This window comes from Marinoscillum sp. (assembly GCF_040222955.1).
Classification (GTDB): domain Bacteria; phylum Bacteroidota; class Bacteroidia; order Cytophagales; family Cyclobacteriaceae; genus Marinoscillum.
On the sequence record NZ_JAVKCA010000018.1, the window covers coordinates 1 to 57,671 of the forward strand.

The following is a 57,671-nucleotide window of genomic DNA, read 5'->3' on the forward strand; positions in this document are numbered from 1 at the left end:
AAAATATATCATTCTTTGGAAAAAAGAAGATGGGAAATGGAAGTTATTCAGAGATATTGCCAACTCAAATTCATCAGCAAAATAATCTACTGTTAAATCTAAAATTCACAATTGAGCGTGAATGACGAACGCACAACAAACGCTAGCACGAATGCGCCAAACTGCCTCTTTGCTTGCTGTTGTGCGATACATCACCATGAATCAGCCACTGGGAAAGGGCGATGCTTTCTACTCCCGATAGCTATCGGGATTCAACGAATTCAGTAGACAGTTATAATAACGACTATCGTAAACTATAAGGTAATTAATAAAAACGTGTGCCAACAACGTATAACGCGCATTTGGCGCAATGATGGCTATACGATTGAAATGGACTATAAGAAACCACTTCCCCACCCTAACTGAAAGTTCCGTAAATTGACCAGGCGCCAAACGCGGGGCGATACAAAACCGTAATTAAAACAAACTGAACATTGAGAAATAATACTAAAATTGTAGTGCTGGTATTTGCCATATTTTTGAATGCTTGCGAAACAGAGAAATCGGAAACTAAGAAGAATTCCTCAGCAGAAGACAACCTTTACTTTGGATATAAACCACCAGGGTTAACCCCAGAAATTTTTGTTCCGAAAAATAGTACTTCTCAAGATTGGAAATTTGGGAATACCGACTCTTTGAGTATGGATGAGTTTTATTTTACATACACAGGAAACAACCCCTTTGAGAACCCGGTGGTTGTGTATCGGAATGAAGGTAGTTATTACAATGTCAATAAGTATACCTTCAGCCATAACCCTAGCGATAGTAACATCTTATACTCTAGATGGAACTACATAGAGCGTACAGATTCCGGTTGGTCAAAAATTAAAAGTCTAGGACCTATGTTTGAAAGGGAGGATTGGGGCATTATGGTGATGTCGGTATCCTCTAAAGGTACTTTTGTTTTTGATGACTATAAAAGTAATGACGTAATCCGAATGTCGAGGATTATAAACGGTGAGCGTGAAGAACCAAAATTACTCGGTAAGCATATTAACACGGGTAAATGGACATGTCACCCCTTTATAGCACCTGATGAATCATATTTAATATGGGGTAGCGAGCGAGAAGATGGATATGGCAAATCTGATAATTATATAAGTTTTCGACAGCAAGATGATTCTTGGGGTCCTGCCATTAATATGGGAGATAAGATAAATTCAGAACTCGAAGAAAATGGTGCACACTTAACACGGGATGGAAAGTATTTGCTTTTTTCAAGGCATGAAGAAAAAGTAAGGGAAGATGGAACTACATATTGGGAATCGAAACAATATTGGGTTGATGCTAGAATTATTGAAACCCTGAGAATTCACCAATGATGATGATCCCCCAATACTTAGAAGAGTTAGCTCGTTTTTAAGTTCTACAATTAATGACATTGCCCGGAGGTTTCCCTCCAGGGTTATCCCTTTCTCATCAATATTCTCAGGGCCTCCCGTCGGCTGAGCGGCGCCAGGGGTGTCTCTTCCACAAAGCGGATCACCCATTCGGGGTTGGTTTTGGCGTATTCGCGCAGCACCCAGCCAATGGCCTTATTGATAAAGAACTCCTTTGAGCCGAGGAGTTGGTGAATCACAGCGCCGAGCAGGTCAGTATCTGTGTCTTGCTTGTATTTCAGCGGAAAGAGGATGGCTGATCGTTGTAACCAAAGGTTTCCTGACGCCAGCCATTTTTCCACATACTCCCCGCGGGTCTCCGGATAATGTAGCAGGTAAGCTCCCATGAGTTTATTGGCTATATGGTCTACGGTGTCCCACCAGGAGTGATGCTCCACCATGTGTTCATAGAGAGCCATATCGGCGGGTTCCGGCTGGCGGAGGTACCTGCAGGCCAGCTCCTGTGCAAAATGGTGATATTCCCGCTGTGGTTTTGCCCACAGTGTCTTTACCAATATTGGTAGTTCGTGCTTGGGGGGTAGGTATTTTTTATCCAGAAAGGGCTTTTGTATCGCTTTGCGTACCGGGGAGGTGAGCCCGTAAAAAACGAATTGATTTTTAAGATAAGCTTCCTGTTGCACCGCTATATCAGGATTGGCATGCCTTAGAAATTCCTCCTCCAGGGTGAGCAGATACTCCTTTATACCAGCGTTCATTAATCCTTCAGGCCAGAGAGTTCAGCTTGTTCAGCATCGGAAAGCCCCACTTCTTTGGCGATGCGGTGGGGTGTGGGCATCTTCATCAGGAAGACCAGCACCACCACCAGCAGGATGAGCATGTTATACAGATCACCGGTGAGAAAGCACACCACCACAGCGATGAGTCCCGAGGCTTCGTAGAAGGCCATGCGCACGATGTTGGCCGTTTGAAAGGCGGCCATCTTCTGCTGAAGATCAGCGCTATGTGCCAGCCCCTGTTTCAGGGTTTTTTTGAACAGAACTGATGATACCACGGCCGAGAAAACCAGAAATACTGCCGGCAGATAGAGTAGAAACTCCTGATCCCGGGTGGATCCGGTGGGAGCCTGTGCATTTAGCACCAATACCACTACACCGAAGAGCAGACAGCCGGTCATTAGGGCAGTATGAATGATTTTGGTCGTTTTCAGGGCGTTGGGTGCTGAGTAATTTTCCATTGGTTTTGAGTTTGGTTCCAAGTTAATGTATTGATTACAAATCAAAGCTACCCTTATGAACAAGGGCCAGCTGTATGTGGGTGAGATGGTGACGGCAATGCCAGTCATAAGTGCCAATGGTCTCTGCCAGGGTAAAGGATTGGCCGTGTTCCGGGTGCACAAATGTTCTCTGAAGGTCTGCAGAAGAAAGTGCTGAAATCAATTTTACCCACTTACCATGGAGTCCGTTGAGCAAATCCAGCGCATTGTTGATTTCGTCATCTAATGAGTCTGAAAGCTCCGCCCAGCGGTCTTCGTGGTAGGGACGTATAGTCGGAGATTCTTCCGTGAGCGCCAGCTTGAAACGCATCAGTGAGTTCATATGACTATCGGCACAGTGATGGACTACCTGCTTGATCGTCCATCCGCCGGGGCGATATTGCCAGTTGAGTTCCGTACGTGAGAGCGGGCGGGTCAGTGTCGCCACTGCCTCAGGAAAGGAGCGGATGGTACTTGTCCAGTTCTGAATCTGGCTCGCTGTGATCAGTTCAGGCTTCGTGAATTTGCCGACAGGATATTTTAATTGCTCAAGTGCTTCAGGAGTCATAGGGGGTTGGTATTTGAGTTCAAGGATATTTAATTATTCGCAATAAATAGCTGTTGACTTGTGGATTTTCTGACGGGGAAATGATAATTTCAATGAACCAAAGTTCCTGACTATGAAAAAACTAAACAACTGGGCATCACTATCAATTCTGGTGCTGCTCTGGGCCTGTGAGCCCCAGCCCGAAACAGTGACCACTACCATCTCCGGCGAAATCATTAACCCAATAGGGGAGGTGATCACTTTCCGTTTTGGAGGTGATCGGATCACGGATACCCTGGATGCGGACAACAAATTTTCTACAACGTTTGATATCACTGCACCTGCCGACATAGTTTTTGGTCATGGTGGTGAGATCACCTACCTCTATCTGCGTCCCGGTGATCAGTTGTTTCTCACGCTGGATCCGGCTGAGTTTGACGAGTCCCTAACCTATAGCGGCACAGGCGCTGAAATCAACAATTACAAAGCCGCAATGGTACTGCTCGGGGATTCCCTGTTGAGCACCCGTGATTTGTACATGATGCCGGAAGAACAGTTTTTGGTGGCGCTCGATTCCGTATCGGGGATTGAGCTGGGCTATATGTCCGATTTCAATATTGATGATGCAGCATTTATTTCCTATACCCGTGAAAACAGTAAGTGGTCGGACATAGTGACTAAAATGAGGTATGAAGGCGCGCATCGGTCCCTGCTGGACCTGGATTCTTTTAGTGTTTCTGAGGCCTATTATGATTTTCAACTGGCGCTGGATGTCAATGATACCTCGCTGCTGAAATACCCTGCATTTAAATCTTACGTGGATGAAAGCATCGAAAAGGAGGCCTCTATAGGCTACTATGCCAGAGCAGATGAATCTGAAGACTACTACGGGTTTTATGTAGAGGCGATCAATGCCCTCATCAAAGTGCCTTCTTTGAAGGAGCAGCTGATGTATGAACTGGTCTCTAATTCCTATTCCTATTTTCCCATGGATAAAAGGGCTGAAGTAGTAGCTGCCTGGAAAGCGCTCAATCCGAATCAGGAGCGAGTGGATGAGATCGATCAGATGATTGCTGAGTTTCAGAAAATCGAACCCGGCAATCCGGCACCTGACTTCCGGTACGTGAGCATAGAGGGAGATACCCTTACTATGGCTGATTTCAGAGGTCAATTGGTTTATATAGACGTATGGGCTACATGGTGCGGCCCTTGTATAGCTGAGCATCCGCACATGGAAAAACTGCAGCAGCGGTTTGAGGGACAAGATGTAGCTTTTATTGCTGTGAGCACGGATAGCTCTCCAGCCCCCTGGAGGAAAATGGTCAGCGAGCGAAAATTGGGAGGTATCCACCTGTATGCGCCGGGGGCGTGGGAGTCCACCATTATTACCGATTACCTTATTCAGGGGATTCCCAGGTTTATACTCATAGATAGGGAAGGAAATATTGTAGATGCCAATGCGGCGAGACCTTCCGGTGATATTGGTGACCAAATAGAGGCTTTACTGAATCCGGCTTAGAAGAAGTCATGGAACCGTAACTTTAAGGTGCTGTTTCCTGCAAGGAACAGCACCTTTTTTTTGCCCGTTCGTCAAAGGAATCTGATGGTTCAGCGATTGTTTGTAGAGAATGGAGAAGCCTTTCTATAGCTTGCCTGAAATCACCTTTTAAAGGCTAACGGTACATGAAGATTTAGGGAAATTATAGGAATTTTTAAATAAATTAAATTCCCTCTTTCATCGATGTTTTACCAAGGACTGTCTACTTTGCTTTGTAGGCTATAGGAAATTTGGATATATTTCTTTCAGATGTGACACGCTTTAACCCACTACCCCATGATTACATCCCAATGGTGCAAACAATTGGTTTATATACTGTCAATAGTACTTTTTGTAAGCGCTTTTGAAGGGCGCACACAGGATATAGACCTGAAGTTCACTCATCTGAATACGGATGAAGGCCTCTCTACGGGTACGGTGAACTGTGTATTCAAAGACAGTAAGGGATTTATCTGGATAGGCACCGTAGATGGGCTCAATAGGTACAATGCATACTCCATCAAAATTTTTAAAACTGACCCCAATGATCCTGCGTCGATTGGCGGCAATATAATTTCAACAATTGCCGAAGATCATCTGGGTCGAATATGGGTGGGTACCAGAACCGCCGGTATCAGCATTTTCGATTGGGAGACAGAAACTTTTTCTCATCACAAAAATACCGATGATCCGGGCTCGCTTTCGAATAACTACGTGCGCAAGATTCTCATTGATAACCAGAACAATGTGTTGGTGGGCACATCCGGAGGGTTGAACGTCTACAACTGGGAGGATGGAACCTTCGAGCGTTTGCTTCATGACCCTGAAAATCCCTCTACGGTGAGCCATAACACAGTTTTCTCTATTGTAGAGGATGCTCCCGGTTTGTTTTGGGTGGGTTCGCATTCGGGTGGTGTTGATTATCTCAATCTGAAGGCCAGAACCTTCAAGCATTTTTATTATGAAAAAAACTATGAGGTAGCCCTAACCAACAGGAAGCCCCTTATGAAAGACTCATCGGGTAACATTTGGATTGGTACAGATGGAGAAGGGGCTTATCGGTATGATCCCGGCAAGGATGCCTTTACACATTTTGAATACAGTGCCAGAGAGGACCAATTGAAATCAAATATTGTCACCAGTTTTTATGAGGATGATTTGGGACGAATATTTATCGGCACAGATGGGGGAGGGATCAATATCTATGATCCGGTAAAAAACACCTTCTCTTACGCCCAGCGGAGCCTTTTTGATGACGAAAGCATTAGCAGTGACGCGATCTACGATTTTTATAAGGATGACATGGGCATCCTGTGGGTGAGTACATTCAGGGGTGGCGTGAACGTATTTAGCAAGTATCATGCAAAGTTTAAACTGTATGTGGAGGTGCCCGGAGAGCCCAATAGCCTGAGCTTTAATTCAGTAATAGCACTTCACGAAGGGCGCGATGGTGCCATCTGGATTGGTACGGATGGTGGCGGGTTGGATCGCCTCGATCAGGAGACAGGTACATTCAAACATTTTAGACATTCGCCTACAAACAGAAACACCATCAGCAGCAATGTCATCAAGTCCATCTATGAAGACCGGCAGGGATATATATGGGCAGGCACCTATGCGGCTGGACTCAATCGATATAATCCCAAAACCGGGCGCATGGTACGGTATATGCCCGATGCAGACAATCCGAGAAGCCTGGGTGACAGAAATGTATGGGCCATCACTGAAGACTATGAAAATGACCTGTGGATAGGTTTATTGGGCGGTGGTCTTTCGCGCTACAACCGGGCGCGGGATGATTTTGAGCACTATAGACATGATCCGAATGATCCTCAGAGCATCGGTGGAAACCTGATTGTGGTTTTCTATGAAGACAAGAATCGTCAATTTTGGATAGGCACTGAAGAGGGAGGGCTGAGCCTCTTTGATAAGCAAAACGGCACCTTCAGGAATTTTGTGCACGACCCTGAAAGCACTGAAGGACTCCTCAATAACAATGTGCGGGCTTTGCATGAGGACAGGCTGGGCCAGCTATGGATAGGCACGGCCAGTGGTATGAATTTGATGGACATCAGGACAAAGGAGGTGACTGTGGCCCCTGTGAATGCCATGTTGCCCAATCCGGTAGTGAATGGTATTCAGGAGGATGATCAGGGAAACCTGTGGATCAGTACCAACAAGGGCCTTTCTGTGTATGATGTCAAAAAGAATACGATCCAGAATTTCTCTAAATCAGATGGTCTCCAGGGCAATGAATTCAACTATAGCTCCTCCGTACGATCAAAGAAAACCGGAAAAATGTATTTTGGAGGACTTCAGGGGCTGAATGCTTTTGACCCTGAGGAGATCAAGCTGAGTCCGTTTGATCCCAAAGTAGTGATCACCGATTTGAAGGTGTTTGATCAGTCTGTTTCTCAAAAGGATTCCCTCAACGGTCGCCAGATTATTGACAAAGCACTGGCCCAGGTTTCTGAAGTGTCATTTACCCATAAAGAAAACGTAATCACCATTGAGTTTGCAGCGTTGGATTACACTTCTCCTTTGCAGAATAAATACCGCTACATGCTCGAGGGCTTTGATGAGTCCTGGGTGGAGGTGGGTGCTGCCAAGCGCTCTGCTACGTATACCAATTTGGATCAGGGGGACTATATTTTTCATGTAAATGGTACCAACAGCGATGGGGTGTGGTCCAGCAATCCCAGAACCTTGAAAATCACCATTTTACCACCTTGGTGGGCTACCTGGTGGTTCAGGTTGTTGGCAGTGGTAGTCGTTATTTCTGGGGGTGTGTATGCCTACAAGTGGAGAGTGGGGCAGATCAAAGCGGGCCAGCGCGAGCTTCAGAGAAGAATAGAAGAAGCCACAGCCCAGGTGAAGCAGCAAAATGATGCCCTTAGGGAGCAGCAAGACAGCCTGCAGGGTGCCATAGAAGACACCAACTTTGTAATTGGCGAGGCAGTGGAGTCTGGTGACTTCTCTGTGCGGATAGACGTGGAGTCCAAGTCAGGGGAGTGGAAGGCCCTGGGTGCTTCGATTAACCACTTGTTTGAGTCCATATTGGTTCCTTTCAATACGATCAACCGGATTGTGAATTCACTGGCCAACAGTGACCTGAGTATGCGCTACACGGATGAGGCTAAGGGGGATGTGTTACAACTGAAGGAGAGCTTTAATAATGCCCTTGACAATCTTTCTGACCTGCTACATGACATCATTGAGCAGGTAGAGACCATAGGTACTTCCTCTCAGGAAATGTTTGTGGCCAGCGAACAAATGAACCTGAGCACCGGAGAAATTGCCTCATCCATAGGAGAGATGAGCAGCGGCGCTCAAAATCAGGTCAATAGGATAGATGAGGCCTCAAAGCTGATAGAAGGGATTCTGGAGTTTTCCAATAATGTGAGCCAGCAGGCGGATACCATCAATCAGGGCGCTCTGAGAGGAGTGGAGAAAAGTGATACGGGAAAGAAACTCATCGAGAAAGTAGACCATAGCATGAAGGATATCATGGCCACTTCCAGGGACACCAATGAGTCAATCAGTATATTGTCTAACAGGTCGGGTGAAATCTCCAGGGTTTTAAATATTATCAAAGATGTGGCCCATCAGACCAATCTGCTGGCACTTAATGCGGCCATTGAAGCCGCGAAGGCCGGAGATGCCGGTAAGGGCTTTGCGGTAGTGGCCGAGGAAATACGAAAGCTGGCCGAGGACTCAGGTAAGTCAGCGAAGGAGATAGAAGTGATGGTGGTAGAAATACAGCGTGCAATTGGTGGTACTGCCAAGCTAATAGGAGAAATGAGCACCAGTATCAAAGGGGGAGAGGAGGCTTCGAGAGATGCATCTGTATCATTTGATGAGCTGGCAACTTCTTACGCGCAGACCCTCTCCATGTCTGAGGAAATTGTGAAAGCGACTAGTCAGCAGACGGATCACCTCAAAAAAGTGGTGGGACTGATGGAGAGTGTGGTGGTGATCGCTGAAGAAACTGCTGCCGGTACAGAGGAGGTAGCAAGCTCCTCATCTCAGCTTTCTGCCGGGATGTCCGAGTATACACAGCGAACCCAGGAGGTATCAGAGATCGTGGAGGTGCTGAAAAGTAAAGTGAGAAGGTTTCACCTTAGCCAACAGCAGCTGAGCGAATCGGAAAAACATTAGGCAATGAGGGCTGCCTCACTTCCAAACTCTATTTTGTCTCCTGATCTGAGCTTTTTTCTTCTTCGGGTTTCTACCTCGCCGTTCACAGTCACCAGACCCTGGTCTATTTGACTTTTGGCTTCACCACCGGACGCCACCCAGTTGAGAATCTTGAGGAGGTTGTTAAGTTCTATATACTCTTCGCCCTCTTGAAGTTTGAATGTTTCCATATTCGGTGCAAGTTAGTATCTTGATTTGAATCTATACTCAGCCTTGGAGCGGTTTAGTATAAGGGAATTTCAATGGTGAGGCTTGTTCCACGGCCTATTTCCGAATGCAGTTCAAAAACCCCACCCAGGGAGTGAATACGTGAGCCAATGGCTCTCAGTCCAAAGATGGAATGATCGTCCGCCAGGTGGTCGATGCTGAATCCCTTGCCATTGTCCACGACGGATAGCCGGACGATGTTACCTTCCATTTCCAGCGCCATAGTAGCTCTGGAGGCTTTTGAGTGCTTGATGATGTTATTGATGGCCTCCTGACTGATTCTGAACAAAATCAGTGAGATATTGGGTGGTAGGGGTTTACCTCCCAGATTCTGCACAAATTTGAACTGGATAGAGCCCTCAGTCTGGTTGAGGAGCTGAGTGATGGCGGCTACATAACCTTCTTTTTCTATCTTGGGGGGCATCAGCTCATGGGCAATGGTTCTCACTTGCTCTATTCCTTCATTGAGAACTTCCATCCCCTTGGTAAACCGTTCTGAAGTCTCCGGGTTAAGTAGATTCAGGGCGCTTTTGATGGATTCAAAATGCATGTAGGACGTGACCAGTGTCTGCTGTAGCCCGTCATGCAGGTCTATAGAAATACGGGTACGCTCCCGGTCTTCCACCTGATGAGCGATGGTTAGTAATTCCTCCTGGGCTTTCTTTTTTTCAGATATGTCATTGACCAGTACCAGGCGCACATTATTTCCATTGTGCGTGAGGATGTCACTTTTGATCTCCACGGTTATCACTTCTCCATTTTTTTTGATGTGCCTGAAAACTCCCTTGTAGGGGAGGAGCACATCTCTTCTAAGCACAGTTTTCTCTAGAAGCGGAACCTCTTCCAGTGGGCGGATGTCCCTGATGGTCATGGAGAGAAACTCCTCGGAAGTGTATCCATAATGGTCACAGGCCGCCTTGTTTACCTGAATGAACCTGAGTGTATGGATGTCGTAAACCCACATGGGCTGTGGGCTTAGGTGAAACAGCTCTGCATAGCGCAGCTCAGATTCTTTTAAGGAAACCTGATTTTTAGCCCGCTCTATAGAATAGATGATGCTTTTGTAGAGAATGGTAGCATTGAGGTCATCTTTCAGCAGGTAGTCAGATGCTCCGAGAGCCAGTGATTTGATGGCAAATCCTTCTCCTGCAAAACCTGTGAGAATGATAAGCGGAAGTCCTTTTGAGATAGCCAGTATTTCCTTTATGAGGAGTTCGCCGGTCTTATCGGGTAATGAAAGGTCTAGGAGAATGGCGTGAACCTGGTTTTGACTTTCCGATAAAAACGATCTGGCTTCTTTGAAGCTGATCACCCGGTGAATCTCCGGGGAGAGAATCATATCCTGCAGGAAATCCTCTACCAAAAAGTAGTCACCATCATTGTCCTCTACCACAAGCACTATAAGTTTTTTCCTATCCTTAGCCATTAAGCTTTATTTTTTGGGAGTGTAACCACCTCGACCCAGAAGTGACAGAGTGTGGAAATAGCGTCGAGGAAGTCATTGACCTCTACGGGTTTGGTAATGTAGCAGTTGGCTGCATACTGATAGGACAGATTCACGTCTTTTTCAGATGATGATGTTGTGAGCATGATCACGGGAATGTGTTTCACAGTATCGTCACTTTTAATGGCCTGGAGGACCTCATGTCCACTTTTTAGGGGGAGGTTGACATCTAAAAGAATCAGATCGGGTTCTCCAGATTGCTGGTATGGTTGCTGGTTAAATACCCAGTCTAGCGCCTCCTTTCCATTGCGCACCACGCTTAGTTGATGAGTGATTTTGCTTTCCTCCAGTGCCTCAGTGGTCAGTAGTATATCTCCCTCGTTGTCTTCCACTAACAATATATGCACTGGTTTTCTCATTGGTTTTCCTTGGTTTGAATCCTTGGAATGGTAAAATAAAAGGTACTGCCGGCATTTGCTGCCGATTCTACCCATATTTGTCCGCCCAGGTTTTCTACTAATTTTTTGGTAATGGCTAATCCCATGCCCGAACCCCCAAGGCTTGGATCGACCTGGTGGAAAAGTACAAATATTTTCTCAAAGTGTTCCTCAGTTATACCTAAGCCGTTATCCGAAATGGAGAATTGCCAGAAATCATCATGGGCGGTGGAAGCGATGGTAATAACCGGAGACATGCCAGGCTTACTGTACTTCAGGGCGTTTCCTATCAGATTTCTAAGGATTCGCAAAAAAGGGATTCGATAATATTGGATAACTGGTAGATTCTGGGTGTCTATCGTAGCGTTTTTACCTTCAATATTTCTTTTTTCCAACATGCACACTTCGTTTACCATTTGGTGGGTATCTATTTGTTCGATTGCGTCATCCAATGTTCTCACACGTGAAAACTCGAGTAGATCCAGAATAATATGCTTCATGCGGATGGCTCCGTCTTTGGCGAAGTGAATGTACTGCCGTGGCTTTTCATCCAGTTGGTTCAGATACTTTTTCTCCAGCTGAGTGAGGAAGCCGGTCACCATCCGCAAGGGTTCCTGCAGGTCGTGTGAGGCCACATAGGCAAATTGCTCCAACTCACTGTTGGAGAACTCCAGTTCCCGGGTCTTTTTCTGAAGGGTTTTATTGGCGGTATTGAGGTCTTTGGTTTTTAGAGCCACGAGGGCTCTTAGCCGCATGGGTTGCGCAGCCAGAAACCAGCTAAATATCCCCAGCAAGGCAGAGAGGAGTATCCCCAGCAGGGAGAAGGCCATGGCATTGACCCAGTACTGTGGATGTTTCATTTTTACGTAGATGATCCAGTCTCCAATAGGTACGTCTACTTCGCTGAAAATGCCACGATCTATGGTTTCCACATGCTGAAAATATGGATTGGACTCAGCTCCGCCAGTGTGAATTTTCACGAGCTGGTAAATGAACCGGTCATTCATTCCGGTGCTGTCTAAGTTGAGTGCACGCAGAAGCGTTTCATGTCGGATAATCACGGCGGAGAACCCCCAAAATTCCCCATTTCGGGAGATGGGTACCCGGCCTACGATGCCCTTACCTCCCTGAATGAGGTTGATTGGTCCCTCGAAGTATAATTCACCGCGCAGTTTCGCTTGTTCTGCTTCTTCCCGGTGAGCAGAATCGTTGCCAATATTATAGCCAATAGAGGCTTCATTGCCAACCAGGGGATAAGTATTGACAATGGTTCCGCCCTTCACCAGTTGCAGGGCATCTATGAAGGGATTTTGCTGAAGTAAATTTTCACAAATGGAATCAAAATTATTGTCGAGCAAATCCTTTTCTACCAGAAATGCCAACACGCGTGTGGCGGTGATGCTGTGGTTGAGTGATGCCTCGAGCTGCCCTTTTAGGAAAATCGCTTCCCGCTCCGCAATGTGCAGTTCTGCATCCTTTTCCATTGTATAAATCCTGAAAGCAATAAGCTGAGTGAGGCACAGAAGCAGAATGAAAAATGCCCAGCCCATTTGTTTAGGAACCGTGACTAGCCGACCAAATATTTTCTCGTATCTCAACATATCACTTTGGCAGGGTAAAGTAAAAAGCACTTCCTTCTCCGGGCACAGATTCCACCCATATTTTTCCACCCATATTATCGATGATTTTTTTGACTATGGCCAGGCCAATCCCTGTGCCTCCGTATTCTTCTTTTTGATGGAGCCGCTGAAAAATAATAAATATTTGATCACAATATTCCGGTTCTATGCCTATCCCATTGTCCTCTACTGAAAACTGCCAATGGGTATTGGTGGAGTAGCAGGTGATGCTGATAAAAGAGGGCCGCCCTTCCTGTGTGTATTTGAGTGCATTACTGATCAGGTTATGAAATATCTGGAGCAGCGGGGATCGAAAAGTTTGGAGGGTAGGGAGATCGCCAATGGAGATATTGGCTTGTTTCTCTTCGATAATTTTCTTTTGCAGGGTGACTACCTCTGCCACGATCTCCTGTACTTCGATCACCTCCAGATCATCTTCATGCCGGCCCACTCTGGAAAACTGCAGCAAATCCAAAATGATCTGTCGCATTCTTTTGGCTCCATCTACGGCGAAATGAATGTACTGATGTGCCTTTTCGTCCAACTGAGCGTCATACTTGTTTTCCAGTCTGGTGAGGAAGCTTGTGACCATGCGAAGGGGTTCCTGCAGGTCATGTGAAGCTACGTAGGCAAATTGCTCCAGCTCAGCGTTGGAAATAGCCAAATCTTTGGCCTGTTTCTCCAGGTTTTCGTTTAGAATTTTGAGAGATTCTTCATATTCTTTGCGATGAGTGATGTCGGTCATTGCACCCACCATCCTTGTTGCTTTTCCTTCGGCATCTCGTATAGCCATACCTCTGTCTATGACAAAAGCGTAGGTTCCGTTTGACCGGAGGTATCTATACTCCTTCTCCCATTTATTGGTGGAGTTGGTTTCCAGCACATCAAAGAGGCTGGCCAGTACATCGTCCAGGTCGTCCGGGTGAATGTTTTTACTCCAGAGGAAAGAAGAAGATTGGTTTTCCTTCATTTCGTGACCGAAAAGGGTCTTAAAACCCTCACCCCAGAAAAGAGTATCACTTATAATGTCCCAATCCCAAATGGCATCATTGGTGGCTTCCGAAACTTTTTTGAAACGGTCGTTTGACTGTAGAATGGCCTCCTGGGTTTTGTTTCTTTCCGTGACATCCCTGAAGTAGACCGTAAGTCCGCTTTCGGAAGGGTAAGCACTGACCTCAAACCATTTATTTACGGGCTTGTAGTAGTCTACAAAGTTCACGGTGACCATTTCATTCAGGGCCCGATGGTAATTTTCATAGTACGACAGTGTAATAGCATCACCGAATACATCCCAGAGATTTTTCCCAAGAATTTTTTCTCTCGGGGTTTCCGTAAGGGTTTCTGCCAGCCTGTTCCAGTAAGTCACTGTGAAGTTTCTGTCCGTAGCGAAAAAGGCATCGCCGATGCTCTCCAGAATTTGGTTCTTTTCCTCAAAAGCCGCTTTGAGTCTTTGCTCGGCCTGAATCCGTTCGGAAATATCCGTATGAATACCATATATGGCCATAAGCTGACCTGAGTCGTTGAATATAGGGCCTCCGCTTAAGTGAAAATTGATTGGCTGCTTGTGTTTATTGAGGAGCTCCACATCCCCCTTCCAATAGCCCCCGGATAACAGCTCGGAAAATACCTCTTCAAGTTTGCCGGGGTCTGAATAGACACTGATAGAACCATTTGCTTGTTGAAGGCTTTCTACTGTGTGGCCCAGCGTTTCCTCCATCGCTGGGTTTAAGTAGATCGTCTTTCCTTGAGGGTTGGCCAGTGCAATGCCGTCATGTGAGTTTTCTATGACCTGCTTAAACTTCAGCAAGTCCAGGTGGGCTATTTTATTTTCATCAATGTCCTGAAAGCTGCCGTAGATTCTGATGCACTTACCATCGGAAAACTCAGCACGCCCGATGGTTCTGACCCATTTGGAATTTCCTTTGAATGTGGTGATCTGTAATTCTTCGTCCCAGGGAGTCCCATTTTCAATGCACTCTTTTACCCGGCTTTCTATGATCTCTCTATCGCCTTCCTTGAAATAGCTGATCCCAGTATCAAGATCCGACTCGAAATCGGGTTCGGCTTCTCTGATTTTTTTGGTCACATCAGACCAATACACAGATTGTTTAATCAGGTCAATCTCCCAGCTTCCTATCTTGGCCAGCTCGCTCGCGTTTCTGAGTAAGTCCTGAAGTTCCTTTTGTTCGGTAACATCCCTGAAGTTGTCTACAATCCCGTTGATGATCGGGTCATGGAGCATGTTAGTGATGGAGGCTTCCATCCATCGCCAGGATCCGTCTTTGTGTCGGGTGCGTGAGGTATTCCCAGGTATGGTTATTCCCGGATTTGCCATCACCTCTTCCATTTTTTGTACCACTCCATCAACATCATCGGGGTGGATCAGTTCGAACATGTTGAGCGTTAGGGCTTCTTCTTCTGTATATCCCAATACCCGGGTAATGGAAGGGGAGACGTAGGTTGGTGTGCCATCGGGCCCAATGATGATCACCGCATCAGCACCATTTTCTACCAGAGAGCGGAAGAGGCTGTTGTTCAGGGCTAATTGTTCTTCAGCGCGTTTTCTTTCGGTAATGTCCTTTGTAGTGACAAACACTCCAACAATACTACCACTTTCATCAGGCACCGGATTATACTTGACCTGAAAATGAAATAACTCGGTTTCAACGGGAATAGAAAATTCTTTGGACTCTTCCTGGCCCTGAAGTACTCTTGAGTACAATTCTTCAAGAGGCTTTCTTAGCTCTGGTGTTACAAAATCAAGAATTAAGTCACCTTCTTTGACGACTTTCCTCATATAGGAGTCGAATTCTCTCAAGAATTGATCATTGTAGTTCACTACCCGCAGGTCCTTGTTGAGCAGTAGAAAGCTTTCCTCCGTCTTGTTAATCAATAACGATAATAGACGTTCTGAGTCTTCACGAAGGGTATGGTCGGCCGGTAAGGATTCACTAGTTTCCCCAACGGCTTTTCTTGAGGTAATATCAGAGATTATACAGTCCCAAACCGTACTTCCATCTTTTTGTCGTGCCGGGTTACCTGTACCCCATAACCAAATAATTGAGCCCGCATCAGTCTTGACCCGCCATTCAAACTCCCATTGAGTGAGCTTTTCAGCAGAACTGAAAAATGATTGATGCAGAAGTGCTGAATCCTCGGGATGTACCATTGCCCAAAAGGTGGGAGCTTCCAAACGGCTTTTGGATTTAGGTAGAAACAGAGAGGATGCGGCTCTATTGGCAAATATGATTTCATCAGTTTGATCTGAACGGAGCTGATAGCGCATAACCAACCCCGGAAGGTTGTTGACAATGTCAATTGCGATATGTTCAGAACTCTTCTTCATTCAATATTCCATATTGTGCGATCAAAGTATTGATCACACCAATCTATTCCTCTACGCTTGAGTATTTCAGGGGCAAGGCACTATACGCCCATTGAGGAGCCTGGCAGTTTTGTCTTTAGTGTGTTGGATTTTGCAAATAGGTCGGGACTGCAAAAATATATCCGATTTATGAAATCAGGACGTTATTCTCTAACTATTAAAGCAGAAGATAGTTATGAGGGTGTTCTTGTGAAACGGCCGGAACGACCTGTTTGCACAGGAATAACTGCTCAGGTTAGGCGTTTACCCTGTGATATTAAGCATTGGAAAACCAAAAAAAAAACAGGCCATTTCGATTGTTTGAAGTGGCCTGTCCTTGGTTTTGCTATTTCAGTAACACCAACTAGTGCTGGCAGCTGCAATGTAATCCCTGAAAACTATGGCTCTCTTCATGCCATGGAAAATTGTCATTATAGCTCTCCATTTCCCAGTAGAACTGACTTCTGGCCTTTGGGTTATTACCAATTTCATTCATCGTACTGGTATCATACAACCTGCCGTTGATCATGGTGTATTGCACTGATTCTGAGTGGCGGATATCCGCCAGGGGATCTCTGTCTAAGACGATCAGATCAGCCAGTTTGCCCGTTTCAATAGAGCCCAGATCCGCTTCCATCCCGATATATTCTGCTCCATGAATAGTGGCCGCTCTGAGTACTTCGTAGTTGGTCATACCTCCCTGAGCCAGGTTCCACATCTCCCAGTGCACCCCGAGCCCCTGCAGCTGACCATGACCACCTACACACACCTTCACACCGGCATCTACCAGTGCTTTGCACGATTGGGAGACGAGTATGTGACCGTTTTCATATTCATCATCGGGAGCCATGGTTCTGTGTCTGGACCGACTGTCAATAATGGCCCTTGGGGTATATTTCATCAGTTTCTCGTTTTCCCACACATTGGTCTTTTGATACCAGAAGTACTCCCCATTGAGGCCACCATAATTTACGATGAGGGTGGGAGTGTTGCTGGTTTTACTGGCCGACCAAAGCTTAATAACATCCTGATAAAGGGGAGCCACAGGGATGTTGTGCTCGACACTGGTGTGCCCATCAAGAATCATGGTCATGTTATGAAAGAAGGTAGAACCACCTTCAGGATAAACCATGATCTCATTTTCACGGGCGGCTTTGATGATCATCTGGCGTTGTTCTCGACGTGGCTGGTTATAGCTCTTTACACTGAAGGTACCGTAGGCCTTGGTTCGGGCAATTGCGCTTTGGGCATCTTCATATTTGTTGATCACAGCCTTGAAGTCACCATCGGCTCCATAGAGTATGGTGCCGGTCGAAAATATCCTTGGACCGACCATTATTCCTGTGCGAACCATCTCAGATTGAGACATAGAGGTTTCGGAGTTGGAGGAAGGGTCATGGGTGGCGGTGACGCCAAAAGCAAGGTTGGCGTAATATGACCATTCCTTCTGCGGGCTGATGCCATATCGGAAGGCCCGTAGGTGAGCGTGTGTATCGATCAGGCCGGGCATCACCACCTTACCTGACACATCAATCACTTTGGCATCCGCGGGGATTTCCAATTCTCCTTTGTTACCCACGGCTACAATCCTGTTGCCACTTATCAGCACGACACCATTCTCCAGGATTTCCTCACCACTCATAGTGATTACCTTACCTCCCGATAGGGCTATGCTACCTGATGGTACATCGGTTTTGAGCTCAACCTCAATCTGAATGGTAGATTTTGGAATCTCTCCAATGCTATCGGGTGAGCCTTCCAAAAATGTAAAGCAATCTTTGATGTTGACAGAGTGATATTTGTTTCCTAATGTCCACTGGAGGGCCTCACCATTTGCCGACCATTGCAGGTTGATGCCAGCATCGTCAGCCACCTTTGTTACGGGTAGGGCCTTGGAGCTTCCTGTCAGTTCAAAGGTTTGGCCATGGTCTGAAAAGGGCATCACAAACACATCGTAGAGTTCACCAAAGGCCAGCCATTTTCCATCAGGACTGATGGTGTACTGGTTAGCGTACTTCGAATGGAAATGAACTTTTTCATCTTCTCCCTTGAGGTTCACACTTTTATAAGACTTATCCAGACTCCCGAAGAGGTAACCACCGGTTTGCAGGTACAGTCGGTCTCCGCTCTTATTAAAGGTGGGATTTTCACCATCTTCACAAATAAAAGTCGGGGTGCCGCCCACCACTGGCATGGTATATATGCCCGGCTTTACGGTATAGGCATGTCCCAGTGTACCGTCACCTTCATCCTTCCGAAACACCAGGGTTTTCCCATCCTTTGAAAATGAAGGGGTCCGATAGATGCCTTTTTCTGACGTCAGTCGGGTAGGAGTACCTCCGGTTACTGGTATTTTATTGATCGAACCCTTGCGCTCATCTGACCAGGTGACGTACACTATGTTCTTTGAGTCGGGAGAAAAAGCAGGTTCATACTCAAAATCTGTACTGGTAGTCAGGCGTTTTGGGGTGCCATTTGGCAGTTTCATCGTGTAGAGATGACCTGCGGCGTTGAAGGCCAGGAGTTTGCCATCGGGCGAAGTGGTGGCATTTCGGATCACACTGGAGTGGAATGCCTCAGGTGCCGGGTTTTGTTTGAAAATGGGTGCGTCTGTAATGCGATGTGTAGCTGATGCCTTAAACGGAATGATCGTGGATTCTGCGGTCTGAGTATTGAGCTTTCTGATTTTTCCTTTGGCGTAGAGCACAATGGTTTGATTGTCCGGGAGCCAGTTGAAGTTGGGGTACACCCCGAAAATCGCCCATGCTTCCTGCTGATCCTTTGTCAGGTCATCGTACACCGCCTTTTGAATACCTGTGGCCAGGTCATGAATGTAGAGTACTGATTTGGTACGAACTCTCCGCACAAATGCCAGCTTGGAGCCATCAGGAGAAGTTTGCGGCCGTACTGCTCCGCCAGGTCCGCTAATGACGGTTTCTGTCTTGCCGGTAGTCCTGTCGTAGCGTTTGATGACATAGATCTGGCTGTTTGGGTCTTTGTTGTACTGGAAATGTCCGCCAGGATAGACATCCTCGCTATAATAAAGGTGTTGGCCAGAGACCCAGGGTTCACCCGCATCCTGCTGGTCATTTTTTCGAGTGGTGAGCTGGATGCCTGATCCTCCGGAGATATGGTAAAGCCACATTTCTCCGGCCCCAAGTGATCGCTGGGAGGTGAAGTGTTTTCTGGCAATCAGGTATTGCCCGTCAGGTGTCCATACCGCATTATTCAGTAGTCTGAAATCTTCCTTGGTGACCTGTGTGGCATTCTGGCCGTCCGTATCCATCACCCAGATGTTGTCGCCCCCGCCAGCATCGCTGGTGAAGGAGATTTTCTTACCATCAGGGCTGTACCTTGGCTGTACTTCATAGGCATGGCCTGTGCGAAGCGGGGTGGCATCGCCTCCGGAAATGGGCATGGTATAAATATCTCCCAGCAGGTCGAAGACAATTTGCTTCCCGTCAGGGCTCACATCCAGGTTCATCCATGTGCCTTCATCCACGGTGATGGTGGTTTCCTGAAAGGGCTCCACCGGGCTGGTGACATCCCAGTTTTTTTGCGCCTGACAAATGAAAAATGAGAAAAAGAAGAGGGGTAGTAGGGTTCTGCTCATGTTCGGGTTTGTTTATAGCTCCTAAATTAATGAAAGTTTTGACCGGGCAGTACTCCTTTTTGTGAGTGGGGATATGAGCAATTGGGTGGTATGATGTTACTTCACAAAAAAAAGGCCTAGTCGGCCTCCTTTTTTAATCCTGTTTTCTCTGTTTCATGCTTTCCGGTACACCACTTATCGGCAAACTTCTGTTTCCACTTTTCACGCTGATCTTCGGGCATGTTGTGCCATTTGTGCTGCCAGTGTTTCCATGGGGGACCATGCTGATGCCCGGGTTTGCCTCCTTTACCAAACCCAAAGATCAGTTTGGAGAGCAACAAGAGACCAGCAGCCTGCCAAAAAGTAATGGATACCAATCCAAAAATTGCGGGCATCAGGGCGTTCCAGAGCACCATGACGAGTGCACTTGCCAATGAGAAAAACAGCAGAATCATCACCGCTATTTTCATAAATTTCACAAACCAAAATCGTTTCATACTTTTAGTCGTTTATCAAATCCTTATATAAATCCGCCAGGCCTTCCCGGAGGGCAAGAATGGCGTACCGTTTCCTGGAGATCATGGTGTTGAGGGTTTCTCCGGTTTCTTCAGCCATTTCTTTAAAACTTTTTTGCTCAAACTCATGCCAGACAAATACTTCTCGTTGCTTCGAAGGCATCTGTGCCAATAATTCTTCTATTTTAGCCCAGATCATTTCTCCCAGGAGTTCCCTGTCCGGGAGATTACTGGTGTCGGGTAATATATCCTCCAACATTAGCGGTGCTCCATCATCGTCCTGCATGAGGTCCATATTCGAAAAGGCCATTGGGCGCATTTTTCGGTGATTGTCGGTGGCCTTGTTTCGAGCCACTCTGAAGAGCCATCCGGAAATCTGATCGAGTGATTCTATACGGTCATATCCAACCACAAACTGATAGAATACGTCTTGCAACACGTCCTCGGCATCATCACTTCCAGAGACAAATTTTCTGATGAAATTCAGCAGCTTTCCACGGTAGGTGTTCACCGTTCTTTCGATATGCTCATTTTTTTGATCCATGGAAATAACGGCGGGCTTCATTGTATCAGGCGCTCATTCTGCTATCGGTTTTTTTTGCTCCTTCTCCATAGACGAGAAGAAAAAGAAATCGATACATGGCTAAATTTAGACTGCTGTCAATCAAATTTAAGGACTCGTCAAATTTCTTTTCAGGATCCATCACCAGAAGGCTCTCCGGCAGCAAATCAGCACTAAGACTTTTGAGTACCGTCCGCAGTTGCTCGTTGGCCGATTCTGCAAGCATATGCTCGCTTGAGACCATCACGGTGGCGATCTTTCTATTTCGCCAAAGTGTTCTGTAGTTGGTGAGTAGTTTGTGGGTGTCCTGGTTATAGAGCGGGCCGGCATGACCTCCCACCAAAAGGTAATAGTCATAGCCCGCCAGTTCATCGATCTGATATGAGGTGTCAGCTAAATCCAGGATCGAGGCATCCAGGCCGAGTCCTGTGAGGCGTTCGTCCAGCTCCAGGGCAACCAGAGGTGAGTGTCTGACAGCTTGAGTATCGGTAATGATGATCGCTACATTCATGTTAGTTGGTTTGACCTGAGCTTATAGACGGATAGGCGGGGATTATATTTTAAATGATTGAAAGAAATGTGAAATTGTCAGAAAGATTTTTTTCAGTATCTTTAAAGTGTAATAATCACACTTAATAAACAATATGAAAATCCAAAAAATAGTCAGCCTACTTCTGGCGCTTGGTTTATCTGGCCTATTGAGCGCTCAGGACGCTTCAGTCATTATCAATGCTGATCAGGGTAAGCATCAGATCAGTCGACACATTTACGGACATTTTGCGGAGCATCTGGGCAGGTGTATCTACGATGGATTTTATGTAGGCGCGGACAATGAAACCATTCCTCATACAGATGGCGTGAGAAATGATATTATTCAGGCACTCAAGGATTTGAAAGTGCCCAATCTGCGCTGGCCGGGCGGGTGTTTTGCAGATACTTACCACTGGAAAGATGGAGTAGGGCCGCAGAATGAGCGACCCACTATTGTGAACCGCTGGTGGGGAGGTACCACAGAAGACAACAGTTTTGGTACCCACAATTTTTTGAATCTTTGTGAAGAACTCGGAGCGGAACCTTACTTATCAGCCAATGTAGGCAGTGGTACGGTGCAGGAGGTGATCGACTGGGTGCAATACACCAACCATGACGGGGTGAGCCCAATGGCTGACTGGCGAAGAGCCAACGGGCGGGAGAAACCCTGGGCTGTTAAATACTGGGGTGTGGGCAATGAGACCTGGGGTTGCGGTGGTAATATGACCGCTGAATATTATGCCAATATCTACCGGCAATACGCCACTTTCATGCCCGGCTGGTCCGGGTCTGCCAAAATAGAACGAATAGCATCCGGTGCCTCCGGTAACGATTATCACTGGACAGAGACTCTGATGAAGAACGTGCCACATGAGCTGATGGAAGCCGTGGCCCTTCATCATTACTCTGTGTTGAGCTGGAGTGATAAGGGGCCTGATGTGGGCTTCTCAGAGGCTCAGTACTTTAAAACCATGGAGGAATCCCTGAAAATGGAAGAGTTTGTAACCCGCCATTCGACCATTATGGATAAATATGATCCTGAAAAGAAAGTGGCCCTTTTTGTAGATGAATGGGGAGGCTGGTATGATGGTGATACGGAGAAAGGAGTACTCTATCAGCAAAATACAATGCGGGATGCTATGATCGCCGGAGCTGTGCTGAACATTTTTAACAATCATGCAGAGCGGGTGAAAATGGCCAACATCGCTCAGGCGGTGAATGTACTACAGGCAGTGATTCTTACCGATGCGGAAAAAATGCTGCTCACACCCACTTACCATGTCATGAAGCTCTACAACGTACATCAGGATGCTATCCTGCTTCCGTTGAGTGTGGAGACACCCGATTACCTGTTGGATGGAAAAAAACTTCCTGCGCTTTCAGTGTCAGCTTCCAGAGATACGGGTGGAGCAATGCATGTTTCATTGGTGAATATTGACGCCAAAAAAGCCCATAGTACCACTGTAAGCATTCATGGAAACGACTTGAAAACCGTGAAGGGGTCAATCCTGTCATCGGCTTCCTTGCAGGACCACAACACCTTTGACAACCCCAATAAAATTGCACCAAAGGACTTTAAGGACTTCAAAGTGAAAAATGGGGTGCTCACAGTCAACCTGCCTCCCTTTTCAGTGGTGGTGCTGGAGATTGAGTAAATTGAACCCTTCACAATCAGGAATTTCCTGATTGTGAAGGGTTAACTGACTTCTGGAAGTGTTCTGATATTACCCATCCGGCGCTCCAGCAAGCTTGAAAATTGAATCCACCGGTGAGGGCGTCTATGTCTAGCACCTCACCTGCCAGATAGAGGTTTGGAAATCTGCGAGCTTCAAATGTCTGGAGGTTTACCTCTGATAAGTTGACCCCCCCGCTGGTTACAAATTCTTCCTTGAAGGTGCTCTTGCCTTTCACTTCATAAAGCCCCTGGGTAAGTTCCTCGGTTAGCTTATTGACCTGTTTTTTAGAAATTTCTCCATAGGCACTTTGCTCGGGGATGTCACAGTAGGCGCAGAGCTGCTCCCAAAATCGTTTGGTCAACTCTCCCGGTGGGTAGTTGAGGATTCTTCGTTTGGGATGATTCTGCTTTTGTTCGTCAAACCATTGTCGCAAATCTGTGTTGGATCGCTTGCCCAGGTAATTAACAAGGATCTGGAAGTGATATCCTTTTTCGGAGAGTTCTCTGGCTCCCCAGGCGGAGAGTTTGAGTACGGCGGGGCCGCTCAGGCCCCAGTGGGTGATCAGCAGAGGTCCGGTCTCTTCCAGTTTGGTGCCCGTGATGCGGATGTTAACCTCAGGGAAAGTAATCCCCATAAGGCCTGAAATACGCGGATCTTTAATGTTGAAGGTAAAAAGTGAGGGTACCGGAGGTACTAACTCCAACCCCAATTGACCTAATAATCCCCAGACAGAAGGCGTGCTACCCGTAGCCATCACCAGCTTATCTGTCAGCATGATTCCCTGAGTAGTATCCAGTTTCCATTGATTTTCCGAAGCCTCCAGGTGTTTTACCCCACAGTTTTGGATCACTTTCACACCCAACCTTGCCGCTTCACTCGTGAAACAGTCAATAATGGTCTGGGAGGAGTTGGTGATAGGAAACATCCTCAGGTCGGCTTCTGTATGCGTCTGCACACCCCGGTCGCTGAGCCAGCTGACCATGTCCGAGGTAGAAAATTCCTTAAAAACAGGATACAGTTTTTTGCCTCCCCGTGGGTAGAAGGGGGTGAGTTCTGAGGGCTGTTGTCGCGCATTGGTCACGTTGCACCGTCCCCCTCCTGATACCTTGACTTTGCTCAGGAGTTTGCTGGTTTTCTCCAGAATCGTCACTTCCAAGTGCGGTTGTTTTTCGGCAATGTTGATGGCAGTGAAAAAGCCAGCTGCACCACCTCCGACGATGATTACTTTCTTCTTTGGGGAATGGCTCAACGGACGGTAGCGTTATGGTTCATCTGTCCAGCCTTTTTTCTTCAAATGTTACATCCGCATCCTTGCGGTAGTGGATGCGAAAATAGACCAGACATTCTTCTGCTCCGGCAGCAAGCACCGCTTTTTGGGCCCGGTCGCATACTTTCATGATGTCCTCATATTTTCCCTCCATCACCGTCTCAAAGGGAGTGATCTGGTGTTTGATCCCACTTGCCTGAATCACTTCAATGGCTTCATCCACCAAATCATAGGTGTGGAGTGCTTTGCTTTTAGGAATGATTTGAAGGCCTATTGTTGTTAGATGGTCAGTCATGTCAGTTAAATTGATTCATGGTTCGTTCGAGCCCAATGGTACAAAAGGAGAGGAGGGCATCGATGGCCAGATCCATATTGAGGACAATTTCGTCCATTTCCTGTTGATTGAAAGGGCTGAGCACATAATCTACCTGCTGGCCTTTACCGAATCCGTCCCCTACACCAAATCTTAGTCTGGGGTAATCCTGTCCTCCGATCATCTGCTCTATGTTTTTGAGTCCGTTATGACCTCCTGCAGACCCCTTGGCCTTGAGTCTTAATTTACCATAGGGGAGGGCGATATCGTCGGTGATCACCAGCAAGTTATCTTTGGGTATTTTCAGCTGGGTGAGCCAATAGTTCACCGCTTTTCCACTCAGGTTCATGTAAGTAGTGGGCTTCATCAGGTGGATGCTGCGGCCTTTGTATTTGAGTTCGGTAATGAAGGAATGCCTGTCATGTTCAAATTTCAGACCTTCATGGTCGGCGAGTCTGTCCAGGATTAAAAAGCCGATATTATGGCGTGTAAGCTCATATTCGGCACCTATATTTCCCAGGCCGGCAATTAAGTATTTCATAGAGCGCTAAAATAAAAAATCCTACCCTGATTGCTCGGGGTAGGATTCGTTTATTACAATGAAAATTCGGATTATCCTTCTGCAGGAGCTTCAGCAGCTTCTTCGCTACCTTCTCCCTCTTCACCTTCTTCTTCTTCACCTTCGATAGACTTTCCTCTAAGTGCTCTAGGGATTTCAATACCCATGATGGTCACAAGTGGATTGTTCAATACTTCGAAGTTCTCAGCAGGAACATCACCTACTTTTACAGACTTACCAAGACCCAATTTGGATACATCAATGTTGATGTGCTCCGGCATGTCTTTTGGCAATGCTTTTACGGTAAGGAATCTCAATTTCTTGATCAACTTACCACCTTGCTGGATACCAGGAGGTGTTCCAACCGGGTGTACAGGGATGTTCATCTTGATTTTAGTGCCTCTGAACAACTGCAGAAAGTCCACATGCACGATCATTTCACTTACCGGGTGAAACTGGATGTCTTGAAGAATGGCTTCAAAAATCTGACCTTCCACGTTCAAGTTGATAAAATGTGCTTCGTCGGTATAGACAAGCTCTCGGAATAAAATCATCGGAGCATAAAAATGGATCTGTTCTTCACCACCGTAAAGTACACCAGGGACCATTCCTTCAGCTCTTAATCTTTTAGCTTCGGTCTTGCCAAGATTTGCTCTTTTATACCCTATAATCTCAACGCTTTTCATAAAATTATGTATTTAAATTGTTTGTTTGTTACTTAATGAATAATGCACTGATTGACTCATGGTCATGCACTTTCCTGATGGCTTTCGCAAAAAGGTCGGCTACCGTCAATACTTTTATTTTATCACTCTTCTGCTTTAGCGGAATGGTGTCTGTCGTGATCAGTTCTTCAAGTTCTGATGACTCAATGTTTTCGTAGGCTTTTCCGGAGAGGATAGGGTGTGTACATACTGCCCTCACACTTGTCGCGCCTTTTTCTTTCAATAGGTTAGCGGCTTTGCAGATGGTTCCTGCCGTGTCCGCCAGGTCATCCACCAGTACTACATCTTTACCTTCTACATCACCAATCACCTGCATCGAGGCAATTTCATTGGCGCGTTTTCTGTGCTTATCACACACTACCATGTCGGCCTCAAAATACTTGGCAAATGTTCTGGACCTGGCAGTCCCGCCCACATCGGGAGAGGCGAAAATCAGGTTATCCAGATTTAAGCTTTTGATGTACGGAATAAAAATAGCTGAGCCATCCAGGTGATCAACAGGGATGTCAAAAAATCCCTGAATTTGTCCGGCGTGAAGATCCATCGTCATCAGCCTGTTGGCGCCAGCTGCCGTGAGCAGATTAGCCATCATTTTGGCTGCGATAGATACACGTGGACGATCCTTTCGATCCTGACGGGCATATCCAAAATAAGGGACTACTACAGTGACGTACTGGGCACTGGCACGTCTGGCAGCATCTATCATGAGCAATAGCTCAATGATGTTGTCAGAAGGTGGAGTGGTAGATTGGATCAGGAATAGGTCACTTCCCCGTATGGATTCGTTGAAGCTGAAGTTCAATTCGCCATCACTGAATTTTTGCGAAGTGGAGTTACCCAAAGGTTTCCCATACTGCTCGGCAATGCTGCTGGCTAGTTCTGTTGTACCTTTTCCTGCAAAAATTTTTACTGAGGACATGACAGTCGTTTAAATAAATAATCCCGATCCATATAAGTTGGACCGGGATCTGTTGGCCTACTAGGGCTCGAACCTAGACTCTTCTGAACCAAAATCAGACGTGTTGCCAGTTACACCATAGGCCAAAACGGATTGCAAAAGTAGTAGTCTTTTTTAAAAATCAAAAGGCCACCATGCAATTATTAAAGGTTTTTTATCCAGTCCCGTGCATTTACAAACGGTTCAATCCAAATGGACACCTCATTGTCTTTGATTTCTTCATTGTGAGCCCAATTCCAGGGGAAAATGGACCGCTCCAGGTGGGGCATGATGGCTACATGTCTTCCGTCATTGGAGGCCACTGCAGCGGTTGCAAAATCACTTCCGTTGGGGTTGCCAGGGAAGGCTTCATAAGAATACTTCACCGGAATGTTGTAATCCTCTGGTTTACCCGGGAGTACAAACCTGCCTTCGCCATGCGCCAGCCAGATACCCAGCTTACTATTGCTGAGCGATCCGAACATCACGGTATTATTGTCCAGTACATCCACATTGATGAACGCAGACTCAAATTTACCAGAACTGTTGTGATTCATTCGTGGATGTTGTTCACCTAGCTCCGGATAGATAAGCCCCAGTTCCATCATTAGCTGGCAACCATTGCAAACTCCAAGGGAAAGGGTGTCCTCACGTGCGTAAAATGCATCCAAAGCTGCTTTGGCTTTTTCATTGAAAAGAAATGATCCGGCCCATCCTTTGGCAGAGCCTAATACGTCAGAATTGGAGAATCCACCCACGAAAACAATCATGTTCACTTCACTGAGGTCTTCACGGCCGCTGATGAGGTCAGTCATGTGCACGTCTTTCACATCAAAGCCCGCCAGGTAGAGTGCATAGGCCATTTCCCGGTCTCCATTGACTCCCTTTTCTCTGATGATGGCTGCTTTAATTCCCGTGGAAGTTCGCCTTTTGGGATCAATCCCATATTTAGCAAAAGTGCCCGTATAGTTTTCCGGAAACTGGTAAGTGAGCGATTGCTCTTTGAAATTATTGAACCTCAGGTCTGCATGAGCGGGATCAGATTGCTCACGATCCAGCAGATGAGAGGTCTTGAACCAAATGTCCCTAAGGTGGTCGATGGATAAGTCCAGGTTCCAGTCGTCTTTTCTGAGGCTAATTGTTCGCTTATCGGTGGTTGTACCTATGACACTGGCATCAGCCCCATGAAGTTTCAATAAACTCAGGACATTGTCAGGCCTTTGTGTTTGAATGACCACCGCAGGATTTTCAGAAAAAAGGACCTTGGTGATATCAATTTCATCGAATTTATCCAGGTTGATGGCCATGCCTCCCGCAACGTTAGGGAAGTTCATCTCCAATAAGGTGGTAATCAGCCCTCCGGCCGAGACATCATGGCCGGCGAGAACGAGGTTTTGCTGGATGAGTTCCTGTAGGGCATTGAATGCTTTCACTACGGTTTCCGGGTCTGTATCCGGGGCTTCATTGCCAATGAAGCCATTGGCCTGAGCAAAGCTGCTGCCCCCAATGGCCATGGGCTGATTGCTAAAACGAATGTAGATCAGCGAACTCTCAGAAACGTCCTTAAGATTGGGAGTCACCACCTTTCGGATATTACTCACTTCAGCTACTGAACTAACTATTACAGTGCCTGGAGCCAGAACCTTCTTGCCATCAGGATATTTCTGGGCCATGGACAAGGAGTCTTTTCCGGTAGGGATATTGATACCCAGTGCCGAAGCAAACTCACTCATTTCCTTCACCGCCTGATACAGTCGGGCATTCTCCCCGTCGTTTTTGGCTGGCCACATCCAGTTGGCGCTGAGTGATACACCTGGCAGCCCAAGGGTCAAAGGAGCCCACACAAGGTTGGTCAGGGACTCTGTGATCGACAATCGTGATCCGGCACCAGCATTGATCAGTGCGGGAACGGGTGCATGTCCTATAGAAGTGGCAATACCTTTGTTGCTGAGGTAGTCCAACGCCATGACAGCTACATTATTGAGAGGCACCTGCACGGCACCCACAGTTTGCTGCACAGCGACCTTTCCGGTTACCGAGCGATCCACTTTGTTAGTGAGCCAGTCTTTGCAGGCCACTGCTTCCAACTGCAACACCCTTTCTATATAATCCTCGATCTTAGTGGCATCATATTCCTTTTCAGGAAAAGATTTGGCCTGGGTTTTATCTGTCAGGATGGTCCTGGGAGAGGCTCCGAACAAGTGGTTCATTTTCAGGTCGAAGGGGGCCTGATTGGCTCCTGTGCGACTGAATTTTAGTTCCATTTTATCGGAAGTGGTACCTACTTCGTAATATGGTGCCCTTTCGCGCAGTGACACATTGCGCAGGTACTCCGCCTTATCCGGGTCAATCACCAACCCCATGCGCTCCTGGGATTCATTGCCGATGAGCTCTTTTTCAGAAAGTGTGGGGTCACCCACAGGGAAGTTTTCAAGTTTGAAGTCACCACCGGTATCTTCTACCAGCTCTGACAGGCAGTTGAGGTGCCCACCAGCTCCATGGTCGTGGATGGATACAATAGGATTATCATCCAACTCAGCCATAGCCCTGATGGCGTTAGCTACTCTTTTTTGCATTTCCGGATTGGAGCGCTGTACGGCGTTCAGTTCCAGAGAGGTGTCGAAGGCCCCGGTATCTACAGAACTTACCGCGCTTCCACCCATCCCGATTCGGTAGTTGTCACCTCCAAGGATCACTACAGTCTGGTCTTTCTGTACTTTCTTTTTAATGCCATCCTTCAGCTTAGCGAATCCAATACCGCCTGCCAACATGATTACCTTGTCGAATGCAATGGTCTCGTTATTTTCTTCGTGCTCAAAAGTGAGGACACTGCCGCAGATGAGAGGCTGACCAAATTTGTTGCCGTAATCACTGGCGCCGTTGGAGGCTTTGATCAAAATGTCCTTAGGGGATTGATAAAGCCATTTTCTTGGATTTACCTTTTCTTCCCATTTTCTCCCTTCTTCCAGTCTGGAATAAGAAGTCATGTACACAGCTGATCCGGCCAGGGGAAAACTACCAATACCGCCGGCCATGCGATCCCTGATCTCACCACCGGAACCCGTAGCCGCACCGTTGAACGGCTCCACAGTGGTAGGGAAGTTGTGAGTTTCTGCTTTGAGAGAAATGATGGAGTCAAAATCCTTCACCTCGAAAAAGTCCGGTTTATCTTGTGTTCGGGGAGCAAATTGCTCTACCACAGGCCCTTTCACAAAAGCCACATTGTCCTTGTAAGCAGAGACGATCTGTCCCGGGTGATCTTTGGAGGTTTTTTTGATCCACTGAAAAAGGGTCATGGGCTGCTCGTCACCATCGATGATGAACGTGCCATTGAAAATCTTGTGACGACAGTGCTCAGAGTTAACTTGTGAAAACCCAAAGACTTCCGAATCGGTCAGGTTTCGGCCAATTTCTTCTGCGACTTCTTTGAGGAAGTCAATTTCTTCCTGGCTCAAGGCCAGCCCTTCACTTTTGTTATAAGCTTCAAGGTCTTCTATGTACTGAATGGGTGCAGGCGTGATCTTCAGCGTAAAGATTTCCTGATCTATCAGCTTATACTTCTGCTGGAGCATGGGGTCAAAAAGTTGGCCATTGTTTGCTCTGAATACCTCAATGCGCTCAAGGCCCTGAATACCCGCGTTTTCTGTGATCTCCACGGCATTGGTACTCCATGGTGTGATCATTTCTTTTCGCGGCCCCACAAATGAGCCCCGAATGCTTTGATCGGGGAGGAGTTTGGCACCGGATAAGAGCCATTCCAGTTTTTTTTCTGTGTCAGGGGTGATTTTGACTTTACTGCCTACCACGTAAATGAGTTCCGTGGATTTTTGAAAGATGTAAATCATGCGAGAGGACCTTGTATTTGTCACCGCAAAAATAGAAGAATTAATCAAAGAATTCCCCTGAAAGCAAAGAAGGAACCAAGGTTTTTGACGCCTCGATCATGTGATGGTGTTTGTAGGGGAGTTTATGTGTTTCCAATGTGCGGATTTTGGTGGTTTTCGGGATGATTTTATCCGGAGGGATAATGGTGTCAAGGGTACCAAGAATCAGATGTGTTTGAATGCGGTGTTGATTGATGACCTTGGCTACCGCTGATATGGGCAGTTGGATGGGCTTGAAGTAGGTCCACGTGCGATATACCCGCTTACGGTTGTCTTTTCCCTGCAGTTCTTTTTGTGCGAACCGCACCATGGCTGATGAGGTAATACCCAACTGTTTAAAAACATTCAACAGGGTATTGAAGCGATCCGGATGGAGCATCAGGTACCTGAAGAGGGGATTGCCAGGAGCACTCGTAGCTACACGGAACCAAATGCTTCTGAAAATTCCATCCGGTGCGATCAGGATGAGGCGGTTGATTCTTTCCGGAAAAAGTGTGGTGGTGACCAGTGCAAACCTTCCCCCAAGACTGAAACCCACAATGGAGAATTTCGTGATGTCCTCTCTGAGGAGAAAATCCTCAAACTGATGTTTCCATTGTGCAATGGAAAGTGGCGAATCTTCCCGGGTGCTTTGTCCGTGATAGTAGTGGTCAAAGGCATATACCGTGTGATTGGCTTCCAGCGCCGTGAGCCAGGAGTCAAAGGCAGTATGCTCCTGACCAAAACCATGTAGAAGGATGACGGGGTGTGGGCCATTGCCAGATTTACGGTAAAAGAGAGAGGTATTGGTTAATTCCATTAGGTATGCCGCAAGAAACAGAAATATTTTCAAAAAAAGTTCAATTTGGTTGAACCTTCCTGATTGATGTCCGTAGAAACTCAGGAAACTTTAAACACAATGAAAGTTTCCCTGTTTAAGTTTGTGGAAAATATCAAATCTCTGTGTCGAAGGAAAGAATTTTAGAAGGAGCACATTCACTGTTTATACAATTTGGGGTCAGGTCGGTATCCATGGACGATGTAGCCAGGGAGTTGGCCATGTCTAAAAAGACCTTATACCTGCATTTCAGTAATAAAGATGAATTGGTCACTGAGGTAGTCAGGTTCCATATGGATGGGGAGATGGCCCAATTTGGAGGAGTCATAGCATCGGCGTCCAATGCGGTTGACGAATTGTTCAGGTTGGCCAAATGTATGCGGGAGCATGCTTTCAAAATCAATCCATCGCTGCTTTATGACCTTCATAAGTATCATGCGGATGGATGGGCGATTTTTCAGGAGTTTAAATCGCAGTATCTGGTAGGTCAAATCGTTGACAATATTGAGCGGGGTAAACGCGAGGGCTACTACCGGATGGAGCTCAACGCAAGGGTGCTGGCCATACTGAGGATGGAGATCGTCCAGATGGTTTTTAGTGATCAGTTATATCCGCGTTCAGAATTTGATTTTATAGAAGTACAGATGCAGGTGTTTGATCATTTTGTACATGGCCTCCTGTCTGAAAAAGGCAAACAATTATATCAGGAATATCAATCTCAAGAAGTTAATAATCACTCAAAATGAAAGGAAAACTTACCTTACTTTTTTTAATGCTGAGTACATGGTTGGTGGCTCAGGAGACCTCCGGGTCATTTACGCTGGATGATTGCGTGGAGTATGCACTGAAAAACAGTGCTGACGCGAAAAATGCGCTATTGGATGAGCAGATTGCTACTGCTCGTGTGAAGGAGACCGTGGGTATAGGGTTACCCCAGGTGTCGGGTTCGGTTTCTGTACAGCAGAGCCCTACTCAGCCCAGGTTTTTCACACAATATACCACTGGTGGTGGTTCTTTTTTCATCACAGATGAGCAGGCGGGCCAGCTTGGTTTGTCTGATGGAGATGTGGTTGCTCTTCGGAATATCTTTCAGCTCAAAGGAGCAGGAGATGCCAGTCTGAGTATCAATCAGATGATTTTCAACGGATCTTATTTTGTAGGACTTCAGGCGTCACAGGCCTATAAGGATTTGTCGATCAAAAACTCCAATCAAACCAATGAGGAGATTGTAATGAGTGTATCAAAGGCTTATTACAACCTTCTGATCGCACGTGAGCAGCTTTCTTTGGTAAGCGCCAACCTGAGCAGGCTTGATACACTCTATCGCAATACCCTGGCCATGTATGAAAACGGGTTTGCTGAGAAGATAGACGCTGATCGGCTAAAGGTGACTTTGAACAACCTGAAAGTAAACAGAGAAAACATCGAAAACCTGAATGACCTTTCTATGAGGCTGCTCAAGTTTCAGATGAATTTCCCTTTTGACGAGGAGCTCATTATCAGCGGATCTCTGGAGGATGAGGCTCTGCAAAAGGTAGAACTGCCGAACGCTGAGAACTGGGATTACGCTAATCGCCCTGACTACCAGGTACTGCAGGCCAACTACGAGCTTCAAAAATTGAACATTAAGAATAAGTATGCTGAGGCGATCCCGATGATTTCGGCCTTTGCCAACCTGGGGTATTCTACACAGTCACCCAATTTTGGAGGAATCTTTACTACCAACAGTAGTTTTGAGGATCAACAAGGTGTGGGGCCGGATAAATGGTATGGGTACTCTACCCTTGGCCTCAGCTTGAAGTGGAATATGTTCACGGGATTGCAAAGAACCTATCAGATTCAGCAGGAAAAGCTGAGTTTGTCCAAAATTGAAAATGGTTTTGAAGTTCTCGAAAGGTCGATTGAGATGGACATTAAAAGATTCCAGGATAACCTGGACAACGCCCTGAGCAGGCTGGAAGTGCAGAAGGAAAATGCCGAGCTCGCAGAATCCATCTTCAATATTTCACAGATCAAATATCAGGAGGGTGTGGGGTCCAACCTGGAAGTAATCGAGGCTGATACCTCCCTGAAGGAGGCCCAGACCAATTACTTCAGCGCGCTGTATGACGCCATTATCGCACAGTTAGAATTGAAAAAAGCATTAGGAATACTTTATAACGAACAATAGATCATGAGAAAGATCAATCAAATCACCTACATAGTAATCATTTCGGCGCTTGTATATGCATGCGGAGGCAGTGAGGCTGCCAAGGATAAAGTGACGGAACTGAACGAATTGAAAGCACAGCAAAAGGAGCTGGAAACCAAAATTTCTGACCTTGAGGCTGAACTGATTCAGTCGGGGCAGTTGAAGAAAAAGGAAGGGAATAAAGTCCTGATCACTACTTTGAAGATGACACCTGATAGTTTTGAGCATTGGGTAGAAGTACGAGGTACAGTGGCTTCCAGAAAAAATGTAATGCTCTCAGCTGAGACCATGGGCAAGATAGCGTCTATCAAAGTTACTGAAGGGCAAAAAGTGAGTAAAGGTCAGCTATTGGTGCAATTGGATGCGGACATCCTGAGGAATAGTATCTCGGAAGTAAAAACACAATTGGAGTTGGCTACAACCATTTGTGAGCGCCAGACTAAGCTGTGGGAGCAGAATATTGGTACAGAGGTGCAGTACCTTCAGGCCAAGAATAATAAGGAGGCTCTCGAAAGTAAACTGAAAACACTCAACTCACAATTGAGCCAGTCCAACGTGGTGGCTCCTTTCAATGGGATAATTGATAACATACCCGTAAGAGAAGGCGAGATGACCTCACCAGGTATGCCATTGGTACGGATTGTCAATCAAAATGACACTTACATTTCTGCGGATGTGTCAGAGTCTTTCTTGGGCAAATTTGAAGTAGGCCAGCAGGTGAAAGTTTATTTCCCATCTCTGGATAAGGAAGTAGTCTCCAAAATAGCTTCTGTAGGTCAGGTAATTAAGAGTGAGAACAGGACATTCGAAGTGGAGGTAGGCCTGCCGGCAGTCAACTTCCCAGTCAAACCGAATCAGGTGGTGGTTCTCCACATGATAGACTACCAAACAGACAAAGCACTTGTGGTGCCAACCAAACTGGTACAGCGGGACAGCAAGGGTAGCTACGTGTACGAACTGGTGGACAAGGAGGGGAAGAAGGTGGCCAGTAAAGTGTACGTGAAGCCCGGGGTATCTTACAATCTGGAGACAGAAATACTTGAAGGATTGTCTGCTGGCCAGCTGATTGCTTATGAGGGCTATAGAGAGCTCGCACCTGATGCGGCCGTTACAATCAGAAACTAATCAACAAGTGGTATAACTCATTAGAAAGCAAATAAATGGCTGACGAATCTACTAATAAGAGCACCGAAAAGCAGTTTGGTTTAACCACACTTTCGCTAAATAACCGGACCACGGTCTATGTCCTGACAATACTTGTGGTCATTATAGGTCTGCTGACCTATCTCACCCTGCCGAAAGAGAGCTTCCCGGAAGTGAAGCAACCGATCGTGTACATAGGCACTCCTCACCCGGGCAACTCTCCCGTGGATATGGAAAACCTGGTGACCAGGCCTATAGAGAAGGAAGTAAATACAATAGCCGAGGTGGACAATATTAAGTCTACTTCAGTACAGGATTATTCCACCATCATCGTGGAATTTACGTCGGATACGGACATAGAAGATGCGCTGATCAAGGTAAAGGACGCGGTGGACAGGGCCAAGCCCGATCTTCCGGAGCTCCAGACCGATCCAAATGTATTTGAAATGAACTTCTCTGAGTTTCCGATTTTGAATATCAACCTGTCTGGAAACTACAGCATGGAGGAACTCAATGAATATGCTGAGTACCTGGAGGAGGAGATTGAAAAGGTTTCTGAAATTTCCAAAGTAGAGATACGAGGTATCAATGAAAAGGAGCTGAAGGTGAATGTGGATCCTTATCAGATGGAAGCCCGCGAGGTGAACTTTTCGGACATTGAAAACGCCATCAGAAGTGAGAATATAACTCTTTCAGGTGGTAGTGTGAGAGAGGGGGACATTCGCAGGTCTATCCGCGTAGTTGGCGAATTTTCCTACCCTGAAGAAGTTCTGGATGTGGTGGTGAAAAGTGAGAAAGGAAACATCGTTTATCTGCGAGATATTGGTGAGGTGGACTTTGACTACAAAGAAACGCAGGACTATGCGAGGCTGCGAGGCAATCCGGTGGTAATGGTGGATGTGGTGAAACGAAGTGGCGAGAATCTGCTCATTGCTACCGATAAGATCAATGCGATCCTGGAGAAGGCCAGGAGAGATGTATTTCCTAAAGACCTGATTGTGACCAAGACGAACGACCAGTCTGAGCAAACCAGGGAACTGGTCGATAGTCTTGAAAATAACATCATCTCCGGGGTGATTCTCGTGGTGCTGGTGCTGTTGTTCTTCCTGGGTTCACGAAACGCCCTTTTCGTTGGGATAGCGATACCTCTTTCCATGTTTATGGCTTTCATGATTCTGGGCATGTTTGGCATTACCATCAACATGATGGTGCTCTTCTCCCTGATCATGGCGCTGGGTATGCTGGTGGACAATGGTATCGTGGTAGTGGAAAATGTCTATCGACTCAGGGAAGAGGGATTGTCCTCTTTTGAAGCCACCAAGCAAGGGGTAGGGGAAGTAGCATGGCCTATTATTGCTTCTACAGCCACTACTTTGGCCGCTTTCCTTCCGTTGGCTTTTTGGCCAGGTATTATGGGAGAGTTCATGAAGTTCCTTCCCATTACGCTCATGGTTACATTGGGTTCTTCATTGTTTGTGGCCTTGGTGATCAACCCGGTACTGATAGCGGCATTCATGAAGCTGGAAACCGGAGAGACCAATAAGAAACGCATCATGATTTTTGTTGCTGCGGCGATTGTCCTTGGGGCATTGTTATTACTCGTGAAGGCGACAGTGCTGGGCAACCTGCTCGTCATTGCCGGTTTGATTACTATCCTGAACGTGTATGTATTGGTACCTGCCTCAGCCAGATTCCAAAGGACTTTTCTCCCATGGTTAGAGGGTCTGTATAAGTCCACCCTGGATTTTGCCCTTTCGGGATGGAAGCCTGCATTATTCTTTTGGGGTACAGTACTGATGTTTTTTGGATCTTTTGGACTGATGAGCGTGTTTCCACCCGATGTGGAGTACTTTCCTAAAACAGACCCGAAGTACATCAATGTCTTTATTGAATATCCCGTGGGTACAGACATTGAGCACACCAATGAGTTTACCCAGAAAATTGAGCACATTGTTTTTGATGTGGTGAAACCATACGAAAGCATCGTGGAGTCTATCATTGCCAATGTGGGACAGGGAACATCTGATCCCAACGACCCCTCCGCTTTTGGGCAGCAGGACACCCCCAATAAAGCAAGGATTACAGTCAATTTTAAGGAGTTTAAATATAGGAATGACATAGATACCAAGGTGATCTTGACTGAGATTCGGGAGGCCATAGGAGGCTATCCGGGTGTGGCTGTTACAGTGGATCAGAATGCGGATGGCCCGCCGGCAGGTAAACCAATCAGTATCGAAGTATCTGGTGAGGATTTCGCCACCCTTATAGAGGTGACCGAGCGGATGAAGAAAACCATCAATGAGTCGGGTATAGAGGGTATAGAAAAGCTGAAAACGGACCTGGAAACGGGTAAGCCAGAGCTTGTTGTGAATATTGACAGGGAAAAAGCCCGCAGGTTTGGACTGTCTACTAACTCCATAGCCATGGAGGTGCGTACTGCACTGTTCGGGAAGGAAGTTTCCAAGTACAAGGAAGGTGAAGATGACTATGAGGTGCAGCTCAGACTTATGGAGAAGTATCGATACGATATTGATGCTCTGATGAATAAAAGTGTGGTTTTCAGAGATCAGACATCTGGTAAAATGGTGAGTGTGCCTATTTCATCGGTAGCTACTTCAGAGCTGAGCTCTACTTATGGCTCTATCAAGAGGAAGGATATGGATCGGGTGATTACCATCAGCTCCAATGTAGTCACCGGCTACAACGCCACTGAGATCAACGGGGAAATTGAGGAGCTACTGAGCAACTTCCAGATGCCTGCTGGTTATGAATTTAAATTCAGTGGGGAGCAGGAGAAGCAAGCCAAAGAAATGGCTTTCCTCACCAAGGCGCTTGGTATAGCTGTCTGTCTGATCTTTCTGATCATTGTGGCACAGTTCAATAAAGTAACTACCCCTTTTATCATCATGATGTCCGTTGTCCTGAGTACTATCGGAGTGTTCCTGGGGCTGGTGGTTTTCCAAATGAACTTTGTGGTGATTATGTCCATGGTAGGAATTATCTCGCTTGCGGGAATTGTGGTGAATAATGCCATCGTGCTCATAGACTTTATAGAACTGAGTCGTGAGCGCAAGCGAAAGGAACTTGGGGTGGATAAGTTACCTTTTAAAGAAATAGTAGAAGCGATAGCTGTGGCTGGGAAAACGAGGCTGAGACCAGTGTTGCTCACAGCGATCACCACTGTTTTGGGGCTGGTACCACTGGCAGTAGGGTTCAATGTGGATTTCATAAAATTCCTGAGGACCTACGATGCGGATTTCTACCTTGGGGGAGATAACGTGGCATTCTGGGGTCCAATGTCATGGACCATTATTTTCGGACTGTCGTTTGCCACATTCCTTACCCTGGTGATTGTACCAGTGATGTACCTCTTTTTTGCCCGGGTCAATCGGTACCTGGGGATTAGTTAATAAAACCTGGAGCCCCGGTCAAATGACCGGGGCATTTGCTTATGAGTAGAATTTATTTCTTTGGGATAGCGGCGGTACTCTACCTGGCTTTTGACCTGTATATCTATCAGGCCATTCGTGTGTTGATCTCTGATTATGAGGTACTGACCAGAAGGCTTGTTTCTGTAGCCTATTTTGGAGTGTCTCTGGTACTTTTTCTGGGGATCATATTTTATGAACAACTGGACCCGAAGCAGTTTCAGAACCTTAGACTTTTTATCACTACTGCCTTTTTTATCACGCTTATTGGCAAGTTGATCTCGGCCATCTTTTTGGTGGCGGATGATTTCAGGCGGCTGGTTACTTATGTTATGAATCTCATGCCATCCAGGGCAGAGACGCCAAAGGACCTGTCGCGCTCTGAGTTTCTCTCAAAATCAGCCATTATTGCGGGGACAGTTCCGATTGCGGTATTCAGTTTTGGCATTGTTTCCGGGGCTCATGACTATAGAATAAGGAAGAGGCAAATTGTTTCACCCAATGTGCCAAAGGCATTTGATGGCCTCAGGATTGTGCAGGTTTCTGATATTCACACCGGCAGCTTTTTCAATAAGAGAGCTGTAGCCGGTGGGGTGGACCTGATCAATCAGCAGAAAGGAGATATTGTTTTCTTTACCGGTGACCTGGTCAACAATCAGAGTGATGAGGCTAAACCGTACCTTGATATTTTTAGCAAAATTGATGCCCCCATGGGGGTTTACTCCACAATGGGCAACCATGACTATGGTGATTATAGAAGCTGGGCCAGTCCACAGGCTAAGCAAGCCGATGTTCTTCAGCTTCAGGAGATGCACCGCTATATGGGGTGGGACATCCTGCTGAACGAAAACAGGTTAATCAAAGAAGGAGCAGATCAGATTGCGATTTTAGGGCTGGAAAACTGGGGGGCAGGGCGCTTTTCTAAATACGGTGACCTGGCGAAAACCTATGCAGGCACCGAGGAGGTTCCGTTTAAAATTTTGCTTTCTCACGATCCCAGCCATTGGGATGCCCAGGTGAGGCCTGAGTTTCCGGATATAGATCTGATGTTTGCCGGTCATACGCATGGAATGCAGTTTGGCATAGAGATCGGAGATTTCAGGTGGAGCCCGTCTCAGTATATCTATAAGCAGTGGGCTGATTTGTATAAAGATGGCAGCCAGTACTTATATGTGAACCGAGGATTTGGTTTTCTGGGCTATCCGGGTAGGGTGGGGATCTTACCTGAGATTACAGTACTTGAGCTGAAGCATGGATAGGGGTAAGCAGCACTTTAATGGTTATAGAGCTGGTTAAAATTCTCATTGTAATGTAGGCTGATTGTTTTTTCAAGACAAGCCTCGTTAAGTGGTTATGGTGAATATTGCTCATTGCAATTAATTTTTGAAAAAGAGGCTTCTGCCTCTTTTTCTCGTTTATTGCCACCCATATTAATTATCTTGGCGTGTAATTCTGATCGAAATATGGTTGCCCGGCACGTCAAAAACATCAAAAATTTCCTTCACGAGGACTTATGGAAACTCAAATTGGATGGTCTCCCAAAGAGACGCAGGTTTCTCTACCGCCAGATCAGAATATGGATCATCACACTTTCAGAGTTTGAGAAAGATAAGTGTGGAGAGAAGGCCTCTGCGCTCACTTATTTTTCAGTGCTCTCCGTGGTGCCTGTGGTGGCTATGGCCTTTGGCATTGCCACCATCTTTGGACTGGAGGATTACCTGAAGGATGAGCTGATCAAGTACTTTAGCGGTCAGCAGGAAGTCCTGGATTACACCTTGAAGTTTGCCAATAAAATGCTATCCACATCTAGTGGTGGAATTATATCGGGTATCAGTGCGGTTTTTTTGATTTACGCCGTAGCCAGGTTGTTGAATAACATAGAGGTGGCCTTCAATGACATTTGGAATACCCGCAAGGGACGAACGCTCAAGAGGAAGCTGACAGACTATATGTCAGTGATTTTACTGGGACCGCTCATCCTTATCATGGCCAGTTCAGCAGCTGTCTTCATCACCACCAGCATTGAGAGTCTCGCCGATAGTATTAGCATTTTGGGGTTGTTCAAGCCGGTTATCCTGTTTCTCATTAAGTTGATACCCTATACACTGATTTGGTTTTTGCTTTTTCTCCTGTATATGGTTTTTCCCAATACATCAGTCAGGATAAGGCCTGCGTTGATTGCCGGAATTTTGGCCGGTACGGCCTACCAGATCACCCAGTTTGCCTGGATCGAAGGGCAGGTTTACCTTTCTCGTTATAGTGTGATCTATGGGAGTTTTGCTGCCCTTCCGCTCTTTCTTGTCTGGCTTCAGCTCAGCTGGATGATCTTATTGTTTGGTGCGGAGTTCGCCTTTGCAGTACAGAATGTCGGAGGCTGGGCCTATGATAATGAGGAATTGAAGATGAATTTGAAATCTAAGCGAAAAATGACGCTTCTTGTATTGCGGAGGATTGTGAAGGATTTTCAATCCAACGACGAGCCTGTTTCATTTGAGCACCTATGCGAGACACTGAATATACCCCGAAGGTTTATCCGTGAGATACTGGATGATCTGGAAACAGCACGACTAATCGTGAAAATAGCCGATCCGGAAGTAGAGCAATTTCAGCCAGGGATGGACATCCACAAAATTGACGTCTTCATGGTCTATGACCGGCTGGAAAAACTGGGAATGGATAACTTACCACAGGCTTCTGAAAATGAGGGATTTGATAACATTGAAGCGCTGCTTGCTGAAGTGGATAAAGCCATCAGGGAGGCTCAGTCTAATAAAAAAGTGGTTGATTTATGAGCGCTGCTTAAATGACCAGGTAAACTCAAACTCTGACACCACTGTACCGTCTGCCATCTTACCCACCGTTTTGAAAGTGGCGCTTTGGGCTTCACCGGTAGCAACTGCACGATCTACCGCATCAAAGGCCAATTGACAATCCTCACAGGTGAAATAAACCCTGTCCACGGCTTTTTTCATAAATCGCGCTTTCAGATCTACGATGATAAATGCTACGGAAGGTTTGTGCCCGGCCACTGCCAGCAGGCAGGGAGAAGCAGTAGATAGCTCTGCAGCCATGCTTTGCACTGCAAAATAGGTGCTCTTAAAGGGATTTTTGGTGAGGTACTTAAAGGGCACTGAGGTCACACAGCGGGTTGTATCTAATTCACGGAGCCTCATGCCTGCAATCAGGCCCATCGGAAGTTTAGTGAGCAGGAAAAGCCCAAACTGCCACTTGCTGGTGACTTGTCGTTGGAGCTTTTCCTGCTTTTTGGTGAGTTGAGTCATCTGTTACCAGAAAAGTGCATAAAGAACCACAAGGATCAAAGTAATGGCAAATGCACCAATATTGAAAGCTGGTGTGGTTTTGAAAAGCCCTTTTGTTAGTTCTATTCCTTTCTCATTGTCTTTTCCTTTGCCTCCCATGTAGCTCACTATGATGATCACCAACATGGTAAGGAGACAAGTGAGCCCCATCTGATTCATGAAAGGTATTCCGGGCAGAAGTTTGAAAAGCATGGCAATAGGCACGGAAAGTATAGCACCCCAAATGGCTGCGGCATTGGTGGTTTTTTTCCAGAAGAGACCCAGGAGGAATACAGCCAGAATACCAGGGCTTACGATTCCCGTGTACTCCTGAATAAACTGGAAGGCCTGATCGATACCTCCCAATAGCGGAGCCATTACACAGGCTATTACTAACGCTATGGAAGCGGAAATTCTACCCATTCTTACCGTCTGACGGTCAGTGGCATCCTTCTTAATATACTGCTTGTAGATATCCATGGTAAATATCGTGGAAGTGGAGTTAAGCATAGAAGCCAGTGAAGAAACGATGGCAGCAGCCAAAGCCGCAAATGCAACCCCTTTCAAACCAACTGGCAACAGTTGAAGTAGCCATGGGTAGGCTTTGTCTGATTCTCCAGGACCAGGGACGTTTACCTGCCCCAGTTCACCCAGACGTGCCATGATCTCCGGGTCATTGACCATCACATATGCGGCAATACCGGGAACCACTACGATGAATGGAATGAGTAATTTCAAAAACGCCGCCATTACGATACCTTTCTGGGCTTCTTTCAGTGATTTGGCAGCCAGTGTTCGCTGGATGATATATTGATTGAATCCCCAATAATAGAGATTGGCAACCCACATACCCCCCACGAGTACCCAGATACCAGGGAGATTGGTAAATTCAGGATTGGATTCATCCAAAATCATGTGAAACCTTTCTGGCACGGCTTCCCATACCTGCTTGAACCCAGCCATCATACCGGCCCCATCCGAAAGGGTGTCCAGGGCCAGGTAGGTGGTAAGCAGACCACCCAGTACTAAAAAGACGACCTGTACCACGTCCGTCCATGCTACGGCAGACAGTCCGCCATATAGAGAATATGCTGCAGCAAACAACGCCAGTCCCATCACACCATACATCATAGGCACACCCATGATGGTCTCAAGCGCCAACGCACCCAGGTAGAGCACTGAGCTTAGGTTGACAAATACGTAGAGTGCTATCCAGAAAACTGCCAGTATTGTTTTCAGCTGTGTGCTGTATCTTTTTTCAACAAATTCAGGAATTGTGTACAGTCCCTTTTCTATGAAAATAGGCAAGAAATACTTGCCTACTATGATCAGTGTGATGGCAGCCATCCATTCGTAAGAGGCTATAGCTAATCCACTGGCAAATCCGGAGCCGGACATACCGATGAACTGCTCAGCAGAGATGTTGGCCGCAATGAGCGATGCCCCGATGGCCCACCAGGGGAGTGATTTGCTTGCCAAAAAGTAGTCTTCGGCATTTTTTTCATGGCCTTTTTTGTCACGAGACACCCAAAGACCTATGCCCACAATGAGGACACAGTAGCTTATGAAAACAATAATATCTACAAAAGAAAATTCCATAAAATTGAATGATTTGAAATAAAACTACGCATGTTAAAGAGTTTTCCAAACATATGCAATATTGAAGTGTTCAGAAGCATGCAAGACCACCTTATTTATAAAAAGCATAAAACGTTATGAATGGCAGGCACTTAGCTGTTAGCCGATTTTTCCTGCTTGATAATTTTTCTTTTCTCCTGGTTCAGGAAGAAGGATTCAAGACCAGACTCGAAAAATTTCAGGATGATGGCGATAAGGCCTTTGGCCATGAGGCCTACATAGGGGATGGACACATTAGATTCAATAATGTCCTCTAAGAAAAATTCCTCTGAAAGAAAGAGGACAATGGCCAAAGTAAACATAATGGTAGAAGCTTTTCTACCCACTTTGGCTTCAGCGAGATCGCGAATGGTTTTCTCTAGTTCAAGATTTTTGTCCTTGATCTCGTCATTTTGCTCGCGAATCTGGATATTGGCATTATCGAGTTTCTTCTGAAGCCTGTCAGATACACGGGTGATTACCTTGGCCTGGGCTACCAGATCCTCATAGTCATCAGAGAAGTCTTCAAGATCTTTTTTATAAATGGCATGAGTATCCAGCCTTACCCTGAAATCTTTGAGTTTCTTTATTTCTTCATGATAAAGCTCTTTGGGTCCTTCCATAAGACTAGATCCTTAGAATTCTTCGATTTCCAGAAAATTGAATTCAAGATCTAATAGGTCTGCATAATCTTCTCCTGCTTCCATCATGTCCTCATCATCTTCTTCATAGTACCAGTTAATCGTTAAGCCTTTGCCGGATTCTTCTATTCTGCTTAATCGCTTAAATACATCAAACAAACACTTCGATGAGCTGGTGTTAAAGTATTCAAACGAAAAATTGGCTTTAAAATCAGTCAAATCACTTTGGATGTACTCATCCAGGTTATCAATGATTTTTTGATAGAAAAGTATGGAATTCTCCGGGCTTGATCGTCCTTTAATTTCAAGTAATCCTTCATCGGGATCAAAGTTCACTAATGGAGTAACCCGTGTTGGCTCAATAAAAATCTTTTCCATAAGGTTATTCAGAGCTTTATCTGCTTGTTCTGCCTATACATCTCTAGGCAATCTTACCTGCAATGTAAAATAAGATACATTGTCAGTAACTGGTTGAAATTTATATCTTAATTTTTGTCCTCCTGTTTTTCTGGCGATATCAATGAATCCGAGACCTCCGGTTCCTTTGTCTGAAAACTCCTGCTCATTGAGCGCCTTCTTATAGAGTGTTCTCAACTCTTCCGGTTCCACAGCATTAATATCATCCAGTCTTTGCTGTATCTCCGCTGTTCTTTCAGTGGGGATATAGTTGCCTGTTTGCAAGCTGTAAAACCTCTTTCTCGCGGCTATCAGAATCAAGGCAGACCTTGAATCATAACTACTAATTCTGATCTCATCTGCATTGACTTCATCCAGGTGATAATACAAATTTTGGATGCACTCAGTAGCCACATTGTAAAACTTTTTCTTCACTTTCCGGTTCTCCTCAAGCTCTTCCAATCTTTCTTCAAGTGTCGCAATCATCGAAGTTACTAAGTCAAAGGTCAATTCCCCTTTGTACATCAAAATTATATTTTGATCATATATATTCTTATAACTTCTAAGATAATCCATACTTGATATTGCGATTATTTTACTTTTGAAAAGTAATTACTATTTGCGGATTAAACCAAATGTTTAATTACTTAAAATATTTATAAAGGGTAATTCCCCAAAGTGCTGCTATTTGCCAAGGAGAGGTATTTCTTATTGACTGCAATATAATGCTGATTGAGTCGATTTTTATACCAAATAGGAGTGAAATAGAAATTTTAAGATTGCTTAGATGATAATTTATTGATAAAATGCATAAAGAAATATCACAAAATGACCGCTGATTTTTGGCCCATTGCGTGATGCTTCTAAATGAATGGATTGGTTATTCGCAATTTCTAATTGAATAGCTTTGGGATGTGAACCTTGATTTTGTTATTTACAATTCTAAAAGTTTAAGTAAATTTAGACGTAAGCGAAACTAATCTGAAAATCAACCAACCGATAATACATTATGCTAAAGAAGGACCTATATGCTGTGCTATACGCCATTACAGCCCTGGTAGTTGCAGGTACTGTGGCGTATTACATATTTGTGGTGCAAAAAGATGTCATCACTAACTTTAACGAGGATCCTACTATAGTACGGGTTGCTTCCAAGCAATCAGCTATGGGACAGCAGATCGTAAAAACTGCTGTCGGTATGGGTTACTCCAGTACTGAACGAAACTTCACTATTTTTCAAGGTGAGTTGGGAAGAATACTCCCAGAATGGCGCAAGGGACACAAAGCACTTGTCTCCGGAGATCCTGAATTGGGGTTTTCCGTGCCTTCCACCTCTTCTGATTATCTGGCGCTTCAGGAAGACCTGAAGTTCTTCTATGAACAAATGGACATCAACGCCAGTAACCTCATGGATATTGTCTACACGAGAGATGAGAAGGATATTAACTACCTGGCGCTAAGGAGTTCTATAGAGACTCTTATTAATACCGTGAGAAAATATCAGATTGCCACTGATAAAATAGCGGATTATTTCGTGCAGGAAGCTCAGTCTTACAAGACAGGTTTTAGTCTGGTAGAGAAAATTGTCTTTGTTGCTTTCCTTGGGATTTTACTCCTTCAAGGGTTGTTTATTTTCAGACCCCTGGTAAAGTTGGCTGGTGATAATTACCTGTCTGCCAATAAGGCCTATGTGAAGGTGAAGAAATCTGAAGAGGAACTTAAGATCAACTTCAAGAAGCAGAAACTGATTAACAAGAAACTCTATGAATCCAGAAAGGAAATAGAGTTGAATAACCAGAAACTTAAAGAATCTGAGAGCAAGTTGCTCAAGTCATCTGAAGAGCAAATCAGGATCAATGAGAAGTTGATCAAAGCGCAGGATGAATTGAATCAGGCTTATAAGAGATTACAGGATTCTGAAGTGGAAATCAGGGAGTTGGCAGATAAGCAGCTGCAGGATAATGAGAAACTTTTCCTTGCAGAGAAAAAACTGAAGGAGACCCTGAAAAAAGAACAGAAGTCTAAGGAGGAGTTGAATATGGCCATTCAGTCACTGAAGGACGCACAGTCTCAACTCGTTCACTCTGAGAAGATGGCATCATTGGGTCAGCTTACAGCGGGGATTGCTCATGAGATCAATAATCCGATCAACTTTATCTCCAGTGGTATGGTGTCGATTAAGATGTCCATAGAGTCTATGCGAGAGATTGCAGAGGAGTACTCAAGACTGGATGAAGGTGCCGATCTGGAAGAAGTCATCGAGAATGTAAAGGAACTTAAGGAAGAACATGAGTACGAAGAGATCCTGGAGGAGTTGGATGAACTGATCAAAGACGTAAACTACGGGGTAACACGAACCATTGAGATCGTAAAAGGTCTGAGGGTATTCTCCAGACTAGATGAAGAGGAGTCTAAAACAGCCAATGTTAATGAGAACATTGACGCAACCCTCACCCTGCTCAGAAACAAAACCAAGAATACCATCAAGGTATCCAAGTACTATGATGAGAAGATGAAGGATATAGAATGTTATCCGGGTCAGCTCAATCAGGTATTTATGAATATTTTGAATAATGGTATTCAGGCCATACCAAAAGAACGCAAAGACGGTGAGATCACCATTTATACCGAGGAACTGGACAACGAAGTGGTGGTACGAATTAAGGACAATGGAGTGGGTATACCTGAGAAGATCAAGAACAGAATTTGGGAACCTTTCTTCACCACTAAAGCAGTGGGTGTAGGAACGGGACTTGGAATGTCCATTACTTACGGTATCATCGAAAAACACAACGGTAAGATCGAACTTACCAGTGAAGAAGGTAAGGGGACTGAGTTTGTGATCACCTTGCCAAAGAAGATCCAGAAAGTGACAAAAGATCAGAGCACGAAAGTGGCAGAGAGCAAATAATCTTTAATTACAATCAACCTAATTAGCCAATCCTAGGAAATGGAAGAACTGCAAGATTCACCAGATATAACTACCAGAAGTGAGAAAAAATACTCCCTGCTTTACGTAGATGATGAAGCTACTAACCTGAGGGTATTTAAGTCAAATTTCAGGAAGTTTTTCAAGGTGTTTACCACGACAAACCCTTTTGAGGCGATTGATATATTGAGTGAGAATGAGATTCAGGTGGTGGTCACTGACCAACGGATGCCTGAGATGACCGGTACGGAGTTTCTCGAGAAGATCCTTCCAGATCATCCGGATGTGATCAAAATCATTCTCACCGGATTCACAGACATTGAGGCCATCAAAGATGGGATCAACAGGTGTGGCATATATAAGTACATCACCAAGCCCTGGAACTTTGATGAAATGAAGGGCTTGCTGGACAGAGCAATGGAGACCTACCAGCAGTCTGTGGATAGCGAAGAGCATATCAAGGAGCTGGAAGTGTCAAACGTGGAGTTGGAACGTAGAGTGAAGGAGCGAACCGAAGAACTGAATAGTATCAACAAACGGTTGATAGATAGTATCAGGTATGCCGGATTACTTCAGCAGTCGATGCTTCCCAACGAGCGCTACCTTAGCCGGATTTTTTCAGAGCATTTTGTGATGTACCGTACCAAATATCTCTTTAGTGAAGAGTTTATCTGGACCACGAGTTTGAATTTCAGATCAGAAGATTATACAGTTATCGCACTGATTGAGTTTGATGGAAAAGGAATCGTGGGCTCTTTGAAGACCCTGATTGCAGATTCCATCCTCAACGATTTGATCCAGGACAGGAAGATTTTTCACTCTGGAGACATCATCAAAGAATTAACTCAGGAACTGGATGCCGCAGGCTCTAAGGAGCTGGAGTGTGATCTTAAAGTTTCCGTTGCATTGTTTGATAACAACGCCAAGACCCTTCAGTTTAGCGGAATCAATCAGGATATGATTATTTTCAATGGTAAGGAAATGGTCGTGCTGGAAGGTGAATCTGAGGAAAATGTGGATGACCTGATGGCTGATAAGATTGAAATCCAGGAAGATGCTACCTACTATATGTTTTCCAACGGGTATTTCAATCAGGAAAATCAGGATGGGGTGAAGTTTTCACAGGAAAAATTTGAAGAAATGATCAAATCCATCCAAAAGAAGACGCTGAGTGAGCAGTATAAATTCCTGAATCAGACCATAGATGACTGGATAGGAGAGGGAGGCCTTACAGATGATGTTTCGATTATGGGATTTAAGCTTTAAAGATGGACGGTATGAAAGTAAAGGCAAGCAATTTCAAAAATTGGTGTACTGAAAACATAAGTCCTCAGTCCTGGACCCGAATATGTTTGAAGTGTGTGGATGAAATCCGTGCAAAAGGATACAACCTGAAGCAAATGGAGGACCTGGATCCCGATGTAGACCTGGATGCCGAACTCCTGACAAGCCTGAGCACCGCACTGGAAACACTCTATGAGATGTCAGTAGATGAAAGTCTGCTGATCAGGTACTGAAAGAAATTTGGATTTAAACCAACTGACTACACCTCAACACCGATGACAACCACATCGTCTGTTTGAGGTGTATTTTTTTTCCATGACCTGAAGGCACTTTCCAGGTCTTTGATTTGCTCACTCATAGGCTTGTCGGAAATGTCTTCGATAAGTTTTTTGAAGTTCTTACTCAGGAATTTCTTATCGTGCTCCCCGCCGAATTGATCCTGAAAGCCATCAGAGGAAAGGTAGATTTTGTCCCCTTCTTCCAGCTGCATTTCTTCTTTGTTCAGTTTGCCCGCCACTTCTTTCTCGTCGCCTTCTATACCACCAATCATAAATTTAGGGCTCTTGTAAGTGATGAGCTCATTGGTTCCTTTCTTAATCAGATAAAGAGGTATACCGGCCCCGGCAAATTCCATTTTCAGGTCGTCCAGGTTGATGATGCAGATACCGATTTCCAACCCGTCCTGGTTCTGATTTTCATCACGCTTCAGTTCAAACTTGATAACCTTATCCAACCGGGCCAGGATCTTATTAGGATCTATGTAGTTTTGGTAATACACTATGTTGGTGAGCTGATTACTCCCCATGATAGACATGATGGCCCCCGGCACACCGTGGCCTGTACAGTCTGCACAGGCGATAATCAGGTACTCATTTCTGCCTTGTCGCACGCGCTCAAACCAGTAGAAGTCTCCACTTACCACATCTTTTGGTTCGTAGAAAACGAAAGCATCCTTCACTAATTTGGAGAGCACGGTGATCTCTGGCAATATAGAGCGTTGGATCCTTTGGGCATAGACGATACTGTCTGATACCTGTCTGTTGGCTTGTTCCAGCAATTGCTTCTGAGCCACCATCTCGTTTTTCTGGTTCTCCAGCTTATCATTTAGTTTCTTTTGTTCATCCAGTCGTCTGATCAACACCTGCGAGGCATTGGAAAGCTGAGATGCGAGTTTACCTACCTCGTCATTGGAGGTGATCTTGATTTCAGCCGAGAGGTTACCGTTACCCAGGTCTTCGGCTATTTTGCTCAATTTTACGATGGGCCTCACAAAGATATTAGCCACGATGAGTGCAAGTATGATGGAAGCACCCAGTGCCAATAAGATCACCCATAAAAGCTTTTGCTGGATTTCCGCAAGAGGTAGCAGGGCCTCTTCTTTCCCTATGCTCACCACAAGGGTCCAGTCGTTCCCAACATTGTTTAGATAGCCCTGTTCTTTAGCTACAAATAGAAACTGGTCATCTGTTTCGATCCGCTCTACCCGGGCAGAAGTTTTTTTGGTCTTCTGGATCAGGTCAAAATCAGAAAATTTGTCCTGAAGGACGGTTTTGCTTTCATCCTGTGTGTACAGGATTATGCCACCCTCATCCAGTAGGGTCACACTCAGCTGTCTCGCATTTTCTCCGAGTGAGATATCGCCCATAAATTTGTACAACTCATCCACAAGAATGCTCCCAACAAGTACACCTTTTGGCTCCCTGGTTTCGGGGTCTTTCACTACGGTGGCGAAATTCATGACATTGAGGTCTGTGGATTCTGATTTATCTACATCCACTACCGCATCTGTCGTCGGTGATATTTTAGTCCAGTAAGTACTCAAAGAGTGCGTTTCTCCTACAGAAAGCTGTTTGCTGTCCGCTATCCTTACGCGCTCATTATTGAAGAAAGAGAAGCTGGCATACAGATCGTTAAGGCTTTCGAGCTCCTGCAGCTTGCGGGTGAGATCAGCTTGCGGGATGTTACTTTGTCTAAAGTAGGGATCGGTTGAGGCTATTTTTAATTCATTCAGTCGGGAGTAGACAAACCGCTCTATATTAGAAATGGTTTGTTCAGACTGTCTGGTGACATTGGATAAAAGCTCCTCGGAAAAAGTGCGCTCCAGTTCCCGGTTCACAAAAAAGTAAAGTACCGAGGAGGTGAAAAAGACTAGAGAAACACAGAGAAGGGTGAGCTTGGCATATATGTTCATAGAAATAGCTTTGATCCATTTTAGCAAAAATAAATGTACTTTAAAAAAATCCACTTGAATGAATCTTTTTATTAAATCATTTCAAAGATTTTCAAACCCGATAAAAAAAGTCACATTTCGACAATTATTTGGCTAATTACTTTTCCCGGACCCTAAGATTTCTTTTTTTAGCAAATGGTTAATGCTCTTTCGGGCACCTTTCACATGTTAAAGTTCATCTGTTGTGCGTTTTTGGTCTTTGGCTTTCAGCTTTCTCACAGTCAAAATTTGTCGGTGTTCAGAACCGAGAAAGGTGTGGATGAAACGGTTGCCAAAATTTTGGAGATTATTGATTCAAAGGAGGATTTGATCTTTTTTGAAGTAGTGTCTCATGATGAGATAGCGAAAGAAAGAGGGATGAAGCTGCCTCCTACCAGAAGTATTCTGTTTGAGGATCCGCGACTAACTACCAGCTTGATTAACTGTCAGCAGACTGCGGCACTGGATCTTCCGCTTGAAATTATTGTCTGGGAGGAATTCGGTGATGTCTATTTGGGCTTCATGGACCCCAAGTTTATGAAACGACGTTTCATGATCAATGAATGCGATGAGACCATAGAGGCACTTGGTGACCTGATGATCAGGGTGACCATGGATGCCATTCGTGAGTTGAAGTAGCTTTGGTGATTCTATGGAGTGGTAAGCGACAGTTCGTAGGACAACTCCTCCCAATCAAAAGTTAAGGCCTCCTTTGTTAAGGTAAACTTCATTCGCTCATCGAAATCCGATTTACTCGGCGTAACAATGAGTCTGAAAACATCCTTGTTTTGATTATAGTTGTATGAGCCCCATTGATCCCATTCTTCATTGAATATAATCGTCCAGGTACTGTCTGTTGGGATTGTGAAAATAGAGTAACTACCTTTTGGGAGTGTCTCGCCATTAATCAGGAGATCTCCGGAAGTTTTCAAATAGGTTGCTTTATTGGCTCCCGTTCGCCAGATTTCATGGTATGGAACCAGCTCACCCCAGATTTTGCGCTTCTTCACCCCCGGGCTGCTATATTCTATATTGATCGACACTCCATTCACCTGCACAGAGTCGCTGGCTGGTGGTGAGGGGCGGTGTTCTGCTTTGCTATTACAGGAGGTAGTCAGTAAGCCCAGGCTGAAAACAAGTACGGCTAATCCTATGTGTGGTCTGATTTTGGACATTTTCATGTTCTTAAACGGGCACTTGCTCAATAGGTTGTTTGTTTAATTGATTGATAATAAGTCTGTTAAGTAATTGGGTATATTTTTTGTGAACCCAATGGAAACAAACGAAAACACTCATGGGAATCATAGGCATCGACATTCCTCAACTTAACGAAGAACAGGACATTGAAGTTGAGGTACGGGTAAATGGTATCAAAAAGCAATATAACTATCGCGTTGAAATTTTCTACTGGGATCAATGTCCTTTTCCCACAGAAGATAGGGTGGAGTGCATTCGCCAACTGGTCAATAATTATGACCGTGATTGGGACCTTGCACACCTTGGACTGCCCACCGACGACTATATTCCCATTACCTTCAGGAAAAAGCGCAACTTAAAAGGGTAGGTCCTCATCCGAGGAGAAGTCCTCCTTCATCCACCCTTCATCAGTTTGCGGAGGGGGAGGCGTATCCCCTGATCCTGATTTTTTGTCTAATCTCCATGCCTGAAGGCTGTTGAAGTATTTGGTCCCGCCTTTGGGATCATTCCACTTTCTCCCTTTCAGGTTGAAGGAAATGGTCATTTCATCTCCTACTTCGAAACCGTCCAATTGCTGGCAATTGGTCTGAATGAGTTCGAATTTCAAAAACTCCGGATATTGTGGATTTTCTGCGTATTCTACCACAAATTCTCTTTTCTTAAAAGAGTCTGTTACATCCTGGGTAGGAGACTTCTCTATTAATTTACCGTCTATCGTCATATCTTATCTAAAAACTATTCCTCAAATTTGCAGTTCACTTGATGGATATGAAAAGATCTAAGAAGGTTTTTTTTATTGTGGCCGTTATATTTCTCATTATCATGGTGGTGATTGGCTATGACATGAGCCAAAGAACGACCTGGCCAGGAGCAAAAAAGAGCCTGCCCGAACGTATAGCTGAATAAAAGATGCAAGCAAACAAAATTGATGTCTCCAAAATTGATCTGGAGAAGGAGCGTGAAAAAATTACCGATTTCCCAGGATTAATCGCATTTGCTCACACAGTGGGCAGTGCACTTATCAGGCCCGAAGATAAGGGGAAAATCAGAGGACAGGCCCTGGCCGCCATGCATGATCAAACAGACCGGCAGTTTAGGCAGGTGATGGCTCAGATGCAGCTCCTCATGGAGCAGGCTCATGAACTCAAGAAACGGGTGAAGGTCTCTGAGCGGATTTATCAGTCTACGCTGAATTTTACCCCGGTTATCCATCAGGTTTATCACCTGTACAGGAGAAAAGATGGAAGCGATTTCCTTTCTATGATCGCGCCAGCCGAGTGGGGACGCCAGCTGCCTTTTGAGAAGCATGAAGCCTCCGTTCGACTGCTTTCTGATCATACCTGGGAGGTGTTAGAAGATCATTTGGAAGAAGAGGATTAATACTTTTAAATCTACTTTGGCGTTTTTGTACGTTATTACAGTTGATGTTAATTCACATACCCGTTCTCAAATGAAAATAGACTCCAAGATTTCCTTTCTCCTTCTGTTGATTGTGGTTTCCTGCTCGTCCGAGAAGGAGAGTGATTTGAAGATGGACTGCACAGATTCAGACTTGACTGTGAACATTGCCAGTACTACACCTACCACTTGTGCTGGACAGGGGCAACTCGTAGCAGCCACTTCCGGTGGAACCGGATTAGTAACCTTTAGTATCAATGGAACGAATTTTCAACAGGAAGGTACTTTCAATGACTTGTCCGCGGGTGATTATACGATCACTGCCATGGATGAAGCGGGGTGTACATCTAGCGTAACCACAACTATTGAAGCTGCAAATGGCGGAGTGACCCTGACAGTTGCAAGTCAGACACCAACCGGTTGCGGGGAGTCAAATGGTACTGTTTCGATCAGTGCGTCATCTGGCAACGGAGATTACAGTTACAGTAGCGATGGAGTCACATTTCAGGCGTCTTCAGAGTTTGGTGGCCTTGAAGCAGGTGATCATAGCTTTTCGGTGAAAGATGAAAGCGGCTGTGTGGCGTCTGTTTCTGCTACCATACTCACGGATGTAAGTCTTGATGCTGATATTATGCCTATCATTAGTGCCCATTGTGCCGTGCAAGGATGTCATGGTGATGTTCAATCGCCACAGCTGACCAGTAAGGCCTCTGTCATTGGACAGGCAGCTCGAATCAAGATCCGAACCAGCGCCGGACAAATGCCGCCCGCCGGACGGCCAGATCTTAGTCAAAGCCAAATAGACCTAATAGCCTGCTGGGTGGAAGATGGGGCACTTGATAATTAAGTCCGATACACGGATTTTATAAATAACGTGAATGCCTGTTATTGAAAAATCGGGATACCAAAATCCTCCGTTTTACTTTTTTAATGCTCATGTTGAGACCATTGTACCTTCCATGTTCTTTAAGGTGTCCGATGACCTCTATGAGCGGGAGCGGCTTGAGCTCCCGGATGGTGATTTTCTGGATTTAGACTGGATCAAGGCGGGTAAGAGTAAATGTATCGTGATCACACACGGACTTGAAGGTGGATCGGAAAGGTTCTATGTCAAGCGTACAGCTAAATTTTTTAGAGATAAAGGCTGGGATGTCATGGCATGGAACTGCCGGAGCTGTAGCGGAGAGATGAATCGTTTGCCCCGATTCTACCATCATGGCGACACGGAGGATCTCTCGGTTGTCATTGATCGGGTATTGCAGGAGAATTACAAGACGGTGGTACTTATGGGGTATTCCATGGGTGGGAGTATGAGCCTGAAATACCTGGGTGAACGATCACATGGGAGCGCAATTAAAGGTGGCGTCTTTTTCTCAGTGCCTTGCAGTCTGCGAGACAGTGCACTCCAACTCCTGAAAAGGGAGAATAGAATCTACGAGCAGCGATTTTTGAAAAAGCTTGTTGAGAAAATCAGAATCAAAGCGGAAATTCATCCCGAGGTTTCTCTGGAGGGGATAGACACTCTGAAAGATTTTGACACCTTTCACGATAGGTACACCGCACCTCTTCATGGTTTTCAGGATAAGGACGACTTTTTTGCGTCTGCTACCTGCGATCAGTATCTGTCAGACATACGCGTACCGGTGTTGATCGTGAATGCTCAAAACGATCCAATGTTGGGTCCGGCATGCTCACCTTATGACCTGGCCCACCAAAGTGATTTTGTTTATTTAGAAACACCTGCCCGTGGAGGGCATGTAGGGTTTACTTTGGCTGGGAATAATTACAGCTACATGGAGCTGCGAGCCGAAGAGTTTATCGACCAGGAGGTAATCAGTCCTTTGGCTTAAAATTAAGAGAAACAGAGTTGATGCAATACCTCAAACCCGTTGGTTTGGGGCCATCAGGGAAAATATGCCCGAGGTGACCACCGCAACGTGCGCAATGCACTTCGGTACGAGCCATCCCGTAGGAGGTATCCTTTTCTTCCCCTACATTTGATTTGGACAAAGGCTCATAAAAGCTTGGCCATCCGGTGCCGGATTTAAATTTGGTTTCCGAGCTGAACAGGGGCAAATCACAGGCTTTGCATACATAAGTTCCCGCAGCTTTATTGTCCCAATAAGTTCCCGTAAAAGCACGCTCCGTACCCTGTTCCCGCATCACATAATAAGCCTCCGGGGAAAGCCTCTGTCTCCACTCTGAATCTGCCAGTTTTATGGGGATAATATGGTTTTCTGTGGGGTTCTCTGAGGTGGGTAATTGCTCCTTTTTCTCCTGAGCACATGCATGGCTGAGCATCCCGATGATCATTACCGTACCTAATAGTTTTAATCCGTTCATAAAAAGTCTGATTAGTGGGCCGACTGATTTGCTAACTTTAACAACAAACACATACCTAAAAGTTTTAATTTTTTTGATATGAAAAAAATAAACAGATGGGCGGGAGTATGCCTGTTGTCTTTGATGTTTGGGTGTAACACCCCTCAATCAGAGGCCCCGCAGGATTATTCATACCAGGTGCCAGTAGATTATTATAAGCTCAACAATGGATTGAAAGTGGTTTTTTCTCAGGATAAAACTGCTCCCACCGTGGTTGTGGCGGTATATTATAACATTGGGTTTAGGATTGAGCCCCGTGATCGTACGGGTTTTGCTCACCTTTTTGAACACATGATGTTTCAGGGATCTGAAAACCTGGGTAAAATGGAATTTGTGAAACTGGTGCAGCAAAATGGGGGGGTCCTCAATGGCTCCACCAGATTCGATTTTACAAACTATTTTGAAATCTTGCCTGCTCACAAACTACAAACAGCGTTATGGGCAGAGGCGGACAGAATGAGCGGATTAGCCATTACGGAGGATAACCTGATCAATCAACAGGGAGTGGTGAAAAATGAGGTGAAGGTGAATGTGCTTAATCAGCCTTACGGAGGATTTCCCTGGCTGGACATGCCCCAATACGCCAATGAAAACTGGTACAATGCTCATAACTTTTACGGAGATTTGGAAGACCTGGATGCGGCCACACTTGAAGATGTGAAAAGCTTTTTTGATACCTTCTACGCGCCCAATAATGCAGTGCTGGTGGTAGTAGGCGATTTTGAGCAAGAGGAGACCAAAGAGTGGATTCAGGAATACTTTGGCGACCTGCCTTCAGCTGAGTTGCCTCCGGTAGCGGATATTTCGGAGCCCAGGCAAACAGCCGAAAAGGTATTTAGTAAGCCAGATAAGCTTGCCACTCGGCCGGCTTTGGCCTTTGCCTATCATATGCCTGAGCGCAATACATCGGAGTATTATGCCATGGGACTGATTGATCAACTATTGCTTCAGGGGGACGACGCGCTGCTGAATCAGCGGTTTGTAAAGGAGAAAGGGTATACGGGCTCTGTGGATGGAGGGATCAATATGCTCGGCAATATGTTCAATTATAATGGCCCCATGCTGTGGATGGGATCACTCATTCATGACCAGGAAGTACCCTCGGATAGTATTACAGCGGTGTTGAATCAGGCGATTGATGACTTTAAATCAAAGGAAGTGACCCAGGAAGACCTGGACCGGGCATTGATTAAAATGAGATCGGACCTTTATTCCAATTTGGGAGGCTTTTTTGGATTTGGACGGGCTGACCTTTTAGCTTCTTTTGCCCTTTTTGATGATGATCCCGGAAGGATCAACCTCCTGGAAGGTGAGTTTAGGAAAATCACCCCGGAGATTTTGAAACGGACGGCTGAGGAATACCTCGTACCTGAAAACCGAACAATTTTGATTTTAGAACCTACCACAGAAGAAAATTGATAAGGTCATGAAGCGCATTATATTATACTTATTCAACATCGTTTTTTGTCTGGTTGTATTTGCTCAGAAACAAACACCACCCGCTGGAGGTACTCCGAAGAATTTCACCCTCCCCGAGAAGACCACTTTAAAACTTGATAACGGCCTGACCGTGGTGATGATCCCCTATGGAAACCTGCCTAAGGTGACTGTTAGTGCCGTAGTGAAAACCGGCAATATTCATGAAGCAAAAGGACAGGTATGGCTGGCAGATATCACAGCTGATCTGATGCAGGAGGGCACTATCACTCGCACTGCTCAGGAGGTATCTCTGGCAGCAGCGAATATGGGTGGCCAGGTCAATGTGAGTGTGGGGCCGAACCAGACCACAGCTTCCGGAGAAGTGCTGTCTGAATTTGGAGCGGACCTTGTAGACCTGATTGCGGATGTATTGCTACGACCTGCTTTTCCTCAGGGCGAGCTCAGTAGGTTGATCAACGACAGAAAACGCAACCTGAGTGTTCAGATGTCCAGGCCGCAGCCTCAGGCTACGGAGAAATTCAATAAGGTTATTTATGGAGATCATCCTTACGGAGATATTTACCCGACAGAGGAAATGCTTGATAGCTACACTGTAGCAGATGTGCGAAAATTCTACGATGACAATTTTGGCGCTCAACGCACAGTGGTCTACGTGGCTGGGGTGTTCAATGAGGGCGCTATGAAAGAAGCAGTAACCAACGCCTTTTCGCAGTGGGCCGCAGGCCCGGCTGTAAGCTTCGAGGTGCCGCAGGCGGT

General features: G+C 45.7%; 48 protein-coding genes and 1 tRNA gene (1 of these 49 running past the window's edge). 20 read left to right on the forward strand and 29 right to left on the reverse strand.

Annotated elements, in window-relative coordinates:
* The first annotated feature begins 473 nt into the window (after positions 1-473).
* Complete coding sequence (locus RIH33_RS15390) at positions 474-1,361, forward strand: hypothetical protein (RefSeq protein ID WP_406653201.1); 888 nt, start codon at positions 474-476, stop codon at positions 1,359-1,361.
* 83 nt (positions 1,362-1,444) lie between these two features.
* On the opposite strand, the gene RIH33_RS15395 is transcribed toward RIH33_RS15390, so the two are convergent.
* From RIH33_RS15395 to RIH33_RS15405, 3 genes are read right to left on the reverse strand one after another with little or no spacing between them, the layout of a single operon-like run.
* Positions 1,445-2,134 carry a DNA alkylation repair protein gene (locus RIH33_RS15395; RefSeq protein WP_406653202.1) on the reverse strand — a complete coding sequence of 230 codons (690 nt, stop codon included), beginning with the start codon at positions 2,132-2,134 and terminating at the stop codon, positions 1,445-1,447.
* Positions 2,134-2,613 (reverse strand): hypothetical protein, encoded by a 480-nt coding sequence (locus RIH33_RS15400; protein WP_406653204.1) that lies wholly within the window; start codon positions 2,611-2,613, stop codon positions 2,134-2,136. The genes RIH33_RS15395 and RIH33_RS15400 overlap by 1 nt, the downstream gene beginning before the upstream one ends.
* Positions 2,614-2,647: 34 nt before the next feature.
* Entirely contained in the window at positions 2,648-3,199 is a 552-nt protein-coding gene (locus RIH33_RS15405) for a YfiT family bacillithiol transferase (RefSeq protein WP_406653205.1), read from the reverse strand.
* A 112-nt stretch (positions 3,200-3,311) separates the two neighbouring features.
* Between RIH33_RS15405 and RIH33_RS15410 the strand changes: the two genes are divergently transcribed.
* Together RIH33_RS15410 and RIH33_RS15415 are read left to right on the forward strand one after the other, a co-directional pair.
* Complete coding sequence (locus RIH33_RS15410) at positions 3,312-4,697, forward strand: TlpA family protein disulfide reductase (protein WP_406653206.1); 1,386 nt, start codon at positions 3,312-3,314, stop codon at positions 4,695-4,697.
* Between the two features lie 315 nt (positions 4,698-5,012).
* Positions 5,013-8,873, forward strand: a complete 3,861-nt coding sequence (locus RIH33_RS15415) for a two-component regulator propeller domain-containing protein (RefSeq protein ID WP_406653207.1) — start codon at positions 5,013-5,015, stop codon at positions 8,871-8,873.
* On the opposite strand, the gene RIH33_RS15420 is transcribed toward RIH33_RS15415, so the two are convergent.
* The 9 genes from RIH33_RS15420 to RIH33_RS15460 form a co-directional block, all read right to left on the reverse strand.
* Positions 8,870-9,082: an RNA-binding S4 domain-containing protein gene (locus RIH33_RS15420; RefSeq protein ID WP_406653209.1), complete on the reverse strand. Its 213-nt coding sequence runs from the start codon at positions 9,080-9,082 to the stop codon at positions 8,870-8,872. The genes RIH33_RS15415 and RIH33_RS15420 overlap by 4 nt on opposite strands.
* A 53-nt stretch (positions 9,083-9,135) precedes the next feature.
* Positions 9,136-10,545 (reverse strand): PAS domain S-box protein, encoded by a 1,410-nt coding sequence (locus RIH33_RS15425; protein WP_406653210.1) that lies wholly within the window; start codon positions 10,543-10,545, stop codon positions 9,136-9,138.
* Positions 10,545-10,982 (reverse strand): response regulator, encoded by a 438-nt coding sequence (locus RIH33_RS15430; RefSeq protein ID WP_406653212.1) that lies wholly within the window; start codon positions 10,980-10,982, stop codon positions 10,545-10,547. The genes RIH33_RS15425 and RIH33_RS15430 overlap by 1 nt, the downstream gene beginning before the upstream one ends.
* Entirely contained in the window at positions 10,979-12,550 is a 1,572-nt protein-coding gene (locus RIH33_RS15435; protein WP_406658717.1) for an ATP-binding protein, read from the reverse strand. The genes RIH33_RS15430 and RIH33_RS15435 overlap by 4 nt, the downstream gene beginning before the upstream one ends.
* A gap of 52 nt (positions 12,551-12,602) precedes the next feature.
* Positions 12,603-15,965, reverse strand: coding sequence for a PAS domain S-box protein (locus RIH33_RS15440; protein ID WP_406653214.1), 3,363 nt, complete (start codon positions 15,963-15,965; stop codon positions 12,603-12,605).
* A gap of 382 nt (positions 15,966-16,347) precedes the next feature.
* On the reverse strand, positions 16,348-19,596 hold the full coding sequence (locus tag RIH33_RS15445) for an amidohydrolase family protein (protein WP_406653215.1): 3,249 nt from the start codon (positions 19,594-19,596) through the stop codon (positions 16,348-16,350).
* 116 nt (positions 19,597-19,712) lie between these two features.
* Positions 19,713-20,072 (reverse strand): hypothetical protein, encoded by a 360-nt coding sequence (locus tag RIH33_RS15450; RefSeq protein WP_406653216.1) that lies wholly within the window; start codon positions 20,070-20,072, stop codon positions 19,713-19,715.
* A gap of 4 nt (positions 20,073-20,076) precedes the next feature.
* A complete protein-coding gene (locus RIH33_RS15455) occupies positions 20,077-20,655 on the reverse strand; it encodes an RNA polymerase sigma factor (RefSeq protein WP_406653218.1) in 579 nt (192 codons plus the stop codon).
* Between the two features lie 4 nt (positions 20,656-20,659).
* Positions 20,660-21,163, reverse strand: a complete 504-nt coding sequence (locus RIH33_RS15460; protein ID WP_406653220.1) for an NADPH-dependent FMN reductase — start codon at positions 21,161-21,163, stop codon at positions 20,660-20,662.
* Positions 21,164-21,296: 133 nt separating this feature from the next.
* Between RIH33_RS15460 and RIH33_RS15465 the strand changes: the two genes are divergently transcribed.
* A complete protein-coding gene (locus tag RIH33_RS15465; protein ID WP_406653222.1) occupies positions 21,297-22,838 on the forward strand; it encodes an alpha-N-arabinofuranosidase in 1,542 nt (513 codons plus the stop codon).
* Positions 22,839-22,854: 16 nt separating this feature from the next.
* Here RIH33_RS15465 and RIH33_RS15470 read toward each other — a convergent pair whose 3' ends face one another.
* From RIH33_RS15470 to RIH33_RS15505, 8 genes are all read right to left on the reverse strand, one after another.
* Complete coding sequence (locus tag RIH33_RS15470; RefSeq protein ID WP_406653223.1) at positions 22,855-24,108, reverse strand: NAD(P)/FAD-dependent oxidoreductase; 1,254 nt, start codon at positions 24,106-24,108, stop codon at positions 22,855-22,857.
* Positions 24,109-24,127: 19 nt separating this feature from the next.
* Positions 24,128-24,421 carry an MTH1187 family thiamine-binding protein gene (locus RIH33_RS15475; protein ID WP_406653224.1) on the reverse strand — a complete coding sequence of 98 codons (294 nt, stop codon included), beginning with the start codon at positions 24,419-24,421 and terminating at the stop codon, positions 24,128-24,130.
* 1 nt (position 24,422) lies between these two features.
* The gene (pth, locus tag RIH33_RS15480) at positions 24,423-24,980 is read right to left on the reverse strand and encodes an aminoacyl-tRNA hydrolase (RefSeq protein WP_406653225.1); all 558 of its coding nucleotides are present in this window, start codon (positions 24,978-24,980) and stop codon (positions 24,423-24,425) included.
* A gap of 71 nt (positions 24,981-25,051) precedes the next feature.
* Positions 25,052-25,684, reverse strand: coding sequence for a 50S ribosomal protein L25/general stress protein Ctc (locus RIH33_RS15485; RefSeq protein WP_406653227.1), 633 nt, complete (start codon positions 25,682-25,684; stop codon positions 25,052-25,054).
* 28 nt (positions 25,685-25,712) lie between these two features.
* Complete coding sequence (locus RIH33_RS15490; RefSeq protein WP_406653228.1) at positions 25,713-26,642, reverse strand: ribose-phosphate pyrophosphokinase; 930 nt, start codon at positions 26,640-26,642, stop codon at positions 25,713-25,715.
* 52 nt (positions 26,643-26,694) lie between these two features.
* Positions 26,695-26,767 (reverse strand) — tRNA-Gln (locus tag RIH33_RS15495).
* A 57-nt stretch (positions 26,768-26,824) separates the two neighbouring features.
* Positions 26,825-30,505 (reverse strand): phosphoribosylformylglycinamidine synthase, encoded by a 3,681-nt coding sequence (gene purL, locus RIH33_RS15500; protein WP_406653229.1) that lies wholly within the window; start codon positions 30,503-30,505, stop codon positions 26,825-26,827.
* A 40-nt stretch (positions 30,506-30,545) separates the two neighbouring features.
* Positions 30,546-31,376 (reverse strand): alpha/beta hydrolase, encoded by an 831-nt coding sequence (locus tag RIH33_RS15505; RefSeq protein ID WP_406653230.1) that lies wholly within the window; start codon positions 31,374-31,376, stop codon positions 30,546-30,548.
* Positions 31,377-31,486: 110 nt separating this feature from the next.
* On the opposite strand from RIH33_RS15505, the gene RIH33_RS15510 reads away from it, so the two are divergent.
* From RIH33_RS15510 to RIH33_RS15535, 6 genes are all read left to right on the forward strand, one after another.
* Positions 31,487-32,107 carry a TetR/AcrR family transcriptional regulator gene (locus RIH33_RS15510; protein ID WP_406653231.1) on the forward strand — a complete coding sequence of 207 codons (621 nt, stop codon included), beginning with the start codon at positions 31,487-31,489 and terminating at the stop codon, positions 32,105-32,107.
* Positions 32,104-33,531 (forward strand): TolC family protein, encoded by a 1,428-nt coding sequence (locus RIH33_RS15515; protein WP_406653232.1) that lies wholly within the window; start codon positions 32,104-32,106, stop codon positions 33,529-33,531. The genes RIH33_RS15510 and RIH33_RS15515 overlap by 4 nt, the downstream gene beginning before the upstream one ends.
* A 3-nt stretch (positions 33,532-33,534) precedes the next feature.
* The gene (locus RIH33_RS15520) at positions 33,535-34,677 is read left to right on the forward strand and encodes an efflux RND transporter periplasmic adaptor subunit (RefSeq protein WP_406653234.1); all 1,143 of its coding nucleotides are present in this window, start codon (positions 33,535-33,537) and stop codon (positions 34,675-34,677) included.
* 35 nt (positions 34,678-34,712) lie between these two features.
* A complete protein-coding gene (locus RIH33_RS15525; RefSeq protein WP_406653235.1) occupies positions 34,713-38,105 on the forward strand; it encodes an efflux RND transporter permease subunit in 3,393 nt (1,130 codons plus the stop codon).
* Positions 38,106-38,146: 41 nt separating this feature from the next.
* Positions 38,147-39,382 (forward strand): metallophosphoesterase, encoded by a 1,236-nt coding sequence (locus RIH33_RS15530; RefSeq protein ID WP_406653237.1) that lies wholly within the window; start codon positions 38,147-38,149, stop codon positions 39,380-39,382.
* A 180-nt stretch (positions 39,383-39,562) separates the two neighbouring features.
* Positions 39,563-40,915 carry a YihY/virulence factor BrkB family protein gene (locus tag RIH33_RS15535; protein ID WP_406653238.1) on the forward strand — a complete coding sequence of 451 codons (1,353 nt, stop codon included), beginning with the start codon at positions 39,563-39,565 and terminating at the stop codon, positions 40,913-40,915.
* On the opposite strand, the gene RIH33_RS15540 is transcribed toward RIH33_RS15535, so the two are convergent.
* The 5 genes from RIH33_RS15540 to RIH33_RS15560 form a co-directional block, all read right to left on the reverse strand.
* Complete coding sequence (locus tag RIH33_RS15540; RefSeq protein ID WP_406653240.1) at positions 40,910-41,404, reverse strand: thioesterase; 495 nt, start codon at positions 41,402-41,404, stop codon at positions 40,910-40,912. The two genes, RIH33_RS15535 and RIH33_RS15540, sit on opposite strands and share 6 nt — an antisense overlap.
* A gap of 3 nt (positions 41,405-41,407) precedes the next feature.
* Complete coding sequence (locus RIH33_RS15545) at positions 41,408-43,021, reverse strand: sodium/sugar symporter (protein WP_406653241.1); 1,614 nt, start codon at positions 43,019-43,021, stop codon at positions 41,408-41,410.
* A gap of 131 nt (positions 43,022-43,152) precedes the next feature.
* Positions 43,153-43,662: a hypothetical protein gene (locus RIH33_RS15550; RefSeq protein WP_406653242.1), complete on the reverse strand. Its 510-nt coding sequence runs from the start codon at positions 43,660-43,662 to the stop codon at positions 43,153-43,155.
* A gap of 12 nt (positions 43,663-43,674) precedes the next feature.
* The gene (locus RIH33_RS15555; protein WP_159580473.1) at positions 43,675-44,058 is read right to left on the reverse strand and encodes a DUF1987 domain-containing protein; all 384 of its coding nucleotides are present in this window, start codon (positions 44,056-44,058) and stop codon (positions 43,675-43,677) included.
* A gap of 33 nt (positions 44,059-44,091) precedes the next feature.
* On the reverse strand, positions 44,092-44,652 hold the full coding sequence (locus RIH33_RS15560; protein WP_255465129.1) for a SiaB family protein kinase: 561 nt from the start codon (positions 44,650-44,652) through the stop codon (positions 44,092-44,094).
* 433 nt (positions 44,653-45,085) lie between these two features.
* On the opposite strand from RIH33_RS15560, the gene RIH33_RS15565 reads away from it, so the two are divergent.
* From RIH33_RS15565 to RIH33_RS15575, 3 genes are read left to right on the forward strand one after another with little or no spacing between them, the layout of a single operon-like run.
* Complete coding sequence (locus RIH33_RS15565; protein ID WP_406653244.1) at positions 45,086-46,987, forward strand: ATP-binding protein; 1,902 nt, start codon at positions 45,086-45,088, stop codon at positions 46,985-46,987.
* A gap of 39 nt (positions 46,988-47,026) precedes the next feature.
* Positions 47,027-48,271 carry a response regulator gene (locus tag RIH33_RS15570; RefSeq protein WP_159580467.1) on the forward strand — a complete coding sequence of 415 codons (1,245 nt, stop codon included), beginning with the start codon at positions 47,027-47,029 and terminating at the stop codon, positions 48,269-48,271.
* Between the two features lie 11 nt (positions 48,272-48,282).
* Positions 48,283-48,522: a hypothetical protein gene (locus RIH33_RS15575; RefSeq protein WP_159580465.1), complete on the forward strand. Its 240-nt coding sequence runs from the start codon at positions 48,283-48,285 to the stop codon at positions 48,520-48,522.
* A 26-nt stretch (positions 48,523-48,548) separates the two neighbouring features.
* Here RIH33_RS15575 and RIH33_RS15580 read toward each other — a convergent pair whose 3' ends face one another.
* Positions 48,549-50,480 carry a SpoIIE family protein phosphatase gene (locus RIH33_RS15580; protein WP_406653246.1) on the reverse strand — a complete coding sequence of 644 codons (1,932 nt, stop codon included), beginning with the start codon at positions 50,478-50,480 and terminating at the stop codon, positions 48,549-48,551.
* A gap of 204 nt (positions 50,481-50,684) precedes the next feature.
* Between RIH33_RS15580 and RIH33_RS15585 the strand changes: the two genes are divergently transcribed.
* Positions 50,685-51,137, forward strand: a complete 453-nt coding sequence (locus tag RIH33_RS15585) for a DUF302 domain-containing protein (protein ID WP_406653248.1) — start codon at positions 50,685-50,687, stop codon at positions 51,135-51,137.
* A gap of 11 nt (positions 51,138-51,148) precedes the next feature.
* Here the strand turns inward: RIH33_RS15585 and RIH33_RS15590 are convergent, their stop codons facing one another.
* Positions 51,149-51,673, reverse strand: a complete 525-nt coding sequence (locus RIH33_RS15590; RefSeq protein WP_406653249.1) for a DUF2911 domain-containing protein — start codon at positions 51,671-51,673, stop codon at positions 51,149-51,151.
* A gap of 119 nt (positions 51,674-51,792) precedes the next feature.
* Here RIH33_RS15590 and RIH33_RS15595 point away from each other — a divergent pair, with 119 nt between their 5' ends.
* Positions 51,793-52,062, forward strand: a complete 270-nt coding sequence (locus RIH33_RS15595) for a hypothetical protein (RefSeq protein ID WP_406653251.1) — start codon at positions 51,793-51,795, stop codon at positions 52,060-52,062.
* Here RIH33_RS15595 and RIH33_RS15600 read toward each other — a convergent pair.
* Entirely contained in the window at positions 52,051-52,416 is a 366-nt protein-coding gene (locus RIH33_RS15600; RefSeq protein WP_159580455.1) for a DUF3127 domain-containing protein, read from the reverse strand. The two genes, RIH33_RS15595 and RIH33_RS15600, sit on opposite strands and share 12 nt — an antisense overlap.
* A gap of 188 nt (positions 52,417-52,604) precedes the next feature.
* On the opposite strand from RIH33_RS15600, the gene RIH33_RS15605 reads away from it, so the two are divergent.
* The 3 genes from RIH33_RS15605 to RIH33_RS15615 all read left to right on the forward strand — a co-directional run bounded on the left by RIH33_RS15605 (position 52,605) and on the right by RIH33_RS15615 (position 54,943).
* Entirely contained in the window at positions 52,605-53,075 is a 471-nt protein-coding gene (locus RIH33_RS15605) for a DUF2452 domain-containing protein (RefSeq protein ID WP_406653252.1), read from the forward strand.
* 70 nt (positions 53,076-53,145) lie between these two features.
* On the forward strand, positions 53,146-53,940 hold the full coding sequence (locus RIH33_RS15610) for a hypothetical protein (protein ID WP_406653254.1): 795 nt from the start codon (positions 53,146-53,148) through the stop codon (positions 53,938-53,940).
* Positions 53,941-53,971: 31 nt separating this feature from the next.
* Complete coding sequence (locus tag RIH33_RS15615) at positions 53,972-54,943, forward strand: YheT family hydrolase (RefSeq protein ID WP_406653255.1); 972 nt, start codon at positions 53,972-53,974, stop codon at positions 54,941-54,943.
* On the opposite strand, the gene msrB is transcribed toward RIH33_RS15615, so the two are convergent.
* Positions 54,927-55,436, reverse strand: coding sequence for a peptide-methionine (R)-S-oxide reductase MsrB (gene msrB / locus RIH33_RS15620; protein WP_406653257.1), 510 nt, complete (start codon positions 55,434-55,436; stop codon positions 54,927-54,929). The genes RIH33_RS15615 and msrB overlap by 17 nt on opposite strands.
* Before the next feature lie 78 nt (positions 55,437-55,514).
* Here msrB and RIH33_RS15625 point away from each other — a divergent pair, with 78 nt between their 5' ends.
* Together RIH33_RS15625 and RIH33_RS15630 are read left to right on the forward strand one after the other, a co-directional pair.
* The gene (locus tag RIH33_RS15625; protein ID WP_406653258.1) at positions 55,515-56,894 is read left to right on the forward strand and encodes a M16 family metallopeptidase; all 1,380 of its coding nucleotides are present in this window, start codon (positions 55,515-55,517) and stop codon (positions 56,892-56,894) included.
* Positions 56,895-56,901: 7 nt separating this feature from the next.
* Positions 56,902-57,671 carry the 5' portion of a M16 family metallopeptidase gene (locus tag RIH33_RS15630; RefSeq protein ID WP_406653259.1) on the forward strand. It continues 613 nt past the right edge of the window, so only the first 770 of its 1,383 coding nucleotides appear in the window; it begins with the start codon at positions 56,902-56,904; the stop codon falls past the right edge of the window.

Bases quoted from the DNA above. Each gene is read 5' to 3' on its own strand.
- RIH33_RS15545 (WP_406653241.1), bottom strand. From the start codon at position 43,021: ATGGAATTTTCTTTTGTAGATATTATTGTTTTCATAAGCTACTGTGTC.
- RIH33_RS15490 (WP_406653228.1), bottom strand. From the start codon at position 26,642: ATGTCCTCAGTAAAAATTTTTGCAGGAAAAGGTACAACAGAACTAGCC.
- RIH33_RS15435 (WP_406658717.1), bottom strand. From the start codon at position 12,550: ATGGGCTGGGCATTTTTCATTCTGCTTCTGTGCCTCACTCAGCTTATT.
- RIH33_RS15455 (WP_406653218.1), bottom strand. From the start codon at position 20,655: ATGAAGCCCGCCGTTATTTCCATGGATCAAAAAAATGAGCATATCGAA.
- RIH33_RS15450 (WP_406653216.1), bottom strand. From the start codon at position 20,072: ATGAAACGATTTTGGTTTGTGAAATTTATGAAAATAGCGGTGATGATT.
- RIH33_RS15520 (WP_406653234.1), top strand. From the start codon at position 33,535: ATGAGAAAGATCAATCAAATCACCTACATAGTAATCATTTCGGCGCTT.
- RIH33_RS15430 (WP_406653212.1), bottom strand. From the start codon at position 10,982: ATGAGAAAACCAGTGCATATATTGTTAGTGGAAGACAACGAGGGAGAT.
- RIH33_RS15405 (WP_406653205.1), bottom strand. From the start codon at position 3,199: ATGACTCCTGAAGCACTTGAGCAATTAAAATATCCTGTCGGCAAATTC.
- RIH33_RS15540 (WP_406653240.1), bottom strand. From the start codon at position 41,404: ATGACTCAACTCACCAAAAAGCAGGAAAAGCTCCAACGACAAGTCACC.
- RIH33_RS15395 (WP_406653202.1), bottom strand. From the start codon at position 2,134: ATGAACGCTGGTATAAAGGAGTATCTGCTCACCCTGGAGGAGGAATTT.
- RIH33_RS15570 (WP_159580467.1), top strand. From the start codon at position 47,027: ATGGAAGAACTGCAAGATTCACCAGATATAACTACCAGAAGTGAGAAA.
- msrB (WP_406653257.1), bottom strand. From the start codon at position 55,436: ATGAACGGATTAAAACTATTAGGTACGGTAATGATCATCGGGATGCTC.
- RIH33_RS15580 (WP_406653246.1), bottom strand. From the start codon at position 50,480: ATGAACATATATGCCAAGCTCACCCTTCTCTGTGTTTCTCTAGTCTTT.
- RIH33_RS15410 (WP_406653206.1), top strand. From the start codon at position 3,312: ATGAAAAAACTAAACAACTGGGCATCACTATCAATTCTGGTGCTGCTC.
- RIH33_RS15610 (WP_406653254.1), top strand. From the start codon at position 53,146: ATGAAAATAGACTCCAAGATTTCCTTTCTCCTTCTGTTGATTGTGGTT.
- RIH33_RS15475 (WP_406653224.1), bottom strand. From the start codon at position 24,421: ATGACTGACCATCTAACAACAATAGGCCTTCAAATCATTCCTAAAAGC.
- RIH33_RS15465 (WP_406653222.1), top strand. From the start codon at position 21,297: ATGAAAATCCAAAAAATAGTCAGCCTACTTCTGGCGCTTGGTTTATCT.
- RIH33_RS15445 (WP_406653215.1), bottom strand. From the start codon at position 19,596: ATGAGCAGAACCCTACTACCCCTCTTCTTTTTCTCATTTTTCATTTGT.
- RIH33_RS15600 (WP_159580455.1), bottom strand. From the start codon at position 52,416: ATGACGATAGACGGTAAATTAATAGAGAAGTCTCCTACCCAGGATGTA.
- RIH33_RS15575 (WP_159580465.1), top strand. From the start codon at position 48,283: ATGAAAGTAAAGGCAAGCAATTTCAAAAATTGGTGTACTGAAAACATA.
- RIH33_RS15565 (WP_406653244.1), top strand. From the start codon at position 45,086: ATGCTAAAGAAGGACCTATATGCTGTGCTATACGCCATTACAGCCCTG.
- RIH33_RS15485 (WP_406653227.1), bottom strand. From the start codon at position 25,684: ATGAAAAGCGTTGAGATTATAGGGTATAAAAGAGCAAATCTTGGCAAG.
- RIH33_RS15440 (WP_406653214.1), bottom strand. From the start codon at position 15,965: ATGAAGAAGAGTTCTGAACATATCGCAATTGACATTGTCAACAACCTT.
- RIH33_RS15595 (WP_406653251.1), top strand. From the start codon at position 51,793: ATGGGAATCATAGGCATCGACATTCCTCAACTTAACGAAGAACAGGAC.
- RIH33_RS15460 (WP_406653220.1), bottom strand. From the start codon at position 21,163: ATGAATGTAGCGATCATCATTACCGATACTCAAGCTGTCAGACACTCA.
- RIH33_RS15415 (WP_406653207.1), top strand. From the start codon at position 5,013: ATGATTACATCCCAATGGTGCAAACAATTGGTTTATATACTGTCAATA.
- RIH33_RS15590 (WP_406653249.1), bottom strand. From the start codon at position 51,673: ATGTCCAAAATCAGACCACACATAGGATTAGCCGTACTTGTTTTCAGC.
- RIH33_RS15550 (WP_406653242.1), bottom strand. From the start codon at position 43,662: ATGGAAGGACCCAAAGAGCTTTATCATGAAGAAATAAAGAAACTCAAA.
- RIH33_RS15555 (WP_159580473.1), bottom strand. From the start codon at position 44,058: ATGGAAAAGATTTTTATTGAGCCAACACGGGTTACTCCATTAGTGAAC.
- RIH33_RS15560 (WP_255465129.1), bottom strand. From the start codon at position 44,652: ATGGATTATCTTAGAAGTTATAAGAATATATATGATCAAAATATAATT.
- pth (WP_406653225.1), bottom strand. From the start codon at position 24,980: ATGAAATACTTAATTGCCGGCCTGGGAAATATAGGTGCCGAATATGAG.
- RIH33_RS15625 (WP_406653258.1), top strand. From the start codon at position 55,515: ATGAAAAAAATAAACAGATGGGCGGGAGTATGCCTGTTGTCTTTGATG.
- RIH33_RS15515 (WP_406653232.1), top strand. From the start codon at position 32,104: ATGAAAGGAAAACTTACCTTACTTTTTTTAATGCTGAGTACATGGTTG.
- RIH33_RS15525 (WP_406653235.1), top strand. From the start codon at position 34,713: ATGGCTGACGAATCTACTAATAAGAGCACCGAAAAGCAGTTTGGTTTA.
- RIH33_RS15420 (WP_406653209.1), bottom strand. From the start codon at position 9,082: ATGGAAACATTCAAACTTCAAGAGGGCGAAGAGTATATAGAACTTAAC.
- RIH33_RS15425 (WP_406653210.1), bottom strand. From the start codon at position 10,545: ATGGCTAAGGATAGGAAAAAACTTATAGTGCTTGTGGTAGAGGACAAT.
- RIH33_RS15615 (WP_406653255.1), top strand. From the start codon at position 53,972: ATGCCTGTTATTGAAAAATCGGGATACCAAAATCCTCCGTTTTACTTT.
- RIH33_RS15585 (WP_406653248.1), top strand. From the start codon at position 50,685: ATGTTAAAGTTCATCTGTTGTGCGTTTTTGGTCTTTGGCTTTCAGCTT.
- RIH33_RS15400 (WP_406653204.1), bottom strand. From the start codon at position 2,613: ATGGAAAATTACTCAGCACCCAACGCCCTGAAAACGACCAAAATCATT.
- RIH33_RS15605 (WP_406653252.1), top strand. From the start codon at position 52,605: ATGCAAGCAAACAAAATTGATGTCTCCAAAATTGATCTGGAGAAGGAG.
- purL (WP_406653229.1), bottom strand. From the start codon at position 30,505: ATGATTTACATCTTTCAAAAATCCACGGAACTCATTTACGTGGTAGGC.
- RIH33_RS15530 (WP_406653237.1), top strand. From the start codon at position 38,147: ATGAGTAGAATTTATTTCTTTGGGATAGCGGCGGTACTCTACCTGGCT.